This window comes from Pseudomonas sp. BF-RE-22 (assembly GCF_019956155.1).
Taxonomy (GTDB): Bacteria; Pseudomonadota; Gammaproteobacteria; order Pseudomonadales; family Pseudomonadaceae; genus Aquipseudomonas; species Aquipseudomonas migulae.
Genome location: NZ_JAHBDD010000006.1, coordinates 1 through 57671 on the forward strand (window position 1 = coordinate 1; position 57671 = coordinate 57671).

Consider the following 57671-nt stretch of genomic DNA (forward strand, 5'->3'; position numbering starts at 1 on the left):
CCACCGCCGCCACCACCAGAGCCGCCACCACCCCCACCATCCTTGGCCTGAGCGCTCGATATGCCGGACAGGCTGTCCGGAATCAATACGGTAGACGCCGACAAAACCGCGCCAATGGCTACTGCCAGTAAAAGCTTGTTGATGTGCATGTCGTTCTCCGTCTTTTTATTCAGGTTGGAACGTTGATGAACAATGCAACTTGCTGCTCGATTCAGTGGGAGAACACTGCAACGTTCCGGTTTATTCAGTGGCAACGTCGATGAACGATGAACGGTACGAGTCGACCCTGTCCCGGGGTCAGTGAATGCTCGAGGCCAGTTCGAATATCGGGATGTACATCAGGATCACGATGACCCCGATCAACAGGCCGATGAAGGTCATGAGCAAGGGTTCGAACAAGCGTACGAACCATTCGATCCAGCGGCTGATTTCTTCGTCGTAGAAATCCGCGCTGCGTTCCATCATTTGTCCGAGGTTGCCGGACTGCTCGCCGGCACGCAGCAAGCGCAGGGACACCGGTGTCACGAGGTGATTGAGCTCCAGCGCCGTCGACAGCGATTGCCCCTCGCGCACCCGCTCGCAGGCCTGGTCCAGGCGCACGCGGGAGGCCGCGGTGAGCAGGCCACGGACCATGCCCATGGCGGTGACGAGGGGGATGCCGCCCTGCAGCAGAATCCCCAACGAGCGATAGAAGCGCGCCAGTTCGTACATGAAGATGCGTTGATGGACTGCCGGGAGTTTTTCGATCACCCGGTCCACGCCCCGGCGAAAGGCCGGTTGGCGCTGGAGGAAGGCGAGGGCGACGACGACCGCCGCCAAAGTGCCGAAGAATTCGCCCTGATGAGCATGCAGGAACATCCCGCTGTTCATCAGCACTTGTGACAGCCACGGCAGGTTATTGCCCAGCCCTTCGAACACCAGGCTGAAGCGCGGCACCACGTAACCCATCAGAAACAGCACCACGCCACCTCCCACCACCAGCAACAGCATGGGGTAGATCGATGCGCTGACGATCTTCTGTCGAACCTCGTCCATGCGCTGGCGATAGCTGACATAGCGGCCCAGCGCATCACCCACCGCGCCGGTCTTCTCGCTGGACTGCACCAGCGCCACGTAGAGCGGTGGGAAAACCGCTGACAATTGACCCAACGCCTGGGAGAACGATTTGCCCTCATAAAGCAGGCGCACCAGTTCACTCAAGGTTTTGCGGGCCTGTGGCGCGGTTTCTTTTTCCGCCAGGCTTTCCAGCGCATCGATCAACGGCAGGCCGGCGTTGAGCAGGGTGGTCAGCTCCTGGCTGAACAGCACCAGGTTGAACGTCTCGCGCTTTTGCAGACGCAACGCCCGCCAGTGCTTTTCGGCTTGCAGGCTGACGACCCGCAGGCCCTGGTCTTCGGCAATGCGTCGGGCCTCGCTGTCCCCATGGGCCTCGACCGTCATCGAGACCACGCCAGCCTTGCCGACGGCCTTGAGATGAAAGCGCATGCTCGCCTCCCGTCACTGCCAACTGGTGATTTCGGCGTTTTCGCCTTCGCCGCCGGGTTGACCGTCCTTACCCATGGACAACAGGTCGTATTCACCGTTTTCGCCGGGGTAGCGGTAGGTGTAATTGCGGCCCCACGGATCCTGCGGCAGTTTTTTCGCCAGGTAGGGGCCGGTCCAGCGGGTTTCATCACTGGGCGCGGTGACCAGCGCCTGCAAACCCTGTTCGGTCGACGGGTAATGGCCGACCTCCAGGCGGTACAAATCCAGCGCTTTGCCCAGGCCTTCGATTTGCGCCTTGGCCACCTTCACTTCGGAGCGGCCGAGTTGGGCGAAATACTTCGGCGCGACGATGCCGGCCAACAACCCCAGCACCACCAGCACCACCAACAGTTCGAGCAACGTGAACCCGCGTTGGGCTCGCGGTGAGCCGTTACGCGGGGCACAACACAGACGATGATTCATGATGACCTCACACAGTCGGCAGAAGGGTCGCCACAGAGGCTCATGCAATTGCCATGCTCACCCCCGGACATCCTGCCGCAACCCCTGAATTACTGGCCTTCGCGCTTACGGCACAGTGCTTGCGTATGGCTGGTTCACTACCGGTCATTGGGGCAATAGCCCCATTTTTCGGGGCCGGTCAGGGGAGACAGAATAATGAAAACACTCACCACTGGACTGCTCGGCTGCATGCTGCTGGCAGGCACAGCTCAGGCCGATGTATTCGTTTCCGTGGACAGCAAGGGCAGCTACGTTTTGTCCAATGTCCACCGCCCCGGCCGTACCTATGAACGGGTGATCCGCGAGCCTGAATCGGCGCAGGTCAGCCTTGATCAACAGCCACAGATGATTGCCCGGCAACCCTATGCCGAGCTGGTTTCGGCGGCCGCCAAGGCCAATCAATTACCGGCGGCGCTGTTGCATGCGGTGATCCAGGCCGAGTCCCACTATGACTCCGGCGCGACCTCATCGAAGGGGGCTGGCGGGCTGATGCAATTGATGCCCGACACCGCCCGGGAAATGGGCGTGACCAACGTCTATGACCCCAAGGCCAACATTCAGGGCGGGGCCAAATACCTCAAGCGCCTGATGACCCTGTTTGACAACGACATCGCGCTCGCCGTGGCGGCCTACAACGCCGGGCCGCAAGCGGTGCTGAGCCGTGGCGGGGTGATCCCGCCGTTCGCCGAAACCCGCCGTTATGTGCCGAGCGTGCTGCGCCAGTATCGCCGCTTGCAAGGCCTGGCCGTGGATGCGCCGCTGTGATGGGTGATGGCCCCACATGTGGGGCAACACATTCATCTGTAGGAGCCGGCTTGCCGGCGAAAGCATTTTCACAATCACCACCTGTCCACAAATCCGATCGCCAGCAAGCCGGCTCCTACAGGTGTGGGCGTCTTGGTGGAATCAGAGGGCAACCCGAATGGTGGGGATTGGGTGGGGAATATCCCCCGACTTATCAAGTCGTTTACGTAGCTAGCTGAAAAATAACAAAAAAATTTATGGCATGCGGATTGCTCAAAGGGATTTGTCGAGAATCATTCCCGTGAGTACCCAAAGCGAGGCCCGTGATTATGACCGGCATACCCCACGCTCATCATTTGGTTAACTTGCTGCTGCTTGTTGCACCCCTGTTTGGCATCGAGTTGGCCGAAGCCGCCGTGCGTTGTGAACGAAATCTGGTGGCGAACGTCGTGGCGCTGGATCAACCGCTCATGTTCAACCGCCTCGGCGCACAAAACGCCAACGGCATGATGTTCGCCCTGCGTCGTGATGTGGTCGACGATCACAATGTGTCCCTGGCCTACGGTGGCGCAGCGGTGCCGGGCAAGGTTTCGCTGCGGCCCGACAAGCGTCCGCGTCCATTGGTGTTGCGCGTTGCCGCCGGTGACTGCCTGACCATCAATCTGCAGAACCTGCTGGCCTATCAGGCCAACCCTGGCAGTCACGACAGCGGCGAGGAAGAAGAGGGGGAAATCGAGGGCGAGGTAGAAATCGGCAACGCGGAGCAGTTCAAGGTTGATGAGCAGGTCACCGACCGCCACGTCGGCTTTCAGGTCAACGGTCTGCAGGCGGTCAACAGCATTGACGACATTTCGGCCTACACCGGACGCAACCCCAATACGCTGGTTGCCCCCGGCGCGACCCGTTCCTACACCTTGTACGCCGAGCGTGAAGGGGCGTTCGCCGCCAGCAGCCGCGGTGCAACGTTCGGTGGTGAAGGCGATGCGGGCAACGTCGCCAATGGCCTGTTCGGCGAAGTGGTGGTGGTGCCCAAGGGCGGCCGCACCTATCGCAACACCGTGACCGAAGAAGAAATGCGCCTCGCCAGCACCGGCCGCACGCCGGCCGGTCAACCGATTGTCGATTACCAGGCACGCTACCCGCAGCGTGAACCGTGGATTCGTGAAGGCAAGGCCGGCACGCCGATCATCAACATGGTCGACGGCAACGAAATCATCTCCAGCGAGAGCGATGCGATCGTCATGGGCAGCTACGCCGACGGCAGCTTCCCACCGTCGACCTATCCGCTGGAAGCCATCGGCAAACGCAACCCGGCGCTGCCTAACCGGCTGGAACCGTTCCGCGATTTCGCCTCGCAATTCCAGGATGAAACCGCCGCGACCCAGGCATTCCCCGCGTACTGGGAAGACCCGGTCATGGGCCACGTGCTGGAGCCGACCCGCGATTCGTTCATGATCAACTACGGCTCCGGCGGCATGGGCGCCGAAGTGGTGGCCAACCGGTTAGGCGTCGGGCCGATGCACGATTGCCTGTCTTGTGCCTATGAAGAATTCTTCCTCAGCTCGCACACTGTCGGCGACGTGGCGATGCTGGTGGACGTACCGGCCAACGCCGGTCTGGAAAGCATCCGGCCGGGCGAAACACCGCGCGCCGATCAGGTCGGGGTCAAGGCGACGATGGCGCTGTATCCATCCGAGCCGTCCAACGTCAACCACAGCTACATCGGTGACTTCGTCAAATTCCGCAACACTCACAACGGCCACGAACAACACATCTTCCACCTGCACGGGCACCAGTGGCTGTTCAATCCCAACGACGACAACTCTGACTACGTGGATGCCCAAGGCATCGGGCCGGGCGCCGGCTACACCTATGAAATCGCCAACGGCGGGTCGGGCAACCGCAATCGCGTCGCCGGTGATGCGATCTATCACTGCCACTTCTATCCGCACTTCGCCCAAGGCATGTGGAGCATGTGGCGGGTGCATGACGTGTTTGAAGAAGGCACCCGACTTGAGGTGTCCCAGCAGGGCGCCGACGGTTATCACAGCGAACCTTATGCACTGCGCAGCGGTAAACCGGCCGCTGGCGCCCGGGCCTTGCCCGATGGCGAGATCATTGCCGGCACGCCGATTCCAGCGGTCGTGCCGCTGCCGGGCAAAGCCATGGCGCCGATGCCGGGCAAGGTCGTGGTCGTGCCGAAAGTCGGCGAGACCCTGGTGGCTGGCAATGATGATGAAGACGGCGACGGTGAGCAAAGCGGTGGCGCCCAGGCCATTGGCTCCCTGGCGCTGGTTGACCGCAGCTACGCCAACCGCAACACCGACGGCAGCCTGAAAAACCCTGGATATCCGTTCTGGATCGGCGGCATGGAAAGTTCGGTCGGCCAACGTCCACCAACCCCACCGCTGGACATGCTCGACGCCGCCAAGGCCTATGCCTTGAAAACCAGCGGCAATGCCTTGTGGGCCAACCTCGATCCGGCGCAGTCCGGTGGCTGGGACGGCGGTTTGGGACGCCATTCCCTGGACGGTTTCTCTGCCGGTGGCGAGGCGAACACCGTGACCACCTCGCTGGATTTCTCCAAGGAAGTGACCCGCGCCAAAGCGCTTTACCTGCCGGAAGAGGGCACCGAAGTCGAACAGGCGGCCATGGCCTTCCACGCGAAAAAAGACCACCCGAGCTTCGCCGTGCTGCCCGGCAATCAAATCGTCGCACGCGCCTTCCGCACTAACGGCGCGCTGCCAGTCGCCGGTGCGCCTTTCTACGAACCGTGCATGGACGACCGGCAGAAACGCCTGACCAGCAGCGCCGGCATGGGCGAGTTTTTCAGCGGCGAACGGCTCGACGGCATGTCCTTCAGCGGGGCCTCGACCTTCACGGCTGACCGGCCACGGGTCTACAAAGCGGCGAACATCCAGTTCGATGCGGTCTACAACAAGGTCGGCTACCACTTCCCGCAAGCGCGCATTCTGGCCCTGTGGGAAGACGCCTGGCCGGTGATCACCAAGCAGCGTCCGCCAGAGCCTTTGGTGATGCGCATGAACACCCTCGACTGCGTGCAATACCAGCAAACCAACCTGGTGCCGGCCACCTATGAAATGGACGACTATCAGGTGCGCACGCCGACCGACGTGATCGGCCAGCACATTCATTTGCCGAAATGGGACCTGACGGCGGCGGACGGTTCGGCCAACGGCTGGAACTACGAAGACGGCGTACTTTCCCCCGGTGCGGTGCAAGAACGTATCCACGCCATCCGCGAGTTCAACCAATGCCAGGGCACCGACCCGCGTGACGGCACACCGGCCTGCCCGAAAGCTAAAAACCACCCGTACTTCGGCCAGTTTGGCCGGGCCGACTGGGTCGGGGCGCGCACCGCGATGCAGCGCTGGTTTGCCGACCCGGTGGTGAACAGTAAAGGCGTCGACCGTGGCCTGGGGACCATTTTCACCCACGATCACCTCGGGCCATCGACTCACCAGCAGATTGGTCTGTACGCCACCGTGCTGGCCGAACCGGCCGGTTCCACCTGGTTCCACGCCGAAACCGGCGAACCGTTGTACAGCGGCGCGCGCCAGGATGGCGGGCCGACTTCGTGGCAAGCCGTGGTGTCCACCGGCGATCTGGATGGCGACGGCAAGAACGACAGCTTCCGTGAGTTCTTCCTTGAGTACAGCGACTTCCAGCATGCCTATGAAGCCGGTGTGTACGTGGGCGCGGGTCCCAATGGGGTGCCGAATCCACAAGCGTTCCCGGCCACTGCGGACAGTTTCCGCTACGCGATCAATCCGCCGGTGCGCAACAACGCCAGCACCCTGTTGGACGGCATTCTCGAAGTGCAGGGCGGTATGGTCCCCGGTTGTCCGAGCCGGCCGTGCCCACAAGCGATCTCGGTCGATGACCCCGGCATGTTCGTGGTCAACTACCGCAACGAACCGCTGGCCCTGCGGGTATACGACCCCTACAAGATCGGCCCGGACGGCAAGCGCGGCATGCAGGCCTACGGCCTCGGCGGCGATCTGGCGTACGCCATGCAAAGCCGCACCGACCGTGCGATCCCGGCGATGAACCAGGCGCCGAACCTGATCACCGCTGCCACCGGCCCGACTGGCGGCACCACCTTGTTCCCGCCGCACATCAACCGTGGCGGCGCGGAACCGGGTGATCCGTTCACGCCGATGCTGCGTACCTACACCGGTGACAACGTGCGGCTGCGGGTGCATGCCGGCGGTCACGAAGAAGAGCACAACGTGACCCTGCACGGCGTGAAGTGGCTGCAAAGCGGTTCCGGTTACGGCAACAGCTCAAACTCGGGTTGGCGCTCGTCGCAAATGATCGGGATCTCCGAGCAGATGGGCTTCATTGCGCCGGTCTCGATGCTGTCCAGCTCGGCGGCGACCACGGGTGATTACCTGTACTCGATGGACGCCTCCCTCGAAGGTTACTGGAGCGGGATCTGGGGCGTGATGCGTAACTACACGGCCCAGCGCAGCGATCTGTTCGCGCTGCCGAACAACCCGAAACCGGCGGGGATGCGCAACACCGTGGCGTTCGACGGCACCTGCCCACGGATCAGCGCCAACCCGAACGGCATCGGCACCCGGCCGACCGTGCAACGCAACTATGAAGTGGTCGCGGCACTGGCCAACGACATTCTCGGCAATCCGCTGAACCTGGTCCTCGGCGATCCAGAGGGCATCGGCCAGCATGTCGGCGGGCCGTTGAATCCGGCGGGCGGCACCCTGGTGTACAACTCGCGGGTGGTCAATATCCCGCAGGTCACGGTGACCGATCCGGAGGATGGCGAAACCATCACCATTGGCGGGCAAAGCGGTCCGCTGCATGACCCGACCGCGATCATTTACGTGCGCAAGGCTGACCTCGACACGGTCACCGGCAAGCTAAAACCCGGTGTGCCTGTCGAACCGCTGGTGCTGCGCGCAACGGCGGGGGACTGCATCAACATCACCCTGGAAAACCGTCTGCCCATGGTCATGCCGGACCTGACCCAGACGGCGGTGATGCAAGGCATCGTCAAACGCGATCGCAACAGCGGACAGGGCTCGACCACCTTCAGCAACAACCTGATGCGGCCGTCCAGCCACGTGGGTCTGCACGCGCAATTGCTGGCGTACGACATCACCAAATCCGACGGCACCAACGTCGGCGCCAACCCGATCCAGACCGTGCCACCGCGGGTTGGCAACAGCGGCGCCTACCCGACCCGTACTTATCAGTACTACGCCGGGCACCTGGAGCGTGAAGGCAAACCGATCACTCAACTGGGCCGCAACGTCGACAACATCAACGCCACGGCCGTGGAGTTCGGCGGGTTGAATTTCACCCCGGCGGACGTGATCAAGCAACCGCAGAAAGGCCTGGGTGGCGCGATGAGCATCCTGCCGGTCGGTGCTACCTGGGTGGACGACGCGCGCAAAGTCACGGCGACGGTCACCGCACCGGGGCAGACCCCTTACCGCGACTTTGCGATGGTCTGGCAGAAAGCCTTGAACATTCGCTGGGCCAATGGCCGGCCGGTGGAAGGCATCGCTGCCGAAGGCCTCGGTGTGCCGACCGATCCGCAGGACAACTCGAGCATGGCCATCAACTACAAGGCCGAGCCGATATGGTTCCGCTTCGGCCTGGCGCCGGATGCGCCGTTCGGTCACGCCGACGGCGCGGGTTACGGCGACGTGCCCAACGCGCACATGGCGTACAGCAATGCGCTGGTGGGCGGCGATCCGCAGACGCCGGTGCTCTATGTGAAACCGGGGCAACCGTTTCGCACGCACATCCTGATGCCATCCGGGGGTAGCCGCGGCACGACCTTCCAGCTGGACGGTCACGTCTGGTCGGTCAACCCGTTCCAGTCGGAGAAGAGTGACACCAGCGGTTATCCGATGAGTACGCCTGGCGTGGGTTCGGTGCGGTTCGGGCTCAACCCGATGTCGATGTACATCGGCGCCCGCGAAAGCATCCTGCCGGCGGCGCACTTCAGCTTCATGCACCCGAGCGCCGGGGGCAGCAACGCGATACCGGGCGACTACCTGTTCCGCGATTACGGCGCCTACGGCAATACCGCCGGGCTCTGGGGCTTGTTGCGAGTGACCAACGAACCTGAACCGGCACCGTAGACGTTGTGCGACACCAGCCCTGTAGGAGCGAAGCTTGCTCGCGAAGGGGACACCTCGGTTGTAGGTGGTATGGCGGATGACGCCTTCGCGGGCAAGCCTCGCTCCTACAAGGGATCGGGTTCGCACAGGGCAAATTGTAGGAGCTGGCTTGCCAGCGATGGCGGCCGCAAGACAGGCGCAGATCTGTAAGGGGAGAAGGTGACATGAACAGGACCACTGCAATTGCCGGTTGTGCGCTGGTTGTCGGGCTGGCGCTGATCTGGCTGGGCGTCTGGCGCACGACTCCGCCCGACATGCTCAGCGAGATAGCGCTACCGGACACCTGGAGCGGTCAGACGCTGGAGCGTGACGGCGTGTCCGTAACCCTGCAAATGCAGCCATTGGCCGAGGACGGTGTGCTGCGCGAAGGCGAGTTTGCCGACGTGCTCTTCCGGGTCAGTGACAGCGCTTCGGGCCAACCCCTTTCCGGCGTCAACCCCGGTGCCTGGCTGGACCCGGAAACCGTTGCCGCCGACCTGGCCCAGGGCCGTGACCGGAGTTGCAAATCCCGGGTCGGGGTGTTCCTGAAATCGAGCATCGGCGCACGGCCGCTGCTCGACCTGAACAGCTATTTCCTGCTGGTGATGAACCGTGATGCCAGCGTCTCCGTGGTCGACCCGTCGGTCTCGGTGGGCGGTATCACCAGCACCATGGCCCGCATCGACCTCAAGCGGCCGCCGATGGATTGGGTCACACCGAAGGACAACAAACGCGTATTCATCTCCATGCCCACCGCCGGCGAAGTGGCGGTGATCGACAGCGAGCAGTTCAAGTTGATCGCCTCGGTGGCCGCCGGCACCCACCCGGTGCGCGTAGCGTTGCAACCGGACGAGCGCCTGCTGTGGGTCGGCAACAATGCGCCGAAGGCCGAAGCGTCCGGGGTCACCGTGATCGACAGTCAAAGCCTGAAGCCGCTCAAACACCTGGCCACCGGCGCCGGGCATCACGAAATCGCCTTCAGCAAGGACAGCCGGTTTGCCTTCGTCACCAACCGCGACGACGGCACGCTGAGCATCATCGACATCGCCAGCCTGACCCTCAGCAAGCAACTCAAGACCGGCTCGCACCCTTTGTCGGTGGCGTACTCGCCGCTGTCCCAGGCGGTGTATGTCGCCGACGGCAAGGACGGCACCGTGACCGTGGTCGATACCGCCAGCCTCGACGTGCGCCGGGTGATCAAGATGAAACAGGGCCTGGGCCCGATGGGGTTCAGCGCCGACGGTCGATTTGGCATCGTCCTCAACACCCTGGAAAACCAGGTGGCCGTGATCGATACCGCCACTGATTCGCTGGTCCATGAACTGGACGTGTCCGCCGAACCGTATCAACTGGTGTTCACCAAGGCTTACGCCTATGTGCGCGGGCTGGCGTCGCCCAAGGTGACGATGATCAACCTGTCGTCGCTCGGCGAAGGTCGCCAGCCGATCAGCCAGGGTTTCGAAGCCGGGCCCCAGGCGCCACGGCTGGCCGGTGATTTGCCACTGGCGTCGAGCCTTGCGGTATCGCGGGACGACAACGCGGTGTTTGTGGTCAACCCGGTGGACAACACCACCTATTTCTACGCCGAAGGCATGAACGCCCCGATGTCCGGTTACCCCAATCGCGGGCAAGTGGCGCGGGCGGCGATGGTCATCGACCGCAGCCTGCGCGAAGTCGAGCCGGGGCTGTACAGCGCGCGGGTCAAACTGCCGCCGGCAGGGCGTTTCGACGTAGCGTTCCTGCTCAACCAGCCAAACATCATCCATTGCTTCACGACGCTGGTTGAACCGGATACCCGCCTCAGCCGACACCCCGGCGTACCGAAAGTCGAATTCCTGCTCGACAACGCCACCGCCGCCCTCGGCAGCCCGTACACCGTGCGCTTTCGCATCGTTGAGGGCCAACAGAAAGCCCAGCGCAGCGGCGTGAAAGACGTGCAGGTGCGCTACTTCCGCGCCCCGACTTCGCGGGCTCGGGAAGTCGCGGCCCTTGAGGTCGGCAACGGAATCTACGAAGCCCCAGTGACGCTCGACCAGAACGGCGCCTGGTACCTGCACGTGCGTGCGGCGTCCCTTGGCGCGAATTTCGATGACAAGACCTTTGCCAGCGTTCGGGTCCTGCCCGGCGATGCCCGTTGAAGAGGAAATTGACATGAACCGATTCGCACACCGTGGACTGCTGACGTTCTGCCTGTTGACTGTCGGCGTGGGGCAAGCCCTGGCGCACTCGGCGGATGAACACGCCGGGCACGACATGCCGGCCAAAGGCGCCCGTTCGGAAAGCGCCCAGGTCAAGTTCGCCGACGTCGCGCTGGTGGACCAGAACGGCAAACCGGTGCGTCTGGAGAAGGATCTGGTGACCAACAAAATCGTGGTCATGAGCTTCATTTACACCAGTTGCACCACGGTGTGCCCGGTGGTGTCGTCGATCATGGGCAAAGTGCAGAAACAGCTGGGCGCGCGGGTGGGCACCGAGGTGCAACTGGTATCGATCAGCATCGACCCGCAGCGCGATGACGCCAAACGCCTGAACGCCTACGCCCGCAGCTTCCAGAACGGTCCGGGCTGGAGCTGGCTGACCGGCAGTGCGCAATCGATCGACGCCACCCTCAAAGGCCTCGGCACGTTCAGCGGCGACTTCAAGAACCACCAGCCGCTGATCCTCGTCGGCGACGGCAACAGCCGCCACTGGACGCGCTATTACGGCTTCACCGACCCGACCGTACTGACCCGTGAAGTGGAGAAACTCAGCGGACAGCGCAACAGCCACGCCAAACACACTGCCATTGCCATGGAGCAGCAACCATGAGAGTCATCGACTGGGTTGCGTTGAGCCTGTGCTTCTGGATTTTCAGCTCGTTGGCCTTCGCTCACGAAGGGCACGAAGAACCCGCACCCGTCGTGGCCACCGCGCAACCGGCGAGCGGCACGCGCGATGCGAAAACCTGGTTCACCGACACGCCGTTGCAGGACCAGAACGGCGAGACCCTGCGCTTCTACAGCGACGCGCTGCATAACCGCGTGGTGCTGCTGAACGTGATTTTCACCAGTTGCACGGATGCCTGCCCGCTGATCACTCGCAAGCTCAAGGACGTGCGTGAGTTGCTGGGCGACAAAGCAGACGGCATTACCTTTATCTCCCTTACCAGTGATCCGCTGCGGGATACCCCGGCGGTACTCAAGGCTTACACCTTGAAGCAGGGCGTCAATGGCCCCCACTGGCTTTTTCTCACTGGCGACAAGGCGCAAATGGATCTGGTGCTGGGGCGCATCGGCCAGATCGTGCCGACTCCCGAGCAACATTCAACGCAGCTGATTGTGGGTGACGTGGCCAACAAACGCTGGAGCAAAATCCGCCCCGATGCCCCGGCCGCCGCCATTGCCCAGCGCTTGCAATTGCTGACAATGCCCGTGGCCGGCCGCTGAGCCCGCACCATGAAAATCTCCCTGATCCTCGGCCTGTTCCTGATCGGCAATCTTCATTGCTCCGCCGATACGTTGCCCTTGAACCCTGACGAAAGTGCCGGCAAACGGCTGTACCGCGAGGGCGTGTCGGGCAGCGGTGAACCGATCATGGCGCGTATCGGGGCGACGGGCATGTTGCTGCCGGCCACCAGCCTGCCGTGCGCCAACTGCCACGGTGCCGATGGCCTGGGCCGGCCCGAGGGCGGGGTGCGTCCACCCGATCTGAGCTGGTCGCGGCTGACCAGCACCTATGGCCAACGGCACGTCAATGGCCGCAACTACCCGGCGTACACCGACGGCACCCTGGCGCGGGCGATTCAGGAGGGGCGCGATTCCGCCAACAATCGCCTCGACCCGGCGATGCCGCGGTTCGTGCTATCGATGAAGGATCAGCGCAACCTCACGGCCTACCTCAAACGCCTCGCTGATGAGCGCGACCCCGGCCTGACGCCTGACAGCTTGCACCTGGGCACGTTGTTGCCGAGTCAGGGACCGTTGGCGGAAGAGGGCGCGACGGTGGCGGCGGTACTCAAAGGCAGCGTGGCGCGAATCAACAAGGCGGGGGGGATTCATGGCCGGCAGGTGCGCCTGACGATCCTCGACCCGGGGCCGGACCCTGTCAGTGCCGGGCGGGCGCTGGATCAGTTGATCTATCAAGAGCAGGTGTTTGCACTGATTGCGCCACTGGCGCCGGCACTCGACACGCAACTGGTTTCGCGTCTGGAGCAGGCGGGCATTCCGTTGATCGGTCCGCTCTCGTTGCAGGGTACGGCGCAGAGCAGTCGACAGATTTTTGAACCGATGCCAGGGGTGCGCGAGCAACTGATCGCCCTGGCCGATTACGCCACCGGGAGTTTGCGCGTGCTCCAGGGCCCGACGCTGATTACCTACACGGACGATCCCGGTCAACGACTGGCGGCTCATACCCTGCGTCAGTATTTGCAAGATCACGCCTGGCAAAATGTCAGCCTGCAGGCCTACGACCCGGTAAAGGACCAACTGCCGCTGGGCTCGCGCTCATTGTTTTACCTGGGCTGCGGTAGCGATTTCAGCCTGCTCGCCGAAAGGTTGCAGAGGGCGGGGCAGGTTCCTTACCTGTTCGCCATGGCGAATCAGGTGGCGGGTGACCTTTTGCGAGTGCCCAGTGGTTTTTCCCGGCGGTTGTTCTTGTCCTATCCGTTCGTGCCCAGCGACTGGACCCTGGCCGGGCGCCTGGCCCTGATCCAGTTGCGCGAACAGCAGGGGCTCGGTGGCCAGCACGCGGTGCTGCAAGTCGGCGCGTTCAGTTCGATGCTGCTGCTCAGCGAAGGCATGAAGCAGGCCGGGCGCGACGCCAGCCGCGAGAAGCTGATCTATGCGCTGGAAGGCCTGCATGACTTCGACACCGGGCTGACCCCGCGCCTCAACTTCGGGCCGGGCCAGCGGCTGGGCTTGAGCGGCGCGCATATCGTCACCGTGGATTTGCCCGACCAGCGCTTCTACCTGGTCGCCCCTTACAAGCCCATTACCGCGAAACCCTGACCGGAGGCCTCGATCATGACGCTCAAGACTCTGTTGATCCTGCTGACCCTATGGCTGCCCGTGGCGTTCGGCAGCAATGGGCCGGTCGCCGCGCGGGTCAATGGCGAGGAGATTTCCCAGTTCCGCCTCGAACGCTATTTTGCCGAGTACCTGGAGGACCAGGGCCGGGCGCTGGGCAGCATTCGTAATCCCAAGGCGTACAAGCAACTTCGGCAAAAGGCGCTGGACGCATTGATCGACCGCGAGTTGCTGTGGCAGGAAGCGGTCAAGCGTGGGGTGGTGATCAGCGATGCCACCGTGCAACGCCAGGTTGAACAGACCCGGCAGGCCATTGGCGGTGCCGAGAAATTCGCTCGACGCCTGGAAGACGCGGGTTTCGACGAGGCCGGTTTTGTCGAATACACCCGCCGTGAACTCGCGGCTCAGCAGGTGTTTGCCGAGCTGACCAGCGTCGAGGGGCCGGACGAAAAACAGGTCCGCGCGTTCTATGAAGAACACCGTGCGCAGATGAGCCAGCCCGAAGCGGTGCAGGCGCGGCACATCCTGATCAAGGTTGCCCAGGACGCCGATGCCGCCACAGTCGAAGCGGCGCGGCTACGCTTGGTGCACATGCAGGCGACAATCCGCCAGGGCGCGGACTTCGCCAGCGTGGCCCGGACGGGGTCCGAAGATGCCTCGGCGAGTGAGGGCGGAGATCTGGGCTATTTTCCACGTGGACGCATGCTGCCAGCGTTTGAAGCGGCAGCCTTTGCCCTGGCACCGGGCGCAGTGAGTGAGCCGGTTCGCACGGCACTGGGCTGGCACTTGATCCAGGTGCAGAACCACAGGGAGGTGACCGATGTCACAGAGGTGCAAGGGCTTGAGATGGTCAGGGCGTACCTCGACCGACAGCAACAGGCTCAGGTTCGCCTGCAGGTTTTGGCGCAACTGCGATCGCGTAATCGAATCGAACGAATTGACGATGAATGAAGGTTCCCCCCCAATAGTGGGGAAAAGCTTCAGGGCAATTCCGTGTGCGCCCCCGCCTTTGGGGGGGCGGTGTATTTGGGCGGAAAGGCTTTTTTATGAAAATCAAACACATGCAGTGGTGAAACACCCGGCACCCAGCCTGGCATGAAGTGTGCGTTAGCCTCGGTAAGGCGAGCACTCTGCCAGGTTCGGAACTCGGGCCTGCGGTTTCAAGGAGTCCACCTTGTTAAACAAAGTACTGGTTGTCGATGACGAACAGCTTCTTGCACAAAACCTCAAGGATTACCTTGAGGCGCAAGCACTGGACGTCCGGGTTGCACATGACGGTGCGGCGGCTATCGGCGAAGCCGAGCAGTTTGCACCCGATGTGATGGTGTTCGATTACCGCTTGCCCGATATGGAAGGCTTTGAGGTGCTCGATGCCATCCGCCGGAACAGGAACTGTCATTTTGTGCTGATTACCGGGCACCCGACCGCTGAAGTCTGTGAGCGGGCCCGGCAGGTGGGAGTCAGCCATATCCTGTTCAAACCGTTTCCAATGGCGGAACTGGCCCGTGCAGTCTGTGACCTTCTGGGGATGGAGCGCGAACCCAAAGCAGGCGCGCGCACATCCGAGGGGTTTGTCGAACGACGCCAGAGCAGGACCGAGAGTTTCCCGCTGCAGTTGTACGACGGCAGTTGGGTGCTGGCGGATCGTCGACGCAATCCCTCGACGTCCAAGGCACCAGACGACGAACAATTGCTCACCGGGGAGTAGTGGCGCGACCAGCCGTTGCGGTAACCGCCGTAATTGCTCGCCGCGTCGACAGGGCTCAAAGCCCCCGGCGTTGGAGAGCAAGCCATGGACCGTCTATCCCTTGCCGTCGAACCGGCGCAGTTGGAATCCGTACCGTCGCGCTTTTCCAGTGAGCAATTGGCCCAGGCCCGATCACTGGCCGCCAGTTCCGGCGAGCGGATGCTCGAAGCCCTCGGGGTGTTGTGCGAACTGGCCCCCATGCCCTTCATCCAGTGCCTCGGCGCCACCCTGCATTATCCGGTGCTCGACACCGACAACCTGTTCAAGTCCACTCCCGTATTCGACAGGGTCACCCTGGCCCAATGCCTCAAGCGCGAATTCATCCTGCTGCGTCACGACGAGGAGATCATCGGCGTGTTCGCCGATCCGTTCGACACGTCGCGCCTGGCCTGGATCGATGACTGCCTGCACGGCGCGCCGCTGTACCTGGTGCATGCCGACGACCTGAAAGCCTATCTGGCACGTCACGAAGAGAGCTTCCATGCGGTGGAATCGCTCAACGCCCAGGCCGATGCCAACATCGAAACCGACACCCTGCAAAGCCTGTCTCTGACCAGCATCAGCGAAGACGCCAGCGTCGTCGTCAAACTGGTCAACTCGACCCTGTACGACGCCTTGAAAATGCACGCCAGCGATATCCATTTGGGCACCACCGGCAGCGGCCTGGTGATCAAGTACCGCATCGACGGCGTGCTCAACAACATCAGCAAGATCCAGGGCAGCGAGTTCGCCGAGCAGGTGATTTCCAGGGTCAAGGTCATGGCCGAACTGGACATCGGCGAGAAGCGCGTGCCTCAGGACGGTCGCTTCAAGATCGGCATCAGTGGCCGGCAGATCGACTTCCGGGTCTCGATCATGCCGAGCATCTTCGGTGAGGACGCGGTGCTGCGGGTGCTCGACAAACAGGACCTGGCGGACAAGGTCTGCGGTGTGCAGTTGCAGGCCCTGGGCTTTGAAGACGAAACCTTGCGTCAACTGCGCAGGCTGGCCGCCGAACCCTACGGCATGGTGCTGGTGACCGGCCCCACCGGCAGCGGCAAGACCACCACGCTGTACGCGATGATCACCGAGATCAACCACGGCGTGGACAAGATCATCACCATTGAAGACCCGGTGGAATATCAGTTGCCGGGCGTGCTGCAAATCCCTGTGAATGAAAAGAAAGGCCTGACCTTCGCTCGTGGCTTGCGCTCGATCCTGCGTCATGACCCGGACAAGATCATGGTCGGTGAAATCCGTGACCCCGACACCGCGCAAATCGCCGTGCAATCGGCGCTCACCGGCCACCTGGTGTTCACCACGATCCACGCCAACAACGTGTTCGATGTCATCGGCCGGTTCACCCAGATGGAAATCGATCCCTACAGCCTCGTCTCGGCGCTCAATGCCGTGCTGGCGCAGCGCTTGATCCGCCTGGTTTGCACCAGTTGCAGCGCGCCGTGCACCCCGACCGATGACGAACTGCTCGCTTCGGGTCTCGACCCCCACAACGTCGATCACTTCCACTTCGTTCACGGCAAGGGCTGCGGGCATTGCCGGGGCACCGGTTATCGCGGGCGTACGGCGATCGCCGAGCTGCTGCACCTGGACGACGAGCTGCGGCAGATGATCGTCGAGCGCCAACCGATTTCGAAAATCAAAACCCATGCGTGCAAACGAGGCTTGCGCTTGCTGCGCGAGTCGGCGCTGGAACTGGTTCAGGAAGGGCGCACCACACTCGAGGAGATCAATCGTGTCACTTTTGTCTCGTGATCGTTTTATCGCCGTGCTCGGCGCCAGTGGGGTCGGCCTCGGCCAGCGCCGTGGCAGCGAAACCCTGTGGCTGGGCAGCGTCGGTTTTATCGACGAAGGCTTCCACGCCTGGGCGGTGGCGCTGGACACCCTCGATCATCTGCTGGCCGATCACACCCACGCCGGTGCCGAGTTGAGCGTGGTGATTTCCGGGCACTTCAGCCGTTTCTGCCTGGTGCCCTGGAGCGAACAGATCAGCAGCCCTGACGAATTGCTCGGGTTTGCCCGGCTGTGCTTCGAAGACCTTTACGGCGTGCCGACGCAACCCTGGAGCCTGGTGCTCTCGCCGGAACCGGCCGGCTACGACCGGGTCGCCAGCGCACTGCCACAGGATTTGCTGACGCGTCTGCGCACCCTGGTCAGCGCCCGGGGCCTGCGCCTGCGTTCGGTGCAGCCGTACCTGATGACGGCGTTCAACCACTTCGATAAAAGCCTCGATACCGGCGACTTCCTGTTCGTGGTCGCCGAGCCGGTACGCAGCGTATTGCTGCTGGCCCGGGAAGGCCGCTGGGCCTCGGTGCGTTCGGTGGGCACCGGCGACAGCGACGCCGCACTGACCGCGTTGATCGGTCGTGAAAGCCAATTGCAGGCCTCCACCAGCGAGCGGCCACTGAACGTTTACCTGCATGCGCCCGCGCGTATCGATGTGCAACCCGACATTCCCGGCGTGCACTTGCGCACCCTTGAAGAAGACCGGACAACCGTACGCGATGGCTTGTACGTCATGTCCCGGGCGGTGGCCTGACATGCGCGCCCTGATGCTCGACTTTCAGCCGCGCCGCCGCTCGGGCCCCCTGGGCTGGAGCCTGCTGGCCGTGGGCGTGGTGTTGAGCCTGATTTGCGTGCTGGTTCAGCAACACCTCAGTGATCAGACCGCGCAACAACAGGGCCATCTGCAAACCGCCCAGCGCGTCCTCACCGGCGACAATGGCGGCACGGTCAGCCTGACCCCGGCGCAAATCCGCGAGCAGGCACAAAACCTCGCCGAGATGCGCAAGGTCTCGCAGCAACTGCGCCGGCCGTGGGAGCGCCTGTTCGCCATGCTCGAAGCCATGCCCCGGGGCGATATCGCCTTGCTGACCCTGACCCCCGATGCGCGCAAAGGCCAGGTGCGGATCAGCGCCGAGGCGAAAGACCTCGACGCCATGCTCGACTTCCACCGCAACCTGGAGGCCAGCGACGAGCTGTCCGATGTGTCGCTGCTGAGCCACGAAATCGTGGCCAACGTGCCCGAGCACCCGGTGCAATTCAACCTGTCGGCTACCTGGGAGATTGGCGATGCAAATCCCTAGACTGATCGTCCACGAATACCTGCAAGGCCTGGGCATTCCCGGTCTGGCAGGGATGGCGCTGCTGGCGTTGGCGTCGGTCTATGGCCTGGCGGGCTTGATGCCGGACTGGCAGTCGCTGCAACAGCTCAGCCAACAGACCCGCGAAGCCGGTGAATACCTGGCCAGGGTTGAGGACGGCAGCGTCGCCGCGCCGGTGGTGCCACAACGTCAGCTCGACGATTTCCGCAGCAAGCTGCCTTCGCAGCCGCAAGCCACGGTGGCGATCGACAAGATCTACGCGTTGGCGGCCCAGGAACACATCACCCTGGCACGCGGTGAATATGCCCTGGGCATCGACCCCAAGACCCATCTGGCGCGCTATCAGATTCTGCTGCCGGTGCGTGGCAGCTACCCGCAACTGCGGCGCTTCCTGCATGCCTTGCTCGGTCAGTTGCCGGCGGTGGTGGTGGAGGACGTGGAGTTCCAGCGTAAAAAGATCGCCGACACCGACCTGACCGGGCGGATCCGCATGACCCTCTACCTGTCGAGGTCATGATGAATACCAAACGCGTAGCGGGGTGGGTGGGGTTCTTCGGCGTAGCGGCGGGGTTGGCCTGGTTGCCTGATTACTGGATGTCGGCGGACGACGGCGAGGCGGCCGTCACCGTCGTGGCCACGGCGGCCAACAGCAAAACCCGCGGTGCCCTGCCTGCCGCGCCAGCCACCGGCAAAGCCGCTGTGATCAAGGACTTGAGCCCGGCGGGCGACCTGTTCGCCGCCCGCAGCTGGAAGGCTGAACCGACGCTCGCCAGCGTCACTGAACAACCCGTCAACGTGACCCCGGTGGTGACCGTCCCCAGTGCACCGCCAATGCCTTTCCAGTTTATCGGGCGCATGGATGATCGTTCAGACCAGCAAGTGTTTCTGCTGAGCGGAGAAAAAATATACGTCGTACGCAAAGGGGATGTGATCGACGAAACCTGGCGGATCGTGGGCATTTCCGATGTGGAACTGAGCCTCGTCTACCTGCCTTTGCATTTGTCCCAGACCTTGTCTATGGGGAGCACGCCATGAATAGATCCCGTTTGCTGATGAGCTTTTGCTGTGCGTGTGCCGGGCTGGTGGCGTGCAGTTCTGCCCAGGTCGCCAACAAGGAAGCGTCCGAGCTGATCGAGCAGGGTCAATACGAGGCCGGCCTGGCGCGTATTGAAGAAGGGCTGCGGGAAAACCCTCGTAATACCGAACTGCACCTGGCCCGCAACTCCGCCCACGCCAAGGCGATTACCGCGCTGCTGACCGAGGCTGACACCGACCGTTCGCACCGGGACTTCGCCGCCGCGCGCGTCAGCTACAACCGGGTGCTGACCATCGAACCGAACAACCGGCGTGCCCAGGATGCAATGCGCCAGCTCGACTACATGCGCAGCCTCGATGAAAAACTCGAGCTGGCCCGTGGCGACTTGCGTCGCGGCGACATCTACGGGGCCGACCGTCAGGTCAAACAGATCCTCGAACTGGACCCGAAAAATGAAGGCGCCCTGGAACTGCAAAGCAACATCCGTCTGGTCCAGAGCCGCAACGTCATCCAGTACCCACAACTGCGCACACGCCTGGAACGGCCCGTGACCCTGGAGTTTCGCGACGCCAACCTGAAAACCATTTTCGAGGTGCTGTCCCAGGTCGCCGGGTTGAACTTCATCTTCGACAAGGACCTGCGCCCGGACATGAAAGCCACGATCTTCGTGCGTGACGTACGCATCGAAGACGCTGTGGAACTGCTGCTGCAACAGAACCAGTTGCATCAGAAAGTGGTGAACGAAAACACCTTGCTGATCTACCCGGACTCACCGCAAAAGCTCAAGGATTACCAGGAGCTGGTGATGCGCACCTTCTACCTGACCAGTATCGATGCCAACACCGCGCTGAACATGATCAAAACCATGCTCAAGACCCGCGACGTGTTTGTCGATGAGCGCCTCAACACCCTGACCATGCGCGACTCCGAAGACGCGATCCGCATGGCGGAAAAACTCCTGCAATCGCAAGACCAGTCCAACCCCGAAGTGGTGCTGGAAGTGGAGGTGATGGAGGTCGCCACCCAACGGATTCTCGACCTCGGCCTGCAATGGCCGAACACCTTCGGCGTGGTCAACGGCGACGGTTCGCCGGTGCAGATTCTCGATCAATTGAAAGGCATCGACTCCAGCCGGATCACCATCTCGCCTTCGCCGCAGGCCAAGATCAATGCCCAGGACAACGACATCAACACCCTGGCCAGCCCGGTGATTCGTGTCAGCAACCGCGAGCAGGCGCGCATCCACATTGGTCAGCGCGTGCCGATCATCAGCGCCACGTCGGTGCCGTCGACCCAAGGCCCGGTGATCACCGAAAGCGTCACCTACCTGGACGTCGGTCTGAAGCTGGAAGTGCAGCCGACCGTGCACCTGAACAACGAAGTGGCGATCAAGATCGCGCTGGAAGTGAGTAACGCCACGCCACTGGAACCGACCCGCCAGGGCACGATTCCGGTGCAGGTCGATACCCGTAACGCCCAGACCACCCTGCGCCTGCATGACGGCGAAACCCAGATTCTCGCCGGCCTGATGCGTAACGACCATGGCGCCACCGGCAACAAGATTCCGGGGCTTGGCGACATTCCTGGCCTGGGCCGGTTGTTCGGCAGCAACAAGGACAACGTCAGCAAATCGGAACTGGTGCTGTCGATCACGCCACGGATCGTGCGCAACCTGCCGTACCAGAGCCCGTCGGACATGGAATTCCCGACCGGCACCGAAACCAGCATGCGCATTCAGGCACCGGACCGGCAGATGGAACCGCCCATTCAGAACGAGCACATCGATCGGCCGGTGGCGGCTTCAACCACTCAAGTGTTTATCGAGAAGCCTTGATCATGAGCGCCTCGCAACGCGGTTTTACCCTGATCGAAGTCGTGGTGACGCTGGCCCTGGTCGGCTTGCTGGCCGGCATGGCCGCGCCGCTGACCGAGACCGTGGTGCGCCGGGGCAAAGAGCAGGAACTGCGCACCGCGCTGTACCAGATTCGCGATGCCATCGACGCGTACAAACGCGCATTCGACGCCGGTTACATCGAGAAGTCCCTGAACAGCAGCGGCTATCCGCCGAACCTGAAAGTGTTGGTGGAGGGGGTGCGCGATGTGCGCAGCGCCAAGGGGGCCAAGTTCTATTTTCTGCGGCGCGTGCCCCATGACCCGCTGAAGCCGGTCAAGCGTGACGACGACGGCGGCTGGGGTTTGCGCTCCTATGACAGCACGGCTCAAAACCCGCGTGAGGGCCAAGACGTCTTTGACGTTTATTCCCAGGCGCGTGGCAAAGGGCTTAACGGCATCGCCTACCGGGAGTGGTGAGCTTATGCGTCGGGAAAAGGGGTTTACCCTGCTGGAACTGATGGTGGTCATGGCAATCATCGCAACCCTGATGACCATCGCCTTGCCACGTTATTTCAACAGCCTCGAGGCCTCGAAAGAGACCACGCTGCGCCAGAGCCTGTCGGTGATGCGCGAAGCCCTGGATCACTACTACGGCGACACCGGGCGTTATCCCGATTCCCTTGAGCAACTGGTGGAACAACGCTACCTGCGCAACCCGCCGATGGATCCGATTGCCGAACGCAAGGACCTCTGGGTCATGGTCGCACCACCGGACGGCGTACCGGGTGGCGTCGCCGATATCAAAAGCGGGGCCACAGGGAGGGCGCGTGATGGCAGCCTCTATTCCGAGTGGTAAACCTTCGAACGAGGGCGGTTTCACTTACCTGGGCGTGCTGTTCCTGATCATGCTGATGGGCATGGGCCTGGCCACTGCCGGCGAGTTGTGGTCAACCCTCTCGCGCCGTGATCGTGAGCGCCAGCTGCTCTGGGTCGGCACGCAATACGCCCAGGCATTGCGCAGCTACTACCGCAGTTCACCAGGCTTGGCGCAATACCCGAAGGAGCTGGTAGACCTGTTGCAGGACGAGCGTTTTCCCAGCCCAAAACACCATATCCGGCAGCTGTATCCGGACCCGATCGGCGGCGGCGAATGGAGCCTGATGCGTGGTTTCGACGGCCGCATCACCGGCCTCAACAGCGCCTCCACGGACACGCCGCTCAAGCAGGCGGACTTCCCCTCTCAGTGGTCGGATTTTGCCGGTATGGCGAGTTACAAGGACTGGCAGTTCGTGGCCGAGAAAGCCTTTCTCGAGGGCACATCGGGACCTGCCAAGGGCCAGTCACAATCGCCCGAAGCGTTGCTGCCATGAATCGATTCTGCGTGGCCGTGATCCTGATGCTGGCGTCTGCTGCCGCCACGGCCGGCGAAGAGGACGAAATGATGGGGTTCATCGTCGATGACACGATCTCGCACATCGGTCACGACTTTTACTACTCGTTCAGTGAACGCCTGCGCGCCACCAGCCCGATGGATTTCAACCTGGTGGTACGCGAACGACCTTCGGCGCGGTGGGGCGCACTGGTCACTGTGGAATATCAGCAGCGTCTGGTTTACCGGCGTTTTTTGCCGCCGAACACCGTGGAACTCAAGGAAGAGGCCTATGACGCCGCCGACTGGGTCCGCGGGCAGATCGTCCAGCGCAAGCTGGAAGCCTTGTTGCAGGACACAACGGACCTTGAGAGGGACGAACTATGAAAACCACAACGTTCTCGCAGCACCGCCTGTTTTCAAGGGCAGGCATCTGGTTGGTCGGGCTCGGCAGTTGTGGCCTGGTCCAGGCCACCGAACTGGTCTACACGCCCATCAACCCCTCGTTTGGCGGTAACCCGCTGAACGGGACCTGGCTGCTCAACAACGCCCAGGCGCAAAACGATTACGACGATCCTGACTTGAAAAAGCGCACCGCCGCGGCCGGTACTTCGGCGCTGGAGCGGTTCTCCAGTCAGTTGCAGTCGCGGTTGCTCGGGCAGTTGCTGGACAACATTTCCGCGGGCAACACCGGGAGCCTGACCACCGACGCTTTTATCGTCAACGTGGTCGACGACTCCGGCCAATTGACCATCGTCGTGACCGACCGAGCGACCGGTGAAGTTTCCGAAATTCAGGTGAGCGGCCTGGCCCCTTGAAGGGATCCGGGTTGATGGGGAGGGAAGGATATGAAAAGAATAATGGTGCTAGGGCTGATGTTGGCGGCGTTACAGGGGTGCAGTCTGCGCGAGCCGATCGGGGCTGAGCAGGACACCGAAACCCCGACGCTGACCCCGAGGGCTTCGACCTACTACGACTTGATCAACATGCCACGACCCAAGGGGCGGTTGATGGCGGTGGTGTACGGTTTCCGCGACCAGACCGGGCAATACAAACCGACCCCGGCCAGTTCGTTTTCTACCAGCGTCACTCAAGGCGCGGCGAGCATGCTGATGGATGCGTTGCAGGCCAGCGGCTGGTTTGTGGTGCTGGAACGGGAGGGGCTGCAGAACCTGCTGACCGAGCGCAAGATCATCCGCGCCTCGCAGAAAAAACCGAACACGCCGGTGAATATCCAGGGCGAACTGCCGCCGTTGCAAGCGGCGAACATGATGCTTGAGGGCGGGATTATTGCGTACGACACCAATGTGAAAAGCGGCGGGGAAGGGGCGCGTTACCTGGGGATCGATATTTCCCGGGAGTATCGGGTGGATCAGGTCACGGTGAACCTGCGGGCGGTGGATGTGCGCAGTGGGCAGGTGCTGGCCAATGTGATGACCAGCAAGACGATTTACTCTGTGGGCCGTAGTGCCGGGGTGTTCAAGTTTATCGAGTTCAAGAAGTTGCTTGAGGCGGAGGTTGGCTACACCACCAACGAGCCGGCGCAGTTGTGTGTGTTGTCGGCGATCGAGGCGGCGGTGGGGCATCTTCTGGCGCAGGGGATCGAGCGGCGTTTGTGGCAGGTGGCGGGGGATAATTCGCCTGAGAGCGGTGAGACGCTTGACCGGTATCTGACCCAGAACAAGGTGGTGCCTGAAGAAGAGTGACCGAGGCGGCCTCCGGGCCGACCTGGTTCATGCGGATGTACCCCCGAACCTCTGTAGGAGCCGGCTTGCTGGCGATGGCGGCCTTATGGCGGACCATTTTCTTTCGGGTGTACATATCCATTCCTGCGGTAACGGCCACTTACGGTTTCGCCCTTACGGCGAGTCCCTTTTGGCAAACGCCCCAAAAGGAACCAAAAGGTCTTGCCCCAGCGTCCAGCCCCTCGCTAAGGCTCGGCGTTCCCTCGCTCCGGTCCTGCTCCGTGGGCCCGCCGCGATCGGCCATCCATGGCCGTGCGCGGCTAACCCGGCATCCATGCCGGGTTGCCCACTGCGCAGAACCTCCACTCGGCCTCCCGAAGGGGCGGGCAGATCAAAATCAAAAGCGCAAGGCGAGCTAACGCTCGGCCTGATGAGTGGTGAAGGGCGGGTGCGTTGCTTGGCTCTTCGTAGGAGCGATGCTTGCTCGCGAAGGCGGCTTGGCAGCCGACCCTTCACCCACGAATGCCCCCACCCCCTGTAGGAGCCGGCTTGCTGGCGATGGCGTCTGTCCAGCCAATACATACGTTGACTGATCCACCGCTATCGTCGGAACGCCGCCCGCAGCAAGCCGGCTCCTACAGGGGATCGTATTTATCCAACACATATGCATTTCCCTTGTAGGAGCCAGCTTGCTGGCGATGGCGTCCTTTCAGGCGATAAATGCGTCGACTGACCCACCGCCATCGCCGGCAAGCCGGCTCCTACAGGGATCTGCATTTGCTTTTGATTTCCACCACTCATCAGGCCGAGCGTTAGCTCGCCTTGCGCTTTTGATCTGAACGCCCCCTCGAGAGGCCGAGCGCAGGTTCTGCGCAGTGGGCAACCCGGCATGGATGCCGGGTTAGCCGCCCCCGGCCATGGATGGCCGATGGCGGCGGGCCCTCGGAGCAGGACCGGAGCGAGGGCATGCCGAGCCTAGGCGAGGCACCGAACGAAAGGGGCAAGAGCGCTTGGTTACTTGGCGCTTCTCCAAGTGACTCGCCGTAAGGGCGAAACCCATAGCGGCCGTTACCGCAGCAATGGATATGTAAACCTGAAAGATAATCGTCGCCTGTCAAGACGCCTTCGCCGGCAAGCCTGGCTCCTACAGAAAGCAGGCCACAAAAAAACCGCGCCCCCCTCAAGGGCCGCGGTTTTTTATACCCCCGCAATTACTGCTGCAACACCGTCGCCTGGTTATCCATACCCACCTGTTGAATGGTCGCCATCTGCGTCACGCCGCTCTGATCAACATTGGCAATGTTCCCGATACCGCTCTGGGTCACATACGCCACATTCATGCTGTCGGTCTGTTTCAGAGTGATCTTGTTATCGTTGCCCCACTGGCTGGTAGAGGCCAGGTTGCCGGTACCGGACTGGTCGAATTCACTACGGTTGTTCATGCCGTTGCTGCTGCCCTCGACCAGGTTGGTGGTGCCGCGCTGGTCGGCGATGAGGACGTTGTCGGTGCCGTTCTGATCGAAGTACAGCTCGTTGTAGTTCTCCGCCTGGCTGACGATGGTTTTGTTGCCCATGCCGGTCTGGCTGGTGGTCATGACATGGCCGACGCCGTCCTGGGTGAAGTTGGCAATGTTTTCCTTGCCGTTCTGAGTGATGGTTGCGTTCTGGTTGCTGCCAAATTGACCACCTTTTTGCGGACCTTTCCAGTTGCTGGCGTAGACCTTGTTGTCGCTACCCACCGAAGTCGCGGTGAGCGAATGGCCTTCGCCGGACTGGTAAGTGAAGTGCACGTTGCCCGTACCCGTCTGGTACAGCGCCAGGGTCGAGCCGGTGGACTCGAACTGGTCGGCGTAGATCGCATTGAGGTTGCCGACCTGGAAGACCTGAGCGGTGTTGTTTTCGCCGAAACTCTGGTCGACCACGGTTTCGTTGGTCTCGCCCATCTGGTCGACGGTGGCCGTGCTGCCCGCTTGCCCGTCTTGCCAGATCTCGGTGCCGTTGCCGTCGCCGTTCTGGTTGATGGTCAGGTTGCCGCCGTCGCCGTTGCGCTGGTCGCCGTAGGCATAGTTGTTGGCGCCGGTCTGGTTGATGTCGATCTGGCCGCCCATGTGGTTGATCTGTTCGGCGGTGGCGTAGTTGGTGGTGCCGTACTGGATGATCACCGCCATGTTGCCGATGCCGGGCTGGATCTGTTCGATGTTGGCTTCATTGCTGTCGCCGTACTGGAAGGTTTGACCGGAAGTGCCCTCCTGGCTGTCCTGATAGACGAACGAAAAGTTACCGCTGCCTTCCTGCTGTTGCAGCACTTCGCCGCCGCCCGCGCCGATCGATTGACTGGCATGGCTGGTGTTGAAGCTGCCGGTCTGTTTCTGGGTGATGGTGCTGTTGTCTTCATACAATTGCTCGGCGTAACCGGCGTTGTATTCACCGACCTGGTTCTGGTCGATGGTGCTGGTGGCCGAGTCCTGCACCGCAGCCGCATCGTTGCCTTCGCCAAGTTGCTGCTGGGTGGCGGTGCTGTAGGGGGCCTTGGTCTGTTTCACATTGGCGATGTTGGCGGTGCCGACCTGGTCCTGGGTGGAAATGCTGTCGTTGGCCAACGCATGGGCACTGGCAATGACCAGGATCGCGGCGGTGAGGGGCGTCAGTTTGAACATGATGAAACCTCCATGTGGTGCGGTGCTTTAGCGGTATTGTTTGACTGAAACGCTCATGCCGTTTCCCGATTGGGTCACGGCGCTGGAAAGTCCCGTGCCGGCCTGGTCGATGCTGGCGTCGTTGTTATTGCCGTTCTGGGCTATCTGCGCGCGGTTCTGGCTACCGGTCTGGGTGATCGAGGCCGAGTTGCCGGAGCCTTGCTGAGTGATCATTGCCATCAGGTCGCTGCCTTGTTGCAGGATGTAGGCTTCCTGATTGCTCCCCGACTGGACGATGGTGCCGAGCAGCGACTGGCCGTTCTGTTGCAGCAGCGCCACGTTGGCCTGACCGTTCTGGTCGATCAGCGCGTGCTGGCCAATCGGCGGAGGCAACTCGCCGAGGTCGGTGCCGGGGCCCAGGTCATCGTTCTCCATCAGATCGTCGGCGCGCACGCCCGCGCTGCTGCAGAGCAGAAGCAGGCAGAGCAGGGCGGCGGTCGACGTTTTCATGAGACTGTCCTTTCGCAAGAGGCCAGCCCCATCGGCCACGTGACCGATGGGGCCAAGGCTCAGTTGGAGATCACCGTCACGGTGCGCACGGTGCCTTGGGACGAGGTGATGGTGGCCGTCGGGTTCGCCGATGGAATCACCGTGGTGGTGTTGTTCACCGTCAGCCGCCAGCGACCGGTCACCGCCACCGTGGCGGTACCCAGGGTTGCCAACCCGGTCGGGGTGCTCACCCGGATGGTGACGACGTTGCCGGTGGTCACCGATGAGGTGCCCGCGAAGTCCCAGGTGAAGCGGTTGTTGGAGCGTGCCGACACCGTTGCCGTGGTCACCGTGAAGGTTTCTGCCGGTGGCCGTGGCGAGACTTGCACGGTGACCGTCGCCGGTGCCGTCGACTGGGCGCCGAAGCTGTCCCGGGCGAAGTAGGTGAAGGTCGTGGTGAACGCCGTGGTGAAGTTGGCCGGTGGGGTGTATGTGATCACCGTACCGTTGCTGCTGACGCTGCCGCGACCGTTCGGTGGTTGTGTGAAGCTGGCGACCGCCAGCGGCACGTTGCCTTCCGGATCGGTGTCGTTGGCCAGCACACTGATCGGTATCGCCACGCCCAGGGTTGCGACGCTGTCGGCGACGGCCACCGGTGGCCGGTTAGGCGCCACGGTGATGGTCACGGTCGCCGGAGTGGCCGAGGCCAGGCCTTTGATGTCTTGCGCCTTGTAGGTGAAGGTCGTGGTCAGCGGTGCAGTGACTACGGGAGGCGGTGTGTAGACCACGGCGGTCGTGCCGCTCATCGCCACGGTGCCTTGCCCGGCGGCCGGCGGGGTCAGCGCGACGATGCTCAATGGCGTGTTGCCGTCCGGGTCGCTGTCGTTGGCCAGCAGGTTGAGGGTGATCGGCACCCCGAAGCTGGTGCTGCCGGTGTCGGCAACGGCCAGCGGCGCCTGGTTTTCACCGCTGTTCGGTTGTGTGCCGATCACCACCACAGGTTCGGTGTCGTTGCCGCCGGCGGCGGATTTGATCGTGACACTGGCCGGTGGCTGCGACAGATCGGCAACGGTCAGGCGTTGCAAAGTGCCGGTTTTCGTCAGCCGTCCGAAGCCCTGAGCGACCATGTCCGGCACCACGACTTCGTCTGACGAGGTGGCTTCGATCAGCAGGCTGTGATTGCTCCAGTTGTAGCGTGCGGTCTGGATTTTCACGATGTCGGTGACTTTGCTCGACACCGCCGTTGGCCGGTTGGTGCCACTCGGGTCGGTCGCGGTGACCACGACCACCGGAGGAACCGTGCTGCCTGTCAGACGATGGCCAAAGAACTGGCCGGTGTTGTTGCCGAGCATGGTGACCAGGCAGGGCGATTGCGGTGGTCCGGGAACCAGAGGCACGGTTTCACGGAAGCACAGGCTCGAACTGATGGCCGATTTGCCGAAGACTTCTACCCGGGTACTGCTCGTGCCCGGACCTGTCGGGAGGCGGCGGTAGGTGGCGCGGCCGATTTCCACAGGGGTTTGCGCACGGCTGTCGAGGACTTTGCCGGACACGGTAAAGAGGTTGGTCTGAATGGTCCCGGCCGGACCCTGGACACGCAGGAAGTTATTGTTGAACGGGCTGCCGGTGACCGCTTCGCTGAGGTTCGGATCACCCACGAATGTCTCGATGGCGCCGGTGTCCGGATTCACTTCGGTGTACGGCCCATTGACGCTGCGAAGAAATGGCCCGACCTCCCCGTTGAGTGCCCCGGCGAAGTTGCCCGGTGCACCGATGCCGATGTCGCGGGTGATGTTGATCGCCCGGCGGCCCGGTGTGGTGACGTTGACTGTTTCCACGCCGTACGGGTGGGTGATGGTGTAGGTGCCCGCGACAGGTATGTTCACCCGCAGGCGAATCCGCGCGAAGCTGGCCTGATCGCCGTCGACAGGGTTTTCCGCAGCGAACGCCGCTTCAATCCCGGCCACGTAGGCATCCACGCCATAACCTCCAACATCGTTGATGCTGGTCTCGGCGAGGAACCAGAACGCTTCCGGTGGCCAGTTATCCGGGAACACCATCGGCAGGGTGTCGTCGAAGATGCCGGGCTCCGGATTCAGGATGCACATATATGAGGGGGCGCCAGGAGCACCCGGTGCCCGCGTGCTGGTAGCCCGTGACTGGCACAGTTCCAGCGACAGCAAATTACTGTCCTGATACCACATGGGGAATTTCCCCGTGGCGAAAGTGTAGGGGCCGGGATCGACGGCAGTGAGTTGCGCGAACGCACTGCCGGACAGCGAAAGAGTCAGCCCGAGCGCCTTGAGCGCGAAGCGTGGCCACTTGTTCATGATGCCTCCTGATGCGGATCTGGGCATGAGAGCGTTCATTGCACGATGACCACTTCTTCGGTATCGCTGCCGCCATTGGATGACGTCACCTGAACCTTGGCCGGTGGAATCGGCGAGATGCCGGTCGACAGGGATTTCTCTGCGCCGCTGCCACTGAGGGCGCCGATGGCGACACCCGTGCCGGAGGTGGCGGTGAGAATCGGTGGCGATGTTTCATCGCTGGTCGAGGCCACTACCGTGATTTGCCCGCTGCTCAGGCTGTACTCGGCCCGTGAAATCACCACCAGGTCGGTCAGCGGCAAGGACAAGGAGGTTGGCGTGCTGGTAGGGATGGCCAGATGGTTGTCGGCCGTCACCAGCAAGTTGCTCGGCAATGTCGGGTTGGTGGCTGACTGGGCGTACCAGTGGCCGGTGGTGTTGGCCTCGGTCAGGTTCAACACCGGGGTGTTGCTGTCCAGGGTCACGGTGGCCGGTGGTGGCGGGGCCATGACGAAAACATCCTGGTGGGCCACCGGAGCGCTGGCGCCGGCTGTGCGCGAATAGGTGCTGCGTTCGGCAATGATCGGAGTGGGGCGAACGAGCGTCGATAACTTGCCGGAAATGGCCATCACCGTCGTGCGCAAGTCCAGTCCGTTAGGCCCTTCAATGCGGATGTAGTTGGTATTGAAAGGGCTGCCGGTGAAAGCCTCTTCCAGGTTCGGATCGCCCACGAACGTGTCGGTTGAACCGGTAACCGGGTTGGGCTCGATGTAAGGGCCGTTGAGGCTGCGCAGGAAAGGGCCGATGTCCGCTTTGAGCGCACCGTCGTAGGTTTTCGGCGAGCCGATGCCGATGTCCCGGGTCATGTTGATCGCGCGGCGCCCGGGGGTATCGACGTTGAATACATCGACGCCGTAAGGGTGGGTGATGACATAGGTGCCTGCCGTGGGCACGTCGACCCGAATACGGATACGGCCAAAACTGACCTGGTCGCCTTCCAGCGGGTCGCCACCACTGAACGCGGCTTCAACGGCGCTGACATAGGTCAGGTCGATGCCCCGTGCGGCATCGACGATGGATCCGTCGCCGGTGAACCAGAACGCTTCGTCGGGGAAGTTGGTCGGGAAAACGATGGGTTGAGTGTCATCGAAAATGCCGGGATTCGGATTCAAAAGGCACATGTAGGACGGTGCGCCGGGCGCACTTGGAACCCTGGAGCTGACGGCCTTGGACAGGCACAAGTCGAGGGTTCGACCGTGGGTGTCCTGATACCAGGAAGCGAAGTTACCGTTGGCGGGAACATAGGGGCCGGGGTCGACAGCAAACAGCGCAGCCTGGGCGACGCCTTGGGCCAGAGCGGACACGACCAGGGCGATCGTGGTTTTGGACAGTAAAGGGTGCATGAGTATTCCCTCTATCAGAGACCTGCCCCTTGGGGGGGTGGGTCAGTTGACGGGGGAGTCGGCAACTTCCGTACCAATCGTTGAAAACGGCCGGCAGAGGCCCGGCATTACAGCGTTTCGCTATTAAGCGTTGCCTGGATGCCGGACGAACCAACGGGCGACTGTCCCCAGCATTGGGGGGCGATGGGGATGCCGGGGAGGGCGGGAAAGCTGTAGGAGCAAGCTTGCTCGCGATGGGCGCTAACGAAGACGCGTGTTATCTGGATAAGCGCGGCGATCGTGAATCCATCGCGAGCAAGCTAGCTCCTACAGACAGCTGGACGCAGTCGCTACTCGGTGGGGGCTAATTGATCCAGCGCCCGATTCACCGCCAACTCGCCCAGCATGATGACTTGCGCAATCCCCAGCAGGGAGTTGCGGCATGTCCCGTCCAGTTGATCCGCCAGATCTGTCGCCATGACATTGGCCGATGCCAGGGATTCACACGCATGGGCCAGCAGGGTTTCGGTATCGAGTTCCGGGTTGACGATAAACAGGGTGGTGGGTGTTCGCGGAGTGGCTTTGATGTGAGCGTTCTGGGCGGCAGGGTCGAAGTAGAAATCGAGGGCGCGATTGACTGCCTCACGATGTGCTTCTGAATCGGGATTGTCTTGCGGCGATGCCGGATCGGTGTCCGGTGGATTGGGCGTTACTTTGAACATAAATAAAACTCCTTATGCTAACAACAAGGAGCCATCACCCTCGCTACCAAACGAGGGGTGGTGGCCATACGCAGGTTGGTAGACCGGGCACAAGGAAACCGGCGCGCCCGAAGGCGCCCTGTGCATGACCACCATAAATGCGAGACCAGAAGCCTCAAATGGCGATGCAATGCACCTTATGCAGCTCGGGCTACCAAACCCGATCACTGATTTTCAGCGACCGGAAAACGATAAAGCCCAAGATCAAGGCGCACAAGCCGGCGGATTCTGGCGCAAGCGTAGGCAATGGCGCAAGGCGTTGTAGCCTGCGCGAAGTAACACGAAGTGTTTTTAAACACGCGTGGTTAAACATGAGCAAGCACTGCTGAAAATCGCGGAAGCGCCAGACTGTGCTCGTGGCAGTTTGCAAAGGCAAAACCACTGAATGTGTGTTTGCCGAACGGTTACAACGTGTATCGATTGATGGATCCAACAGCGGATCGTCACGTCAACACCCAATACCGGGCAAATGCCTGACCGTGGGCTATAACCAATGGGGGGAATCGCCGGGAAGTACGCCCATGAACATGCCCACACAATCGCTCCAGTCCGAAGAGGGCGATGTGCGCTTGAGCTCGCGAAAGCAACCGTTCAATCTGCTGCGCTGGTTTTCCCTCATCAGCATGGCGGTGATTGGTACGGTGGCGGTGGCGCTGGGGGCTGTGTCCACGCGATTTGTGATTACCGAGAGCGTGCAGCGCGATGCATTGCTGACCTCGCAGTTCATTCAGACGATTGCCTTGACTGAGGTTCGCCACGTCTCCATTCCCAATGTGCGCAGCATGGGCGAGCTGCTGGACCCGCGCAAGGACAAGGATTTCCCCGACGTAGACCCGATGGCCCGCGCCAACGCCCGGGGCGAATTTCTCGACCACATCGAGCACTTGCCTGACGTGATCCTTGCCAACATCTACGCCCCCGACCGCATGGTGATCTGGTCGACCAACCCGGCGTTGATGGGCACCACGATCCATGCCGACGAAGACCTTGAGCGCGCATTCGCCTCCAGGACGCCGGTGTCGACCAGTTATCACGACGTCGACAAGACACGCATGGAGCAAAAGTTCGTCTCGCCGCCGGAATTCATCTTCATCGAAAACTACATTCCGCTGTTCGATGCCGACGGCGAGCACGTCACGGCGATGGTCGAGATCTACAAGGAACCCGAAGACCTGATCAGCCGCATGGAGCGCGGTCTGGTGTTGATCTGGCTGGCCACCGCACTGGGCGGCGGGCTGATTTATCTGGGGCTGTACTGGATCGTGCGGCGTGCGGCGATCCTGTTGGCGGCGCAGCAAAAACAATTGATCACCAACGAAACCTTTGTCGCCCTGGGTGAGATGTCATCGGCGGTGGCCCACAGTTTGCGTAACCCGTTGGCGACCATTCGCTCCAGTGCCGAACTGGCGCTGGAGTTCGACAATGGCCCGGCGCACCAAAACATCAACGACATCATCGGTCAGGTCGATCGCATGTCGACGTGGGTCAGGGAATTGCTGCAATCCTTGCGCCCGCTCACCGATGAACCGGAACCGGTGAACCTGGTGGCGGCGGTGCACGACAGCCTCATGGCCTTCGAGCAGCAGATCGCCAAGGCCTGCGTTCATGTGGTGTTCGAGCCGAAGGACACGCCCATGGTCCTGAGCCAGCAGATGCAGTTGACGCAGATACTCAACCGTCTGCTGGCCAACGCGCTGGAGGCCATGGACCAGGGCGGCACGCTCACCGTCATTTTGGAGCCGACGGATGCCCGAGACGTCAGCGTGGTGGTGAGCGATACCGGCAGAGGCATGAACGAGGAACAGCGCAGCATGGCTTTCCGGCCGTTTTTCACCACCAAACAAGGCGGGCTCGGCGTCGGGCTCGTACTGGTCAAGCGGATTATGGAGCGCTGCGGCGGTACGGTGAGCCTGGACAGTCGCGAGGGCGAGGGCACAAGTGTTCGCCTGTCGTTCCAACGCAGTCCCTGAAATGGGGACGAACTTTCCCCGGTTGCGGGTGTCATTCCCCAGTCGTTTTTCAGGGCATGGCAAATTGATGTTGATAAGCCATTGTTTTAACGAGCATTAGTGCGTTTGTATAGGCTGTAGCAAGTCTGGCGAGCTCCTTGCAAAACCCCCATTACCCCCTTCACGATTTCGAGGCGGCTGGTGATGGACAGAAAAGCGCTGCACCCCTGCAAATGGTTTGGTCTCCTGACGCCCCTTAGCGTTTTTGTGGCCATGACGCTCGGCACAACGAGCCTGCGCGCCAGCCCGATCGACGACGAGGGGCAGCCGCCACCTTCCGACCCTTCGGCGTATTACGACGAGCCGGCTGACAAGGTAGGTGCCTTGAACGCCATTTTGACCATGCCCCCCGCCAACCTGGATGCCTTCGACTTGCCGGCTGGCGTCAAAGGCACCCGAGAGACCCCGCTCAAGGAAAACGTCCTTCCGCCGGCGATACAGACCAGCTTCAATTACCCTACCAACGGCAAACCCAGCCCGTTGTACGGTGCTCTGCCGTTCACCCAGCAACTGGTGCTGTTCGAAGAGTTCGGTCCGGAAAAACTCGACCCCACCACCCCGGCGGCGCAGTTGCCGTTTCCACCGGCCGCCATCGGCCCGCTGCCGCAACAGGATCCCACCAGCGTCGCTCGCAGCGCTCCGCCGAGTGCGGCGCTCGACGCTTTCATGCGCCAACCCGGACTGACCCCGTTTCCCAGCCATTATTCCAACGTGGTCGACCGCAACCCTTGGCAGAAGCAGATCGAATTTTTCCTCAACCGCCGTATCGGTTCGTCGGCTGAAGGCCGTCCACCAGGAAAAGGCTGGTCGCACCAGCGCTGGAACGAGTTTTACCCGCAGATCGCCTACAAGACTGTGCAATCCGGCGCACGGGTGAATACCGGGTTGCGTGACAGTCGTCAGATGCACCGCTATGCCATGGGCGAGTTTGGCCCCGGTGGCCTCTATTACAATGTGGCTGGCCTGCCGACGACCGTAGGCACCGCCAAAGGCGTCGATGCGCGTTTTCACCCGAAAATGCCGGTGCAGAACCACAAATCGGTCTGGACCTTCGACGGCACCTTGCCGCCGAAATTGCTCATGGTGCGTTACGGACAACCCGTGCTGATGCGCCATTACAACGCCTTGCCGATCGACCCGTCGGCGAACATGGGTTTTGGTCTGCACACCCTCAGCACCCACGAACACAACGGTCACCAACCGGCGGAAAGCGACGGTTATGCCAACGCATTTTTCTTCCCCGGGCAATTCTACGACTATCGCTGGCCGATCCAGTTGGCCGGCTACGACAGCATCAACACCACGGCTACAGACCCGCGTGCAGCTTTTCCGTGCTCGCCGGGCGAAACCCTGTGGACCAACGACCTCATCCCCAGCCGCAAGACCTGCGACAACGGCACGATCAAGATCCGTGGCGACTGGCGCGAAACCATGAGCACCCACTGGTTTCACGACCACATGCTCGATTTCACCGCGCAGAACGTCTACAAGGGCAACGCGGCGATGATGAACTACTACAGCGCCCTGGACCGTGGCAATGAAGCGGTGAATGACGGCGTCAACCTGCGTTTACCCAGTGGCAACGCCTTGCCTTGGGGCAACCGCGACTACGACGTCAACCTGCTGTTTGCTGATAAAGCGTGGGACAAGAACGGTCAACTGTGGTTTAACCCGTTCAATACCGACGGCTTCCTCGGTGATCAGGTGCTGGTCAACTGGCAGTGGAAACCGGTCCTGGATGTGCGCGCCCGCAGCTATCGGTTCCGCATGCTCAATGGCTCGGTATCGCGCTACTTCAAACTGGCGCTGGTGCGCGAGATCAAGGGCACCGGTGGCGAGTTCCCAGGGCCTGTCGGGTCAGGCTTGTCGTACGCCCGCGTGCCGTTCCACATGATTGCCAACGACGGCAACATCATGGAACACGCCGTGCCGTTCGACGGCACCATGGACCTGGATGCCGACGGCGATACTCAAAATCACAACGCGATCCTGCCAACCATGGGCATCGCCGAACGTTTCGACATCGTCGTCAATTTCTCGAAAAACGGGGTCAAGGCGGGCGACAAGCTGTTCTTCGTCAACCTGCTGGTGCACGAAGACGGCAAGGGCCCGGAAGAACCCGTCGCCCTGGCTGACGTGCTGTCCGAGAAGTACAAGGCCGTCATCAGGCAATCCAGCAAGGGGCCGAAGTGGGAGGATGGTGATCCGGCGATAGGCAAAGTGTTGCAATTCAACGTCAAGGCCTACACCGGTCAGGACCTGGCCATGGACCCGGCGGCCTATGAACCGGCCAAACCGGGCAAGGCTGAAGGCCTGGTGATGATCCCGCTGAAAATTCACCGCGATAATGTGGCCGACAAGGCGCTGCTGGCCAAGGCCCGTCATCGCACCTTCACCTTCGGTCGTTCCGACGGCACCGATTCGGCGCCGTGGACAATCAAGACCGACGGCGGTTTCGGTTTCAGAATGGACCCTCGTCGGCTGAACGTCTCGACCAAACTGGCCTCCGGCCCGACCGATGCCGGCGCCACGGGCTTCGGTACGCTGGAAGTGTGGAACATCAAGCTCGGCGGCGAGGGCTGGAGCCACCCGGTTCACGTGCACTTCGAGGAGGGGATCATCCTCAGTCGCGGCGGCAAGCTACCACCAGAGTGGGAAAAATGGGCACGTAAGGACGTGTACCGCATCGGTCCGGAAAAGGACGGCCTGGACAGCGTCGAGATTGCGATCCACTTCCGCGAATTCGCCGGGACGTACATGGAGCACTGCCACAACACTCAACATGAAGACAACTCCATGCTGTTGCGTTGGGACGTTGAGAAACCGGGGCAACTGCAATTGATGCCGGTTCCGCTGCCGAGCTGGGATGGCGTGCGCTACGTGAACTCTGCTGCACTGCCAACCTTCCGCACCGGCGATGGCTACGGCCCACAAGTGGTGATCAAGCCATGATCCGCAGGGGAGCCGACATGACACTGCACACGCCGCGCTCCCGCGCACTGGGCATGCACCTGATTCTGGTACTGGTGACGTTTTTGCTGGCCAGCCAGGTGCTGCTCGCTCATGAAGGTGCACTGTCGCCGTCGCCGACGGAATCGGCGACACCCTGGGGGCGCGATTACTTTCCCAACACCTTGCTGACCGACCAGGACGGTCGGCAGGTGCGTTTTTTCGATGACATGATCAAAGGCAAAGTGGTGGTGATCAACTTCATCTTCACCACGTGCAGCGATTCCTGCCCGCTGGAAACCGCGCGCCTGCGCCAGGTGCAGCAGTTGTTGGGGCCCCGGGTCGGCCAGGATATTTTTTTCTACTCGATCAGCATCGACCCGTTGAGCGATACACCCGAGGTGCTCAAGGCCTACGCGCAGCGCTTCAAAGTCGGACCGGGCTGGCAGTTCCTCACCGGGGAGTTCGAGGCCGTCACCGACCTGCGCAAAAAGCTCGGGCTGTTCATCGAGGGCGTCGACAACGGTCGCAGCAAGGACCACAACCTGAGCCTGATCGTCGGCAACCAGGGCACCGGTCGCTGGATGAAAGCCTCACCGTTCGAGAACCCATGGATCCTCGCCGATCAGTTGGCCAATACCTTGCAGAACTGGAAGCAACCCAGTGTTGAAGAAAATTATGCCGATGCGCCCGAGATCCGCCCGCCGAGCAACGGCGAAGAGTTGTTTCGCACCCGTTGCGCCTCGTGCCACAGCCTCGGGCCGCAAGACGGGCAGGGCATCGGCATGCGCGCCATCGGCCCGGACCTGATCGGCGTAACCCGCGTGCGCGATCCCGCCTGGCTCAATCGCTGGATCCGAGAACCGGATCGCATGCTGGCCGAAAAAGACCCGATTGCGCTGGAACTGTTTCAACGCTTCGACAAAATCCCGATGCCAAACCTGCGCCTTGATGAGAAAGCGGCGCAGTCCATCATTGATTTTTTGCAGGAGGAAACCGATCGTCAGCAATCGTTGCAAGCGGCGCAGGTGCCATAGCGGCGAATTACTATCATTGAACCGCCGACTCGATCAATGACACCTACACTGATGCGAAACGCCACTGAATAGGCTTCAAGCCAGTACCGAATTCAGGACCCACCATGCAGATACTCGAACAACAAAAAGTACCTGCTCCGTCGAACCTTCCGGCGGGGGAATGCACGAGCTGGCGTGGCGAATTCAATCTGCTGCGCTGGTTTTCCTTTGCCAGTTTTTTGATCATTGCCGCCGTGGCGGCGGGGCTGGGGTACATCTCCACCCGTTTCGTGGTGGAGGAGAGCATCGAACGCGATTCCATGCTGACCGCGCAATTTATCCAGGCCATCGGTGCTGCCGAAATCCGCCACGCATCGATTTCCCCGGAAAGAACCATGGGCGAAATGCTCGATTCTCGCCTGGATAACGCCCATCCCGACGTGAATCCGGGCGCACGTGCTGCGGCGCGCATCGAGTTTCTCGACCATGTGGCGAACCTGCCGGACCTGCTGTTGGCCACGGTGTATGCCCAGGATCGCACCGTGGTCTGGTCGACCAACCCGGAGCTGATCGGCGTACGCATCGAAGACGACGATGAACTGGACGAATCTTTCGAAATGAAGGAGCCCGTTTCCACCAGCTACCACGAAGTCGATGAAGAACGTCCCGAACAAAAACTGTTGCACGAGCCCCAGTACCTGTTCGTTGAAAACTACATCCCGATGTTCAACGCCGACAAAAGCAAAGTCATCGCCATGGTCGAGGTCTACAAGGAGCCTACTGATCTGGTTGAACGTATCCAGCGCGGTTTCAAGGCCATCTGGCTGGCCACCGTGCTCGGTGGTGCCGCCATCTACTTGGGGCTGTTCTGGATTGTGCGGCGTGCGGCGAAGCTGATCGAAAGTCAGCAGAAACAGCTGATCGCCAACGAAACCTTCGTCGCGCTGGGGGAAATGTCTTCGGCCGTGGCCCACAGTTTGCGCAACCCGCTGGCGAACATTCGCTCCAGCGCCGAACTGGCCCAGGAAATCGCCAGTCAGAGCGCGCAGAAGAACATTGGCGACATCATCAACCAGGTCGATCGCATGTCGCGCTGGGTTCGCGAGTTGCTGGTGTCGTTGCGGCCGGTGAATGACGACTACGAAACGGTAGACCTGGTGTTGGCCATCGACGACACCCTGAGTGCCTTTGACGCGCTGATCAAGCGCTCCGGTGTCGAAGTCCGATTCACACCGCAGGTTTGCCCACCGGTCGTCAGCCAACAGGTGCTGCTCACGCAAATTCTCAATAGCCTGTTCGCCAATGCCCTGGAAGCCATGCCCAAGGGCGGCGTGCTGAGCATCGATATCGAGTCGCCGCAGTCCGGACTCTTGCGCATGACCCTGAGCGATACCGGCAAGGGCATGACCAAACAGCAACAACAAATGGTTTTCAAACCGTTTTTCACCACCAAGCAAGGCGGCTTGGGTGTGGGCCTGGCCCTGGTCAAAAGAATAATGGAGCGTTTTGAAGGTTCGGTCGAACTGACCAGCCAGGAGCAGGAAGGAACCCGCGTTTGTCTGAACTTCAAAGTGGCAACGGGAGGGGAATATGGGGTACAGCATTCTGCTGGTCGAGGATGACGAAATCCTCGCCGGGAATCTTCAGACCTACCTGGAACGCAAAGACTTCGAGGTGACGGTCTGCCACTCGGCTGAAGATGCGCTGAAGCAAATGAACACGTTTGCCCCGGACGTCGTACTGACCGACAACTCGTTGCCGGGCATGAGCGGTCACGATCTGATCCAGAAGCTGCGTATCAGCGCGCCGGACCTGAAAGTGATCATGATGACCGGCTACGGCAATGTCGAAGACGCCGTGGTGGCGATGAAAGAAGGCGCGTTCCATTACGTCACCAAACCGGTGGCGCTGCCGGAACTCAAGCTGTTGCTGGACAAGGCCCTGGCCACCGAGCGGATGGAGCGCACGCTGTCGTTCTATCAGGAACGCGAAGCGCAGAAGTCGGGGGTGCAGGCGTTGATCGGCGAATCGGGGCCCATGGTCTTCCTGAAAAACACCATCGGCCAGTTGCTCGACGCCGAGCGCCGGATGGCCAACGCCGATTTGCCGCCGGTGCTGGTGGAAGGCGAGACGGGCACTGGCAAGGAACTGGTGGCCCGCGCGCTGCATTTCGACGGCCCGCGCAGCAAGGGCCCGTTCATTGAATTCAACTGCGCGTCGATTCCCTCCAACCTGGTGGAGTCGGAGCTGTTCGGCCACGAGAAGGGGGCATTCACCGACGCCAAGGACCGTCGCGTCGGCCTTGTGGAAGCGGCGGATGGCGGCACCTTGTTTCTCGATGAAGTCGGGGAAATGGACCTGCTGCTGCAAGCCAAACTGCTGAAGCTGCTGGAAGACCGGACCATTCGCCGGGTCGGTTCGGTGAAGGAGCGCAAGGTTGATTTGCGGGTGATCAGCGCAACCAATTGCAACCTCGAACAAATGGTCCAGCAGGGCAAGTTCCGCCGCGACCTGTTCTTCCGTTTGCGCATCATTTCGATCAAGGTGCCGCGCCTTTATACCCGTGGCGAAGACGTCCTGTTGCTGGCCCGGCACTTCCTCGCCATCCACGGCAAACGCTATGGCAAACCGAACCTGCATTTCAGCGAACAGGCCGAAGAATTGCTCATGAGCTACAGCTGGCCGGGCAACGTGCGCGAGTTGCGCAACATGCTCGAACAAACCGTGCTGCTGGCCCAGTACGACACCATCGCCGCGCACCAGTTGAACGTCTGCCTGAGCCTGGTGGACGAGCCGGTGGCGATGCCCGAGGCGCCCCATAACGAAGTGCGCCCGGCGTACAACGGCAGCGAGTCGATGAACCTGCCGGAGGTCGAGCGCGACATGGTGCGCAAGATGCTCGACAAGACCGACTGGAACGTCACCAAGTCCGCGCGCCTGCTGGGTTTGAGCCGCGACATGCTGCGTTACCGGATCGAAAAACTCGGTCTCGCCCGCCCGGACAAGCGTCAGTGGTAGACGGGCGTCGCCTGGCCCTGTCGACTGAGGCAGGCCAGCAGGCACGTCGGGTCGACGACTTCTTCGTTCACGTAGACGCCGAGTTCCGGGTCATAGGAGCGGATGAACACCCGGACGGTGGCATCCGCGACGGTCGGCAACCGTGAATCGGAGAACACGTGCTCGCTGGAGATCGGGATGAAATCCTGCGGCGCCGTGGGAATGTACGAGCGCGGTGGCACCGTGCTCAACGTCGGCGGAACGGGGTGGGCGAACGGCTGGTTTTCGCCGTAATAGTTGAACTCGCTGCTGTACCCGGACGGCGGCGTCAGGTTGTCATCCGCGTGAACCCCCGTGGTGGCGGTCAGGCAGAAGATGAGCAACAGCATCAAATCGGTGTGTTTCATGGCAGCACCTGCGAAATCGGTTGTCCCGCAATTCCCCAAGGCCATTAACTATAGCTGCCGTACGGGGGCGTTGCCGGCTTACAACATTCCAACAAACACCACATGGGTTTTTCAAAAACACTGATCTAGACTCGGGCCGGTCTGATAAACCCGAGTTCTGGAGCGTGCAATGGAAATGCTGACCAAAGAAAAAGCCATCGCCAGCAACCGCGATGCGTGGAATGACTCCGCCCGACACCACAAAGACAATCCCGAATGGCCGTCACTGTTGAAGGCCGTGGCACTGGGCGATTTCTGCTGCATCGACGACACGTTGCGCGGCGTGCTGGAGCAGGTCGGGGTCGACGGCAAGGACGTGGTGCAACTGGGCTGCAACAACGGCCGCGAAAGTCTTTCGCTGTTTGCGCTCGGTGCCCGCAGCGTCGTCGGCGTTGACCAGTCCGCAGCGTTTCTCGATCAGGCGCGGGAGCTGGCTTCCCGCTCGCCGCACGCGCCTGAATTCGTCGAGGCCGACATTCATCACCTGCCGAGTGAACTGCACCACCGGTTCGATGTGGCCCTGATCACCATCGGCGTATTGGGCTGGATGCCGGACATCGGCGAATTCTTCCGCCACGTCGCCCGCACCCTCAAGCCCGGCGGGGCGTTGGTGGTGTACGAAACCCACCCGTTCCTGGAAATGTTCGACCCCGAATCAGACGATCCCTTTCGCCCGGTCACTTCGTACTTCCGCCGTGAACCTTTCGTGCAGGACCAGCCGATCGTCTACGAAGGCAAAGTCGAACAGCAGGCCGCGACGTCCTACTGGTTCGTCCACACCCTCAGCGAGATGTTCACCGGCGCCATCGAAGCGGGGTTGCAGATCAGCCATTTCAAGGAGTATCCGCACTCCAATCGGGAGGAGATTTATGATCAGTATCAGCAGCGAGAGGCGCAATTGCCGTTATGTTTTACGTGGGTGGGGGTGAAGTGCTGAATCAAGGTCACCACCGTCCTGTAGGAGCGTGGCTTGCCCGCGAAGAGGCCATTCGATTCACCCCAAATCCAAAGGACACCCCAACCGCGCCGCAATCCCCAACGGACAAAACCCGCGCTGGCCCGCTATCCTTTGCCCCACGCCCCTCAAACAGGTTCACCCATGCTTTCGGTCCAAGGCGTTTTCAAAAGCTACGCCACTCCGCAAGGTCCGCTGTCGGTGCTGCAAGGTGTCGACCTGACGCTGAAATCCGGCAGCAGCCTGGCGCTGATGGGCGAGTCGGGCAGCGGCAAAAGCACCTTGCTGCATTTGATCGCCGGGCTGGACAAGGTCGATAGCGGCAGCATCCGCAGTGGTGAACATCAGCTAGAACGGATGAATGAAGGGCAACTGGCGAACTGGCGACGCACCGAAATCGGCCTGGTGTTCCAGCAGTTCAACCTGATCGGCAGTTTGCGCGTGGAGGACAATCTGGCGTTCCAGGCGCGGCTGGCGGGGCGGCATGATGCGCGCTGGCAGGCACATCTGGTCAAGCGTCTGGGCCTGGGCGATGTGTTGCGGCGTTATCCGGAGCAGTTGTCCGGCGGCCAGCAACAGCGAGTCGCGCTGGGCCGGGCGCTGGCATCGCAACCTAAACTGCTGCTGGCCGACGAACCCACCGGCAGCCTCGATGAAGCCACCAGCGATGAAGTGCTGAAGTTGTTGCTGGAACTGCTCGACGACAGTCCGACGACGTTGTTGATGGTCACTCACAGCCCGAGAGTGGCCGCGCGCCTGGCAGAAAAAGTGGTGCTGCACCGTGGCCGTCTGGCTGGCGCGGACGAGCACTGAGGTGCGGGTCTTTCGCGAGACGTTGCGGGCGCTGCTCAGTCATTGGCGGCAGCACCCGGTGCAGTTTTTCAGTGTGCTGACCGGGCTGTGGCTGGCCACCAGCCTGCTGACCGGCGTGCAGGCGCTCAACAGTCAGGCGCGGGAAAGTTACGCGCGAGCCAGTCAGTTGATCGGCGGTGAGCCGCAGGCCAGCCTCAGCGCACCCGGTGGCGGGACTTTTTCTCAGGCATTGTTTATCGAACTGCGCCGCGCCGGTTGGCCGGTGTCGCCGGTGCTGCAAGGGCGGGTGACGCTCAAGGGCCATGAAGACCAGCGCTTGCAACTGATGGGCATCGAGCCGGTGTCGCTGCCGGCCGGTTCGGCGGTGGCCGGGCGGGCATTGGACATTGAGCAGGTCGTCCAGTTTTTCAGCCCGCCGGGCAGCACCTGGATTTCGCCGCAGACGTTGCAAGCGTTGGGCATGCGCGAAGGCGAGCAGCCGCTGACGTTGAGCGGGGCGACATTGCCGCCGTTGCATGTACAAACCGACATGGCCCCCGGCGTGTTGCTGGTGGATATCGGCTTCGCCCAGCAGATTCTGGGGCTGCCGGAGCAACTGTCTCGTCTGCTGCTGCCCAAGGATTTCACCGCCACCTTGCCGGATCAGTACAAAGTTCTGCTCCAGTTCAAAAGCAGCGGCGAAGAAAACAACCTCTCGCGCCTCACCGAAAGTTTTCACCTGAACCTCGATGCCTTGGGTTTTCTGTCTTTCGTGGTCGGCCTGTTCATCGTTCACGCGGCCATCGGGCTGGCGCTGGAACAACGCCGAGGGCTGCTGCGAACCTTGCGCGCCTGTGGTGTCAGCGCACGGATGTTGATCGCTTGCCTCGCCGTTGAACTGGGCGGCCTGGCACTGATCGGCGGCCTCGCCGGGGTTGCCAGCGGCTACCTGCTGGCCAGCGTGCTGCTGCCGGATGTCGCCGCCAGTTTGCGCGGTTTGTACGGTGCCGAAGTGGCGGGGCAGTTGAGCCTCAGTCCATGGTGGTGGCTCAGCGGCGTCGGTCTGAGCCTGTTCGGCGCGTTATTGGCCGGTGCCAACAGTTTGTTGCGGGCGGCGCGCCTGCCGTTGCTGGCCCTGGCCGATCCGCAAGCCTGGCACCAGGCTCACGCACGCTGGTTGCGGCGCCAGGCGTGGATCGCGGCGATTGCCGGCGTGATCGCGTTGCTGGCGCTGATCCGGGGCGACAGCCTCGCCAGTGGATTTGTGCTGATGGCGGCATTGTTGATCGGTGCCGCACTGGCGCTGCCGGTGGTGCTCAACAGCGTGCTGAACCTGACGCTGCATCGCAGCCGCTCGGTGCTCGGCCAATGGTTTCTCGCCGATTGTCGCCAGCAACTGCCGGCCCTGAGCCTGGCGCTGATGGCGCTGCTGTTGGCATTGGCGGCGAACATCGGCGCCGGCAGCATGACCGCCGGTTTCCGCCAGACCTTCAGCAACTGGCTCGAACAACGCCTGACTGCCGAGTTGTACGTGAACCCGCAAAATCCGGCCCAGGCTCGAGAACTGCAGAGCTGGCTCAAACAGCAACCCTCCCTCAGCGCGGTGCTGCCCAACTGGCAGGTGTCGATCCAGTTGCAAGGCTGGCCGGCGGACGTATTCGGCGTGATCGACCACCCGACCTATCGCCAGCACTGGCCGCTGTTGGAGGCCTTGGGCGACAACCCGTGGGACCGACTGGCCAAGGACGACGCCTTGATGCTCAGCGAACAACTGGCGCGGCGATTGAAAGTGCGTCTGGGCGACCACCTGACGATTCCCACACCGGCGGGCCCCTGGTCGCCGCGAATCGTCGGGATCTACGCCGACTACGGCAACCCCAAGGGCCACCTCCTGGTCAACGTCAATCATCTGCTGCGCGGCTGGCCGCAACTGACGCCGAACCGTTTCAACCTGCGCATCGACCCGCCGTTGATTGCGCCGTTCCTGCAAACCCTGCAAGCGCGCTTCGCCCTCGATGACAGTCGCATCGTCGATCAGGCCCGGCTCAAGGGCTGGTCCACGCAAGTGTTCGAGCGCACCTTCGCCGCCACTGCCGCGCTGAACAGCCTGACCCTCGCAGTCGCGGGCGTGGCGCTGTTTATCAGCCTGCTGACCCAGAGCCAGAGCCGCCTCGGACAACTCGCGCCCCTGTGGGCGCTGGGTGTGACGCGCCGACAATTGATGCTGCTCAACCTCGGGCAAACCTGGCTGCTGGCAGTGCTGACGCTGATGTTGGCGTTACCGTTGGGCATCGCGCTGGCGTGGTGCCTGGACACGGTGATCAACGTTCAGGCGTTCGGCTGGCGCCTGCCGTTGCGGGTCTTTCCGTTGCAGCTGTTGCAGTTGATGGGGCTGGCGTTGTTCGCGACTTTGCTGGCGTCAGCGTGGCCGTTGTACTCGCTGTATCGCTCGCAACCGGCGGACCTGCTGAGGACGTTTGCTCATGAGGATTAAGCTCGGCGCGTTGTTGCTGGCACTTTTTTTGAGCGGCTGCGATGACACGGCGCCGGTTGAAAAAGGCTTCGCCGGGCTCGGAGGTGAAGCCGCCGCGTTCACACCGGTAGTGCCCGGCCGGGTGTTCAGCTTCCCGACGGATCACGGTCCCCACGATGGCTTTCGGATCGAGTGGTGGTACGTCACGGCTAACCTCAAGGACGATCAGGGCCGCGAGTTCGGCGTGCAATGGACGTTGTTTCGCAGTGCGTTGAAAGCCGCGCCCGAGGTGGCGGGTTGGGGCAATCAGGTGATCTGGTTGGGGCATGCTGCGGTGACGTCTGCCACGGTGCATCATGCTGCCGAGCGTTATTCCCGGGGCGGCGTTGGTCAGGCGGGTGTGAGTCTTGACCCGTTCAATGCCTGGATCGACGACTGGCGATTCAGCAGCCAGGGCGCCGATCCTCTGGCGGAGCTTCAACTCAGTGCCCGCGACAAGGCGTTCAGCTACCAGCTGCGGCTGACGTCCACGCGTCCACTGGTGCTTCAGGGCGACAAGGGTTTTAGTCAGAAATCCGAACAGGGCCAGGCGTCGTACTACTACAGCCAGCCGTTTTTCCAGGCCAGCGGCACGTTGGATATCGACGGTAAGGCCTATCAGGTCAGCGGTCCAGCCTGGCTTGACCGCGAGTGGAGCAGCCAGCCGCTGACCGCCAATCAGACGGGGTGGGACTGGTTTTCCCTGCACCTGGACAGCGGCGAACAGGTCATGCTGTACCGCATGCGGCAGAAAAACGGCGAGCCGTATCTCACCGGCACCTGGATCGACGCGCAGGGCCAGACTCAGTTATTGCACGCCGCCGACATCACCCTCACACCACAAGACACCGCGACAGTCGCCGGTCGTTCGATGCCGGTTCGCTGGTCAATCAAAATCCCCGCCAAGCACCTCGACATCACCCTCGATGCCCTCAATCGCAATGCCTGGATGAATTTGCGCATTCCGTACTGGGAAGGCCCCGTGCGCCTGAGCGGCAGTCATGCGGGGCAGGGCTATCTGGAAATGACCGGGTATTGAGTCGCAACTCTCGACAGCGCGTGCCTCGAAGTACTCCGACGTACCGCGTCCACCCGTGCAAGAGACGGCGGACAATCGCTGAACAGCGTCTATGCTCAGTGGCACAGACGGCGCCGAACCTCGATTCAGAGCCGTCTGCTGCCATCCACCACAGGGAATGTCCCGCTTATGAAACTTCATGCTCTGACTAAAGCCATCACCCTCGCCACCGTGCTGTCCACTGTCAGCTTTAGCGCCGTGGCGGCGGACATTCCATTGTCTGCCGTCGTTGAAGCCGATCAAGTCACGACCAAAGTCCTGGCCGTAGACGCCGCCAACCACCAAGTCGTCCTTGAAGGTGCTGAAGGCCGTGAGGTGAATGTACAACTGAGCGACAAGGCCAAAAATCTGGGTAACCTGAAGGTCGGTGATAAGGTCACTGTCGAGGTTATCCGCTCGGTTGCCGCTTACCTCGACACCGATGTCGACAAAGGTCTGCCGGGCTCTACCGAACGCACCGGAGAAATCCGCGCCACCAAAGACGACCCCAACCCTGGGGGTGAAGCCTTCCGTCAGGTACAGGTACAACTGCAAATCACCAAAATTGATGTGGCGAAAAACCAGGTGACCTTCAAGGGACCCCGCGGACACTCGAAAACCATCAACGTTGAAAAGCCTGAAGTTCAGAAAAAACTGAAAGACTTGAAAGTAGGGCAGAGCGTCGTCGTGACGTATACCGATGTATTGAAAGTGACCACTCAACACTAAAGTTGAGTCTTGGCTCTACAGCTTGATCATTCCTGTACAGTTTCTTGTATAGGAATGATCAGAATTAATGGTCTAACTGGTGGGTTTAAAAAGTTGTCGGCGTGATATTGCAATCGACATTTTGTTAAACATTGTGTACACAAATTTCATGTTTATGCACACGGACATATCCGCCAACTTCTATTAAAATCCCTCCCGTTCGCCCAGTGTCAGGGCTCTTTACCAGTGCATGGATTGCCGAGGCCATTACACTGGGCGAACACCTTCTTCAAGTGCAATATGCACTGCATAAATCCGATAGGATGCCTAGCATTTTTTGTAAAGGATAAAAACGGCAGCCGCCGTTCTGACACGGATGAAACCTCTCTCCCTTTATCACCCGGCCCTCTACTGGCTGCGCGTGTGGCAAAAAAGACTGTTCCGCCAACTGGCATGGCGCTTCTCCCGCAAACGTTACGCTCGCCCGAAAGACACCTTTGAGCGCTTGCCGTACCGATACCTCAAACACACCTCCAAACTGATCCGCAAACTCGGCAACTCCGATGTGCAGCTACAACACAACAAAGTCGTGAACCTGAAATTGGCCGTGGCTTCAATAGACGGCGTGGTCATTGGCCCCGGTGAATACTTTTCCTTCTGCCGTCTGGTCGGCCGACCGACCCGAAAACGCGGTTACGTCGAAGGCATGGAACTGTCCTTTGGTGAAGCACGCAGCGGCGTCGGTGGCGGGATTTGCCAACTAAGCAACCTGATCCACTGGATGGCGATTCACTCCCCGCTGCTGGTAGTCGAACGATCGAATCACAGCTTCGACCCATTTCCTGACGAGGGGCGCGTGTTGCCATTCGGTTCCGGGGCGGCGATCTTTTACAACTACATCGACCTGGTGTTGCACAACCCGACGGATCGGCACTTTCAGCTGAAGTTGAAAGTGGCTGAGCAGCAGTTGGAGGGGGAGTTGTTGTGTGATCAGGTTCGAGCGTTTCGGTATCACGTTTATCAACGGGAACACCGGTTTGTGCGTGAAGGCGGGCGGGTGTTTCGGGAGAATGAAATCTGGCGGGATGTGAGGACTAAGGGCCAGGAGAGTCAGGTGTTGGAGAGTACGCGGCTTTATAAGAATCGGGTGGTGGTCAAGTATGAGGTTGAAGAGAGTTTATTGTCTGAGCGTGCATAAAAAACGGGCGATCGTTTGATCGCCCGTTTTTCTTAACTTGTTTTTTGCATCGGGTGCTTACTGGCGTTGAAATACTCCATGAAGCTCTGGCCCTGAGCAAAGGCTTTTTCAATCCTGGCGCTCTGTGCAACCAACTCGGCACTTGGCGTTGCCCATTGCTCCGGCGGCAGTGGTTTCGACCAGTCTGCAATCGAGTCCGGCAGCGCTTTCATACTGTAGCCATGGTCCCACTCTGCAACCCAGTACGGAAAACGCCACCAAGTGATCAGGTGTGTCAGATACCACCAACCAACGCCTAAAGCGGAACGCTCGTTGTGCTGGTATTCCTCATGCATATCGGCACGCTCTTGATCGAAGGTATGGCGGCCTTCGTAAGGCGCCTTGCCGGGGCAGTACTGCGGTCCTTTTTCCATATAAACGCGGATCGCTTCCCACTCGCCCAAGCCATGGATGGGTGTTGCTACGCCTTGGTTTACGAAGTGGACTGTGTCGGACTTGGGATCGTCGAAGGCCATGCCAAAGGTGTAAGTGCTGATGATGCCTTCGCCTGTTGAACCGGTGCTGACTGAGAGCCAGGCGACCAGTTCTTCCCATGGCTGGATGACGGGTACGTTGGAGTTGTTGGGGAAGAAACAGACTTCGCGGCGCTGGCGGTTGAAGCGGATGGGGCGGGTCTTGGATTTATTGAGGGTGGTACTGATCACTGCATACAGTCCTAAAACCGCTGCGCCTGCCGCTCCCCAAGCGCCGATGGCAGCACCCATGGGAAAAAACTCTTTGAAAATGTATATAAATGTTCGGTCGTAGGGATCACCGATACTCATCAAGCCTGCGATAAAAGGTCCTACTATCAAACTTACAATCAACAAGAGCATTACACTTGCGATCATCACTCTGGCTTGGAAAGCCTTATTGAAGTTGCTACTACCGACATCGAGATAAGTATCATTGACCTCAAGAAAGCTTCCCCCCAAATCCATTGGCGTCTGCCCGGTAGGAATGGGTAATGGTGAAAAGAACAATGCCTCGCCAGTGGCAAACCGTCGGGACTCACCAGCGACAGGGCGCTGATTGCTCAAGTCCCGCCAATCACCGGGCTGTTTGATCTCTACGCTCATAATGCCGAACTATCCGCTGATTCTTTTGCCTCGGTTTTGCTGAGGTTGGCCTTGAAGTACGTCATGAAATCCTGTCCTTGAGCAAAGGCTCTTTCAATCTTCGCGCTTTGCTCGTTCAAAGCTTGGCTCGGCTTGGCCCACTGCTCAGGTGGTATAGATTTTGACCACTCAGCAATGGATTCAGGTAGAGACTTCATGCTGAAACGATGGTCCCATTCCGCTACCCAGTACGGAAAACGCCACCAGGTGATCAGGTGTGTCAGGTACCACCAGCCAACGCCTAAAGCGGAACGCTCGTTGTGCTGGTATTCCTCATGCATGTCTTGTCGTTCTTTATCGAAGGTGTGACGGCCTTCGTAGGGGGCTTTGCCAGGGCAGAACTCTGGACCTTTTTCCATGTAGATACGTATGGCTTCCCATTTGCCTAGCCCATGAATAGGAGTCATGACCTCTTGTGTAAGAAAGTGCACCGTATCGGCCTTGGGATTATCAATGGCCATGCCAAAGGTGTAGCTACTGATTACGCCTACTCCTGTAAACGCGGTGCTGACTGAGATCCACGCAACCGTGTCTTCCCAAGGCTGGATCACTGGTTCGTCGGAACCATCCGGGAAGTAACAGACCTCTCGGCGTTGACGGTTAAATCGAATAGGTCGGGTACGGGCTTTGCTTCTGGTGGTGCTGATAATCGCGTACAGGCCGATCAGCGCTGCTCCTCCTCCACACCAGAGCGCTAGTGATAGTCCAAACTCAAAAAAATCGTTGAAGTAAAACCAAAAGCTTCTACCGAATGGATTTATGAATGCTGCGAAGCCCATCAAGGTTGGGAGAACAAACAGACAAACGAGAACTACGACTGTAGGAAGCGAAACAGCTAAGCGTGCTTGGAAAGATTTGGTGAGGTTGCTGCTGCCCAAGTCCAGGTAGGTGTCGTTGACTTCAACGAAGCTTCCTCCGAGATCCATTGGGATTTGTCCGGTAGGAACTGGCAACGGAGAGAAAAATAGTGCTTCACCTGTGGCAAAGCGACGAGTTTCACCCGCCATGGGGCGGTAATTTTTGAGGTCAAGTTCGACTTGCTGTTCTGGTCTGGATGGCATGCTAGCTCAATTGAAAAGTCGGATGACTACAGCGAGTCGATTGTTACTCGCAGCCAAGAGGCATCTGTGCGCGCGTCCTTAACTTAGATAGTCTTGGAAGCAGTTTGCCATTCTGCGCGTTTAGTGAGATGTCTGTAAATTGTTTAATGTGAGCTTGGCTAGTATTTAGTGCGCCTCATAAGGAACTATTTGTCTCTACTTCTCAATATCAACCAGTCTCGTGGTAGGACCATCTGATTGCAGGCGCTCCAGCACAATCTTCGGCCAACGATTACGCGAGCGACGTTTAGCTATTTTGTACGTGAAATCTTGAACTAGGTTCAGGGGGTGGAAAAACAAGTTTCCCAAGAACATTGCGGCATCAATGCCACTTAAATAGTTTTTGCCATCGGTAGCAGCTTTTTTTTCTGCAATGACTTGTAGGGTGTGACCAAGAAACTCCGACTGTTTGAGGTTCGATGCTAGTAAATCTTTTACGAATGTATCTGATTTGCTTGAGTTGCCATTTTTGTCAAACCAAGGCCCGTTATTCATGTAAGCGCGGATGTACTCCCAAAAGCCCTTTTGCATTTCAAGGGTTTTTCCTATTGGAGAAACAAGGCTAATCATCAATGTATTTTCTGGGGCGCCGAATCGCTGAACCATGATTTCCAAAGAGGCATTTTTCATTCCGGCGGTATAAGGTCCGACCATCTGAAATTCGCACGTTAGTGCTTCCAGGCCATCCCAAGGGGCATGAAACAGTTCCCCGTTGTTGTCAAAATATACTTCGCGGGTGCGTCTGTTGAACATTATAGGTAACGGTAATCGGCGAAAAATCTCCCAAAAAAATGGGATCAGAACCAGTGGAGTTGCGACAATCAGAGCATTGCCGGTACCTGCGTAATTGCCATTTGCGAGTAACCACAGGGCTATAAGTAAGCAGGGAATCGATCCGAACGCCATTACGCCCGTGAGGAGACCTCGGTCCGTATCTCCTCCGGTTTTTAACGACAAAAAATTCTCAGTATGCTCATCGGTGATGAACAACTCCGTCGGTGCTTCGTCGGTAGTTTCATTCCATTTTAAGCTGGCATGAGGCACCGCCCCGTACTTGGCCTGGGCTTGATGGGCCAGATTCTTCACAACCATGCGAGTTCCTTGATTTCAATTGGTGGCAAGGTAATACCTTCTAGTGGTGAATAGCTAAGCGTACCATCTTTTCAATGTCGGTCAGTTTCGTAGATGGCCCATCCGACTGCAAGCGCTCAAGTACGATTTTCGGCCAGCGATTACGGGACCTACGTTTAGCGATGTTGTAGGTGAAATCTTGAATGCGGCTTGAAGGATAAAAGAATAAGTTTGCTGAAAGCATTACAAAATCAACGCCGCTCAGGTAGTTTTTTCCTGCGGAGGTGGATTTTTTCTCAGCAATAGTCTGGCGAGTGTGTTTTAGAAAGTCAGATTGCTTTAGGTTTGCTTCTAACTGGCTTTTAACGAAGGCGTCAGACTGGCTGTGAGCGCCGGTTTTATCAAACCAAGGTCCGTTGTTCATGTAGGATCGGATGTATTCCCAAAATCCTTTTTGCATGTCCAGTGTTTTTCCTGTGGGGCTGCCAAGACTAACCATGAGTATGTTCTGAGGCTTATCAAATTGCTGGACGACCACTTCAAGAGATGCATTGTTTATACCTGCAGTATAAGGGCCGATCATCTGAAACTCGCAAGCAACCGCTTGGGCTACACTCCATGGTGAGTGAAATAGTTCGCCATTGTTGTCGAAATAAATCTCTTTAGTGCGCCGATTAAATAATACCGGTAGAGGGAGTGGGCGGAGAGTTTCCCAGAGAAATGGAATCAGAAGCATTGGCAGGCCAACTAAAAGACCGTTTATTCCGCCTTCAGTTTTTCCTGTAGAAAAAAACCAAATAGCCATGAGTAGACAAGGAATAGCTCCTAGGGCCATCAGCCCGGTGATCAGTCCACGATCAGTATCGGCGCTGTTTTTTAGTGATAAATAGTTTTCTGTATGTTCATCCGTAATAAAGAGCTCCATCGGAGCTTGCCCGGTGGGCTCATTTGCGGTCAGAATAATACTGGACGCTTCGCCATACTTGGTGCGCGCTTCTTGAATGATATCTTTTAAAGTCATGCTATTTCTTTGCTCCTTCTATGGAATAGCATCTGTATTTTCCAAGTCGATCAATCTGGTCGTAGGTCCATTGTGTTTTAGCCGCTCAAGTACGATGTGTGGCCAGCGATTGCGTGATCTTCGCTGTGCCATGTTGTAAGTGAAATTGTGTATTAAATTTGATGGGTAAAACATTAGGTGGCCGATAAACATAAGTGAATCTATGCCGCTTAAGTAATTTTTTCCGCCTGCTGTGGTTTTTTTGTTCGCGATGGTTTGGCGCCAGTGTCCAAGAAGTTGCGATTGATTGAGGTTTGCCGAAAGCTGCGTTCTAACAAAATTATCTGATTCACTATGGTTTCCGTTTTTATCGAACCATGGCCCATTATTCATGTAGGAACGGATGTATTCCCAGAATCCCTTCTGCATGTCGAGGGTTTTACCTATTGGTGAACCTAGGCTAATCATTAATGAATTGTCAGGGGCGAAAAAGCGATGAAGCATTATTTCTAAAGACGTATTTCCAATGCTACCAGTATATGGGCCGATAATTTGAAACTCGCATGCCATTGCTTGAATTTCATCCCAAGGGGAGTGAAATAGCTCACCTTCATTTTCAACGTAGACCTCACGAGTGCGGCGATTGAATAGAATGGGTAGAGGAAGAGGTCGACAGACTTCATATAAGAAAGGAATTAAAAACATCGGGATCGCAATGGCGAGAGACAAAGCTGCCAGCGCCCATTCAGCTTCCATCGCCATCCATAGTGACAGAAGTAGGCCAAGCGGAGACGCGATACCTGCAAGCAAACCTGTCATTGCCCCCCGTTCAGCGTCGCCGCTCATTTTCAGGGTGAGATAATTTTCAGTGTGTTCATCGGTAATGAATAGCTCTATAGGGGCCTTGCCTGTTGGTTTCTCAGCCCTGAGAATTACCGTAGGCGGGGCTCCATATTTTGCATTCGACTGTCTTATAAGATCACCCAGTACCATGTGATTCCCTTGTTTTCTGGTAGGGATGTGCATTTCGTATGCATATCTTGAAAAAGATAGAATGACCTGTTTTCATGAGGTCGTAGTAAATAGATTGCCCTTTTACGCCTTATACAGAACAACATCTGTATTTTCCTAATCTGTCAGTCTGGTCGCAGGGCCATTATGCCTTAGTCGCTCAAGCACTATGTTCGGCCAGCGATTGCGCGATCTCCTTTTTGCGATATTATAAGTAAAGCTCTGTATTAGGTTTGATGGGTAAAATATTAAATGGCCAAGAAACATAAGTGCGTCTATACCGCTTAAATAATTTTTCCCTTCCGCCGCCGCTTTTTTTTCTGCGATAGTTTGGCGCCAGTGTCCAAGGAGCTGGGATTGATCGTTGCTCGCAGAAAGTTGCATTTTCACAAAGTTGTCTGAATCACTATGATTTCCATTTTTATCGAACCATGGACCATTATTCATGTAGGAACGAATGTATTCCCAGAATCCTTTCTGCATGTCCAGTGTTTTTCCTACCGGAGATCCTAGGCTCACCATAAGCGCGTTTTCAGGGTTTTGATACCGATGAACCATAATTTCTAAAGATGCGTTTTTCATACCAGCAGTGTAGGGGCCGACTATTTGAAATTCACATGCAACGGCTTGGATACCATCCCATGGACAGTGAAACAACGCCCCTTCATGATCAAAATAGACCTCGCGAGTCCTGCGGTTGAAAAGTATCGGTAGAGGAAGTGGTCGAAGTGTCTCCCATAGGAACGGGGCAAGGAAAAGCGGAACGCCAAACACCAATGGCCATATTACGGCTTCCCATCGGCCTTGAAGCGCCATCCACAACCCCATGACAAGACAAAGACTTGAGCAAATACCGCCAAGAATACCGGTCAACATTCCTCGGTCAGAGTCCCCTCCAACCTGAAGTGATAGGTATTGCTCAGTGTGTTCATCCGTAATGAAAAGCTCCATAGGAGCCTTGCCTGTGGGCTGATCTGCACTTAGAACTATCCGGCTAGTTGCATGTGCGAGACCGCGGGGCTGTTCGATCTCTACGCTCATAATGCCGAACTATCCGCTGATTCTGTTGCCTCGGTTTTGCTGAGGTTGGCCTTGAAGCACGTCATGAAATCCTGTCCTTGAGCAAAGGCTCTTTCAATCTTCGCGCTTTGCTCGTTCAAAGCTGAGCTCGGTTTGCCCCATTGCTCAGACGGTAAGGGTTTGGACCACTCAGCAATCGAGTTAGGTAGGGACTTCATGCTGAAACGATGATCCCATTCCGCCACCCAGTACGGAAAACGCCACCAAGTGATCAGGTGTGTCAGGTACCACAAGCCAACTCCGAAAGCGGAACGCTCGTTGTGCTGGTATTCCTCGTGCATGTCTTGTCGTTCTTTATCGAAGGTGTGACGACCCTCGTAGGGGGCTTTGCCAGGGCAGAACTCTGGACCTTTTTCCATGTAGACACGTATGGCTTCCCATTTGCCCAAGCCATGAGCAGGAGTCATTACGCCTTGTCTCACAAAGTGCACTACGTCAGCTCCGGAGTCGTCGAACGCCATACCAAAGGTATAGGCGCTTGCTACTCCCACTCCAGTAACCCCTGTACTGATTGAGAGCCAAGATACTGTCTCTTCCCATGGTTGAATGACAGGAGCGTCAGAACCTTCGGGGAAGAAGCAGACTTCACGACGTTGGCGGTTGAATCGAATTGGACGGGTGCGGGACTTCGCTCTGGTAGTGCTCAAGATAACGTAAGTACCCAGAAGCGCGGCTATTCCTCCTCCCCAAAGACTAAAGGTCACACCGAAATGGAACATACCTGCAGCTCTGTCCCAAAAGGATTCGGAAAATGGATTTCCCCAAGTAGTAGATCCTGCAAGCAAAGGCAGAACAATCAGACATGAGAAGATGAACATCATACCGAGCCCAATCATTGCCCTAGCTTGGAAAGCCTTGCCGAAATTACTACTGCCCAAGTCGAGGAATGTCTCGTTGACTTCAACGAAGCTTCCGCCGAAATCCATGGGGATTTGCCCGGTAGGCACCGGCAGTGGCGACAAAAATAGAGCCTCTCCAGTAGCAAAACGACGAGTTTCACCGGCGGCAGGGCGCTGCTGTTTAATATCGAACTCGTCGTGCTGCGCAGAGATAGGTGTCATTCGGAAAGCCATAAAGGGTGTTCGGCCTAGGACGCGCCCACTGTGGGCTCTTGAGCCGGTTCGGAAAATTTCACCTTGAAGTAATCCAGCAGGTTTTGCCCTTTGGCAAAGGCCTTCCGGATGTCAGCGCTTTCCTCGAGCAACGCTTCGCTCGACATAGCGTGCTGGTCAGGGGGGAGAGGTCTTGACCATTCCAGGACTTTTTTAGGAAAACCTGCTTTTGGCCGACTGTTCACCCAACCGGATATGTAGCACGGTATTGTCCAGCCGCTAAAAATTTGTATTGTCAAAAAGCCCCAGACGTAACGTAGAAATGAGTGATCTGCTCGATAACTACGACGACACAGATGGAAAAATTCGACGGAACCTTCCTCTAGTTCGTCCGATTGATCTGGGGGGAGGGCAGACATACCTTCCTCCATATAGGCACGAATTGCCTCCCACTCAGAAACGGCAAGGCTCAAATTACTGCTGGGTATAACGGACCACAATACATTTCCGGTGCCGGCATCCCGCAGGCCAATCATCAGTTTGTATTCTGGCATCACTGCATATTGGGTAATGAGTTTTCCCACTGAGACACAGGCTATAACATCTTCCCAAGGTACAAATCGTGGTTTATGGCCCTTTTGAGGTACAAATACGACTTCGCGGCGCTGCCTGTTAAAGCGAACAGGTGGGTGTGCTAAAACTTGTCGAGCGGCTTGATGGAAGAAATAAATATAGGTAAGTGCGATAGCGCCAATAATCAACCAAAGTATAGGGTTGAAAAAAAAGCTGAGCCAGCCACTCAAAAATGGCTCTGCGTTTCTTCTAAGGTAAGAGGCGAAAGCAGAGAAAATAAATAGCAAAGTCACAATGAGCATTATTGCGCCGATGCCAATTCTAGCCATAAATTCAAAATTACCTTGCCCGACAGCAAAGTCTAGAAAGGTTTCATTAGTGTTACGGTGCAGTTGGCGCGCACTGAAAGGCGGCAGACCTGTAGGGACGGGCCTAGGTGATAGGTAGACTATCTCTGTGCCAGATTCACTTTTAAAGTCTCCAGCATGAGGTAGTTGGTCATATTTATGCTTCAAGGACGCGCCTCATCGTTTTCACTCAGTTATTTATTGATTTTTCTGTCTTATTTGCGTTTAGATTTGCTTTGAAGTAAGTCATGAAATCTTGTCCTGAGCGAAGGCCTTCTCGATCTTGGCGCTTTGCTCTTTCAAAGCTTGGCTCGGCTTGGCCCATTGCTCAAACGGTAAAGGTTTAGACCACTCAGCAATGGATTCAGGTAGAGACTTCATGCTGAAACGATGGTCCCATTCCGC

49 protein-coding genes (1 of these 49 running past the window's edge) are annotated in these 57671 nt (G+C 59.5%); 32 read left to right on the forward strand and 17 right to left on the reverse strand.

The features are described from left to right. Positions 1 to 297: 297 nt before the first annotated feature. Positions 298 to 1485, reverse strand: coding sequence for a type II secretion system F family protein (locus KGA82_RS04020; protein WP_008043385.1), 1188 nt, complete (start codon positions 1483 to 1485; stop codon positions 298 to 300). A gap of 12 nt (positions 1486 to 1497) precedes the next feature. Continuing rightward, positions 1498 to 1947 (reverse strand): type II secretion system major pseudopilin GspG, encoded by a 450-nt coding sequence (gene gspG, locus KGA82_RS04025; protein ID WP_008043382.1) that lies wholly within the window; start codon positions 1945 to 1947, stop codon positions 1498 to 1500. 195 nt (positions 1948 to 2142) lie between these two features. On the opposite strand from gspG, the gene KGA82_RS04030 reads away from it, so the two are divergent. The 20 genes from KGA82_RS04030 (at position 2143) to KGA82_RS04125 (ending at position 24680) form a co-directional block, all read left to right on the forward strand. Further along, entirely contained in the window at positions 2143 to 2751 is a 609-nt protein-coding gene (locus tag KGA82_RS04030; RefSeq protein WP_192228723.1) for a lytic transglycosylase domain-containing protein, read from the forward strand. Positions 2752 to 3059: 308 nt separating this feature from the next. After that, positions 3060 to 8867 carry a manganese-oxidizing multicopper oxidase MnxG gene (mnxG, locus tag KGA82_RS04035; RefSeq protein WP_223449660.1) on the forward strand — a complete coding sequence of 1936 codons (5808 nt, stop codon included), beginning with the start codon at positions 3060 to 3062 and terminating at the stop codon, positions 8865 to 8867. A 203-nt stretch (positions 8868 to 9070) separates the two neighbouring features. Beyond that, on the forward strand, positions 9071 to 11023 hold the full coding sequence (locus KGA82_RS04040; RefSeq protein ID WP_223449661.1) for a YncE family protein: 1953 nt from the start codon (positions 9071 to 9073) through the stop codon (positions 11021 to 11023). A gap of 13 nt (positions 11024 to 11036) precedes the next feature. Continuing rightward, on the forward strand, positions 11037 to 11693 hold the full coding sequence (locus KGA82_RS04045; protein WP_223416612.1) for an SCO family protein: 657 nt from the start codon (positions 11037 to 11039) through the stop codon (positions 11691 to 11693). Beyond that, a complete protein-coding gene (locus KGA82_RS04050) occupies positions 11690 to 12310 on the forward strand; it encodes an SCO family protein (RefSeq protein ID WP_223449662.1) in 621 nt (206 codons plus the stop codon). Before KGA82_RS04045 ends, KGA82_RS04050 begins: the two co-directional genes overlap by 4 nt. Positions 12311 to 12319: 9 nt before the next feature. Continuing rightward, on the forward strand, positions 12320 to 13870 hold the full coding sequence (locus KGA82_RS04055) for an ABC transporter substrate-binding protein (protein WP_223449663.1): 1551 nt from the start codon (positions 12320 to 12322) through the stop codon (positions 13868 to 13870). A 15-nt stretch (positions 13871 to 13885) separates the two neighbouring features. Next, a complete protein-coding gene (locus KGA82_RS04060) occupies positions 13886 to 14839 on the forward strand; it encodes a peptidylprolyl isomerase (protein WP_223449664.1) in 954 nt (317 codons plus the stop codon). Positions 14840 to 15062: 223 nt separating this feature from the next. Further along, the gene (locus tag KGA82_RS04065) at positions 15063 to 15596 is read left to right on the forward strand and encodes a response regulator (protein ID WP_008043360.1); all 534 of its coding nucleotides are present in this window, start codon (positions 15063 to 15065) and stop codon (positions 15594 to 15596) included. Positions 15597 to 15680: 84 nt separating this feature from the next. Further along, positions 15681 to 17387 carry a GspE/PulE family protein gene (locus tag KGA82_RS04070; protein WP_008034012.1) on the forward strand — a complete coding sequence of 569 codons (1707 nt, stop codon included), beginning with the start codon at positions 15681 to 15683 and terminating at the stop codon, positions 17385 to 17387. Further along, positions 17368 to 18171 carry a hypothetical protein gene (locus KGA82_RS04075; protein WP_008034013.1) on the forward strand — a complete coding sequence of 268 codons (804 nt, stop codon included), beginning with the start codon at positions 17368 to 17370 and terminating at the stop codon, positions 18169 to 18171. The genes KGA82_RS04070 and KGA82_RS04075 overlap by 20 nt, the downstream gene beginning before the upstream one ends. 1 nt (position 18172) lies before the next feature. Beyond that, positions 18173 to 18718 (forward strand): PilN domain-containing protein, encoded by a 546-nt coding sequence (locus tag KGA82_RS04080; RefSeq protein WP_223449665.1) that lies wholly within the window; start codon positions 18173 to 18175, stop codon positions 18716 to 18718. Continuing rightward, positions 18705 to 19253: a GspMb/PilO family protein gene (locus KGA82_RS04085; protein WP_008034015.1), complete on the forward strand. Its 549-nt coding sequence runs from the start codon at positions 18705 to 18707 to the stop codon at positions 19251 to 19253. Before KGA82_RS04080 ends, KGA82_RS04085 begins: the two co-directional genes overlap by 14 nt. Beyond that, positions 19253 to 19771 (forward strand): hypothetical protein, encoded by a 519-nt coding sequence (locus tag KGA82_RS04090; RefSeq protein ID WP_223449666.1) that lies wholly within the window; start codon positions 19253 to 19255, stop codon positions 19769 to 19771. Before KGA82_RS04085 ends, KGA82_RS04090 begins: the two co-directional genes overlap by 1 nt. Continuing rightward, positions 19768 to 21606, forward strand: coding sequence for a secretin N-terminal domain-containing protein (locus tag KGA82_RS04095; protein ID WP_008043349.1), 1839 nt, complete (start codon positions 19768 to 19770; stop codon positions 21604 to 21606). The genes KGA82_RS04090 and KGA82_RS04095 overlap by 4 nt, the downstream gene beginning before the upstream one ends. Positions 21607 to 21608: 2 nt before the next feature. Then, positions 21609 to 22082, forward strand: a complete 474-nt coding sequence (locus KGA82_RS04100) for a type II secretion system protein (RefSeq protein ID WP_223449667.1) — start codon at positions 21609 to 21611, stop codon at positions 22080 to 22082. 4 nt (positions 22083 to 22086) lie between these two features. Then, positions 22087 to 22461, forward strand: a complete 375-nt coding sequence (locus KGA82_RS04105) for a type II secretion system protein (protein WP_008034019.1) — start codon at positions 22087 to 22089, stop codon at positions 22459 to 22461. After that, on the forward strand, positions 22436 to 22975 hold the full coding sequence (locus tag KGA82_RS04110) for a type II secretion system GspH family protein (protein ID WP_223449668.1): 540 nt from the start codon (positions 22436 to 22438) through the stop codon (positions 22973 to 22975). Before KGA82_RS04105 ends, KGA82_RS04110 begins: the two co-directional genes overlap by 26 nt. Beyond that, positions 22972 to 23361: a curli production assembly/transport protein CsgE gene (csgE, locus tag KGA82_RS04115; RefSeq protein ID WP_008034030.1), complete on the forward strand. Its 390-nt coding sequence runs from the start codon at positions 22972 to 22974 to the stop codon at positions 23359 to 23361. Before KGA82_RS04110 ends, csgE begins: the two co-directional genes overlap by 4 nt. After that, positions 23358 to 23792 (forward strand): curli assembly protein CsgF, encoded by a 435-nt coding sequence (locus KGA82_RS04120; RefSeq protein WP_008043342.1) that lies wholly within the window; start codon positions 23358 to 23360, stop codon positions 23790 to 23792. The genes csgE and KGA82_RS04120 overlap by 4 nt, the downstream gene beginning before the upstream one ends. Positions 23793 to 23822: 30 nt before the next feature. Next, positions 23823 to 24680: a CsgG/HfaB family protein gene (locus KGA82_RS04125; protein ID WP_008034033.1), complete on the forward strand. Its 858-nt coding sequence runs from the start codon at positions 23823 to 23825 to the stop codon at positions 24678 to 24680. A gap of 1190 nt (positions 24681 to 25870) precedes the next feature. Here KGA82_RS04125 and KGA82_RS04130 read toward each other — a convergent pair. The 5 genes from KGA82_RS04130 to KGA82_RS04150 all read right to left on the reverse strand — a co-directional run bounded on the left by KGA82_RS04130 (position 25871) and on the right by KGA82_RS04150 (position 32197). Further along, positions 25871 to 27316: a curlin gene (locus tag KGA82_RS04130; RefSeq protein WP_223449669.1), complete on the reverse strand. Its 1446-nt coding sequence runs from the start codon at positions 27314 to 27316 to the stop codon at positions 25871 to 25873. A 27-nt stretch (positions 27317 to 27343) separates the two neighbouring features. After that, a complete protein-coding gene (locus tag KGA82_RS04135) occupies positions 27344 to 27805 on the reverse strand; it encodes a curlin (protein ID WP_008034167.1) in 462 nt (153 codons plus the stop codon). A gap of 59 nt (positions 27806 to 27864) precedes the next feature. Next, positions 27865 to 30114 (reverse strand): Ig-like domain-containing protein, encoded by a 2250-nt coding sequence (locus KGA82_RS04140; RefSeq protein WP_223449670.1) that lies wholly within the window; start codon positions 30112 to 30114, stop codon positions 27865 to 27867. A gap of 35 nt (positions 30115 to 30149) precedes the next feature. Beyond that, positions 30150 to 31496: a hypothetical protein gene (locus tag KGA82_RS04145; protein WP_223449671.1), complete on the reverse strand. Its 1347-nt coding sequence runs from the start codon at positions 31494 to 31496 to the stop codon at positions 30150 to 30152. A 329-nt stretch (positions 31497 to 31825) separates the two neighbouring features. Next, complete coding sequence (locus tag KGA82_RS04150; RefSeq protein WP_223449672.1) at positions 31826 to 32197, reverse strand: DUF6124 family protein; 372 nt, start codon at positions 32195 to 32197, stop codon at positions 31826 to 31828. Positions 32198 to 32321: 124 nt separating this feature from the next. On the opposite strand from KGA82_RS04150, the gene KGA82_RS04155 reads away from it, so the two are divergent. The 6 genes from KGA82_RS04155 (at position 32322) to KGA82_RS04180 (ending at position 41228) form a co-directional block, all read left to right on the forward strand. Further along, a complete protein-coding gene (locus KGA82_RS04155) occupies positions 32322 to 32501 on the forward strand; it encodes a hypothetical protein (RefSeq protein WP_157222791.1) in 180 nt (59 codons plus the stop codon). Between the two features lie 256 nt (positions 32502 to 32757). Next, entirely contained in the window at positions 32758 to 34206 is a 1449-nt protein-coding gene (locus KGA82_RS04160; protein ID WP_192228733.1) for a sensor histidine kinase, read from the forward strand. A 183-nt stretch (positions 34207 to 34389) separates the two neighbouring features. Beyond that, entirely contained in the window at positions 34390 to 37197 is a 2808-nt protein-coding gene (locus tag KGA82_RS04165; RefSeq protein WP_223449673.1) for a multicopper oxidase domain-containing protein, read from the forward strand. 17 nt (positions 37198 to 37214) lie between these two features. Beyond that, positions 37215 to 38231: an SCO family protein gene (locus KGA82_RS04170; protein WP_008043625.1), complete on the forward strand. Its 1017-nt coding sequence runs from the start codon at positions 37215 to 37217 to the stop codon at positions 38229 to 38231. 104 nt (positions 38232 to 38335) lie between these two features. Next, positions 38336 to 39832, forward strand: coding sequence for a sensor histidine kinase (locus KGA82_RS04175; protein WP_008034155.1), 1497 nt, complete (start codon positions 38336 to 38338; stop codon positions 39830 to 39832). Next, positions 39801 to 41228: a sigma-54-dependent transcriptional regulator gene (locus KGA82_RS04180; RefSeq protein ID WP_008043613.1), complete on the forward strand. Its 1428-nt coding sequence runs from the start codon at positions 39801 to 39803 to the stop codon at positions 41226 to 41228. The genes KGA82_RS04175 and KGA82_RS04180 overlap by 32 nt, the downstream gene beginning before the upstream one ends. On the opposite strand, the gene KGA82_RS04185 is transcribed toward KGA82_RS04180, so the two are convergent. Then, positions 41219 to 41614 carry a hypothetical protein gene (locus KGA82_RS04185; protein ID WP_008034150.1) on the reverse strand — a complete coding sequence of 132 codons (396 nt, stop codon included), beginning with the start codon at positions 41612 to 41614 and terminating at the stop codon, positions 41219 to 41221. The genes KGA82_RS04180 and KGA82_RS04185 overlap by 10 nt on opposite strands. A 169-nt stretch (positions 41615 to 41783) precedes the next feature. Here KGA82_RS04185 and KGA82_RS04190 point away from each other — a divergent pair, with 169 nt between their 5' ends. The 6 genes from KGA82_RS04190 (at position 41784) to KGA82_RS04215 (ending at position 48875) form a co-directional block, all read left to right on the forward strand. Further along, positions 41784 to 42590, forward strand: coding sequence for a class I SAM-dependent methyltransferase (locus KGA82_RS04190; protein WP_223449674.1), 807 nt, complete (start codon positions 41784 to 41786; stop codon positions 42588 to 42590). 162 nt (positions 42591 to 42752) lie between these two features. Beyond that, positions 42753 to 43421 carry an ABC transporter ATP-binding protein gene (locus KGA82_RS04195; RefSeq protein ID WP_008043609.1) on the forward strand — a complete coding sequence of 223 codons (669 nt, stop codon included), beginning with the start codon at positions 42753 to 42755 and terminating at the stop codon, positions 43419 to 43421. 1 nt (position 43422) lies between these two features. After that, complete coding sequence (locus tag KGA82_RS04200) at positions 43423 to 45894, forward strand: ABC transporter permease (RefSeq protein ID WP_223449723.1); 2472 nt, start codon at positions 43423 to 43425, stop codon at positions 45892 to 45894. Then, entirely contained in the window at positions 45884 to 46951 is a 1068-nt protein-coding gene (locus KGA82_RS04205) for a lipocalin-like domain-containing protein (RefSeq protein WP_223449675.1), read from the forward strand. Before KGA82_RS04200 ends, KGA82_RS04205 begins: the two co-directional genes overlap by 11 nt. A 168-nt stretch (positions 46952 to 47119) precedes the next feature. After that, a complete protein-coding gene (locus KGA82_RS04210; RefSeq protein WP_008043603.1) occupies positions 47120 to 47698 on the forward strand; it encodes a hypothetical protein in 579 nt (192 codons plus the stop codon). Between the two features lie 355 nt (positions 47699 to 48053). Next, a complete protein-coding gene (locus tag KGA82_RS04215; RefSeq protein ID WP_223449676.1) occupies positions 48054 to 48875 on the forward strand; it encodes a VanW family protein in 822 nt (273 codons plus the stop codon). A 32-nt stretch (positions 48876 to 48907) separates the two neighbouring features. On the opposite strand, the gene KGA82_RS04220 is transcribed toward KGA82_RS04215, so the two are convergent. The 9 genes from KGA82_RS04220 to KGA82_RS04260 all read right to left on the reverse strand — a co-directional run. After that, complete coding sequence (locus KGA82_RS04220) at positions 48908 to 49993, reverse strand: DUF6708 domain-containing protein (RefSeq protein WP_317851268.1); 1086 nt, start codon at positions 49991 to 49993, stop codon at positions 48908 to 48910. Then, the gene (locus KGA82_RS04225; RefSeq protein ID WP_317851269.1) at positions 49990 to 51093 is read right to left on the reverse strand and encodes a DUF6708 domain-containing protein; all 1104 of its coding nucleotides are present in this window, start codon (positions 51091 to 51093) and stop codon (positions 49990 to 49992) included. The genes KGA82_RS04220 and KGA82_RS04225 overlap by 4 nt, the downstream gene beginning before the upstream one ends. A gap of 195 nt (positions 51094 to 51288) precedes the next feature. Then, entirely contained in the window at positions 51289 to 52224 is a 936-nt protein-coding gene (locus tag KGA82_RS04230) for a DUF6708 domain-containing protein (protein WP_223449677.1), read from the reverse strand. A 40-nt stretch (positions 52225 to 52264) separates the two neighbouring features. After that, a complete protein-coding gene (locus tag KGA82_RS04235; protein WP_223449678.1) occupies positions 52265 to 53224 on the reverse strand; it encodes a hypothetical protein in 960 nt (319 codons plus the stop codon). Between the two features lie 18 nt (positions 53225 to 53242). Next, the gene (locus KGA82_RS04240; protein WP_223415169.1) at positions 53243 to 54229 is read right to left on the reverse strand and encodes a DUF6708 domain-containing protein; all 987 of its coding nucleotides are present in this window, start codon (positions 54227 to 54229) and stop codon (positions 53243 to 53245) included. A gap of 102 nt (positions 54230 to 54331) precedes the next feature. Next, the gene (locus KGA82_RS04245) at positions 54332 to 55165 is read right to left on the reverse strand and encodes a hypothetical protein (RefSeq protein ID WP_223449679.1); all 834 of its coding nucleotides are present in this window, start codon (positions 55163 to 55165) and stop codon (positions 54332 to 54334) included. A gap of 86 nt (positions 55166 to 55251) precedes the next feature. Beyond that, positions 55252 to 56355: a DUF6708 domain-containing protein gene (locus tag KGA82_RS04250; protein ID WP_223449680.1), complete on the reverse strand. Its 1104-nt coding sequence runs from the start codon at positions 56353 to 56355 to the stop codon at positions 55252 to 55254. 26 nt (positions 56356 to 56381) lie between these two features. Next, positions 56382 to 57434 (reverse strand): DUF6708 domain-containing protein, encoded by a 1053-nt coding sequence (locus KGA82_RS04255; RefSeq protein WP_223449681.1) that lies wholly within the window; start codon positions 57432 to 57434, stop codon positions 56382 to 56384. 78 nt (positions 57435 to 57512) lie between these two features. Then, a protein-coding gene (locus KGA82_RS04260) for a DUF6708 domain-containing protein (protein ID WP_317851270.1) crosses the window boundary here: on the reverse strand, positions 57513 to 57671 show its final stretch. Its footprint extends 882 nt past the window's final position; the window shows 159 of its 1041 coding nt (coding positions 883–1041); its start codon lies beyond the right edge, outside the window; the stop codon is at positions 57513 to 57515.

What these genes read in the sequence shown, in the direction of transcription:
- KGA82_RS04020 (WP_008043385.1), bottom strand. Translation starts at nt 1,485, where the DNA reads ATGCGCTTTCATCTCAAGGCCGTCGGCAAGGCTGGCGTGGTCTCGATG.
- gspG (WP_008043382.1), bottom strand. Translation starts at nt 1,947, where the DNA reads ATGAATCATCGTCTGTGTTGTGCCCCGCGTAACGGCTCACCGCGAGCC.
- KGA82_RS04030 (WP_192228723.1), top strand. Translation starts at nt 2,143, where the DNA reads ATGAAAACACTCACCACTGGACTGCTCGGCTGCATGCTGCTGGCAGGC.
- mnxG (WP_223449660.1), top strand. Translation starts at nt 3,060, where the DNA reads ATGACCGGCATACCCCACGCTCATCATTTGGTTAACTTGCTGCTGCTT.
- KGA82_RS04040 (WP_223449661.1), top strand. Translation starts at nt 9,071, where the DNA reads ATGAACAGGACCACTGCAATTGCCGGTTGTGCGCTGGTTGTCGGGCTG.
- KGA82_RS04045 (WP_223416612.1), top strand. Translation starts at nt 11,037, where the DNA reads ATGAACCGATTCGCACACCGTGGACTGCTGACGTTCTGCCTGTTGACT.
- KGA82_RS04050 (WP_223449662.1), top strand. Translation starts at nt 11,690, where the DNA reads ATGAGAGTCATCGACTGGGTTGCGTTGAGCCTGTGCTTCTGGATTTTC.
- KGA82_RS04055 (WP_223449663.1), top strand. Translation starts at nt 12,320, where the DNA reads ATGAAAATCTCCCTGATCCTCGGCCTGTTCCTGATCGGCAATCTTCAT.
- KGA82_RS04060 (WP_223449664.1), top strand. Translation starts at nt 13,886, where the DNA reads ATGACGCTCAAGACTCTGTTGATCCTGCTGACCCTATGGCTGCCCGTG.
- KGA82_RS04070 (WP_008034012.1), top strand. Translation starts at nt 15,681, where the DNA reads ATGGACCGTCTATCCCTTGCCGTCGAACCGGCGCAGTTGGAATCCGTA.
- KGA82_RS04080 (WP_223449665.1), top strand. Translation starts at nt 18,173, where the DNA reads ATGCGCGCCCTGATGCTCGACTTTCAGCCGCGCCGCCGCTCGGGCCCC.
- KGA82_RS04085 (WP_008034015.1), top strand. Translation starts at nt 18,705, where the DNA reads ATGCAAATCCCTAGACTGATCGTCCACGAATACCTGCAAGGCCTGGGC.
- KGA82_RS04090 (WP_223449666.1), top strand. Translation starts at nt 19,253, where the DNA reads ATGAATACCAAACGCGTAGCGGGGTGGGTGGGGTTCTTCGGCGTAGCG.
- KGA82_RS04095 (WP_008043349.1), top strand. Translation starts at nt 19,768, where the DNA reads ATGAATAGATCCCGTTTGCTGATGAGCTTTTGCTGTGCGTGTGCCGGG.
- KGA82_RS04100 (WP_223449667.1), top strand. Translation starts at nt 21,609, where the DNA reads ATGAGCGCCTCGCAACGCGGTTTTACCCTGATCGAAGTCGTGGTGACG.
- KGA82_RS04105 (WP_008034019.1), top strand. Translation starts at nt 22,087, where the DNA reads ATGCGTCGGGAAAAGGGGTTTACCCTGCTGGAACTGATGGTGGTCATG.
- KGA82_RS04110 (WP_223449668.1), top strand. Translation starts at nt 22,436, where the DNA reads ATGGCAGCCTCTATTCCGAGTGGTAAACCTTCGAACGAGGGCGGTTTC.
- csgE (WP_008034030.1), top strand. Translation starts at nt 22,972, where the DNA reads ATGAATCGATTCTGCGTGGCCGTGATCCTGATGCTGGCGTCTGCTGCC.
- KGA82_RS04120 (WP_008043342.1), top strand. Translation starts at nt 23,358, where the DNA reads ATGAAAACCACAACGTTCTCGCAGCACCGCCTGTTTTCAAGGGCAGGC.
- KGA82_RS04125 (WP_008034033.1), top strand. Translation starts at nt 23,823, where the DNA reads ATGAAAAGAATAATGGTGCTAGGGCTGATGTTGGCGGCGTTACAGGGG.
- KGA82_RS04130 (WP_223449669.1), bottom strand. Translation starts at nt 27,316, where the DNA reads ATGTTCAAACTGACGCCCCTCACCGCCGCGATCCTGGTCATTGCCAGT.
- KGA82_RS04135 (WP_008034167.1), bottom strand. Translation starts at nt 27,805, where the DNA reads ATGAAAACGTCGACCGCCGCCCTGCTCTGCCTGCTTCTGCTCTGCAGC.
- KGA82_RS04140 (WP_223449670.1), bottom strand. Translation starts at nt 30,114, where the DNA reads ATGAACAAGTGGCCACGCTTCGCGCTCAAGGCGCTCGGGCTGACTCTT.
- KGA82_RS04145 (WP_223449671.1), bottom strand. Translation starts at nt 31,496, where the DNA reads ATGCACCCTTTACTGTCCAAAACCACGATCGCCCTGGTCGTGTCCGCT.
- KGA82_RS04150 (WP_223449672.1), bottom strand. Translation starts at nt 32,197, where the DNA reads ATGTTCAAAGTAACGCCCAATCCACCGGACACCGATCCGGCATCGCCG.
- KGA82_RS04155 (WP_157222791.1), top strand. Translation starts at nt 32,322, where the DNA reads ATGACCACCATAAATGCGAGACCAGAAGCCTCAAATGGCGATGCAATG.
- KGA82_RS04160 (WP_192228733.1), top strand. Translation starts at nt 32,758, where the DNA reads ATGAACATGCCCACACAATCGCTCCAGTCCGAAGAGGGCGATGTGCGC.
- KGA82_RS04165 (WP_223449673.1), top strand. Translation starts at nt 34,390, where the DNA reads ATGGACAGAAAAGCGCTGCACCCCTGCAAATGGTTTGGTCTCCTGACG.
- KGA82_RS04170 (WP_008043625.1), top strand. Translation starts at nt 37,215, where the DNA reads ATGACACTGCACACGCCGCGCTCCCGCGCACTGGGCATGCACCTGATT.
- KGA82_RS04175 (WP_008034155.1), top strand. Translation starts at nt 38,336, where the DNA reads ATGCAGATACTCGAACAACAAAAAGTACCTGCTCCGTCGAACCTTCCG.
- KGA82_RS04180 (WP_008043613.1), top strand. Translation starts at nt 39,801, where the DNA reads ATGGGGTACAGCATTCTGCTGGTCGAGGATGACGAAATCCTCGCCGGG.
- KGA82_RS04185 (WP_008034150.1), bottom strand. Translation starts at nt 41,614, where the DNA reads ATGAAACACACCGATTTGATGCTGTTGCTCATCTTCTGCCTGACCGCC.
- KGA82_RS04190 (WP_223449674.1), top strand. Translation starts at nt 41,784, where the DNA reads ATGGAAATGCTGACCAAAGAAAAAGCCATCGCCAGCAACCGCGATGCG.
- KGA82_RS04195 (WP_008043609.1), top strand. Translation starts at nt 42,753, where the DNA reads ATGCTTTCGGTCCAAGGCGTTTTCAAAAGCTACGCCACTCCGCAAGGT.
- KGA82_RS04205 (WP_223449675.1), top strand. Translation starts at nt 45,884, where the DNA reads ATGAGGATTAAGCTCGGCGCGTTGTTGCTGGCACTTTTTTTGAGCGGC.
- KGA82_RS04210 (WP_008043603.1), top strand. Translation starts at nt 47,120, where the DNA reads ATGAAACTTCATGCTCTGACTAAAGCCATCACCCTCGCCACCGTGCTG.
- KGA82_RS04215 (WP_223449676.1), top strand. Translation starts at nt 48,054, where the DNA reads ATGAAACCTCTCTCCCTTTATCACCCGGCCCTCTACTGGCTGCGCGTG.
- KGA82_RS04220 (WP_317851268.1), bottom strand. Translation starts at nt 49,993, where the DNA reads ATGAGCGTAGAGATCAAACAGCCCGGTGATTGGCGGGACTTGAGCAAT.
- KGA82_RS04225 (WP_317851269.1), bottom strand. Translation starts at nt 51,093, where the DNA reads ATGCCATCCAGACCAGAACAGCAAGTCGAACTTGACCTCAAAAATTAC.
- KGA82_RS04230 (WP_223449677.1), bottom strand. Translation starts at nt 52,224, where the DNA reads ATGGTTGTGAAGAATCTGGCCCATCAAGCCCAGGCCAAGTACGGGGCG.
- KGA82_RS04235 (WP_223449678.1), bottom strand. Translation starts at nt 53,224, where the DNA reads ATGACTTTAAAAGATATCATTCAAGAAGCGCGCACCAAGTATGGCGAA.
- KGA82_RS04240 (WP_223415169.1), bottom strand. Translation starts at nt 54,229, where the DNA reads ATGCACATCCCTACCAGAAAACAAGGGAATCACATGGTACTGGGTGAT.
- KGA82_RS04245 (WP_223449679.1), bottom strand. Translation starts at nt 55,165, where the DNA reads ATGGAGCTTTTCATTACGGATGAACACACTGAGCAATACCTATCACTT.
- KGA82_RS04250 (WP_223449680.1), bottom strand. Translation starts at nt 56,355, where the DNA reads ATGACACCTATCTCTGCGCAGCACGACGAGTTCGATATTAAACAGCAG.